61 protein-coding genes and 1 pseudogene are annotated in these 53,099 nt (G+C 61.5%); 38 read left to right on the top strand and 24 right to left on the bottom strand.

Features of this window, described 5'->3' with window-relative positions; translation table 11 throughout:
- Nucleotides 1–146: 146 nt before the first annotated feature.
- From AC2FMY_RS20110 to cobD, 3 genes are read right to left on the bottom strand one after another with little or no spacing between them, the layout of a single operon-like run.
- Nucleotides 147–1,313, bottom strand: coding sequence for a lytic murein transglycosylase (locus AC2FMY_RS20110; RefSeq protein WP_496807953.1), 1,167 nt, complete (start codon nt 1,311–1,313; stop codon nt 147–149).
- 26 nt (nt 1,314–1,339) lie between these two features.
- Nucleotides 1,340–2,260 carry an adenosylcobinamide-phosphate synthase CbiB gene (cbiB, locus tag AC2FMY_RS20105; RefSeq protein ID WP_480752091.1) on the bottom strand — a complete coding sequence of 307 codons (921 nt, stop codon included), beginning with the start codon at nt 2,258–2,260 and terminating at the stop codon, nt 1,340–1,342.
- The gene (gene cobD, locus AC2FMY_RS20100) at nt 2,257–3,234 is read right to left on the bottom strand and encodes a threonine-phosphate decarboxylase CobD (RefSeq protein ID WP_496807952.1); all 978 of its coding nucleotides are present in this window, start codon (nt 3,232–3,234) and stop codon (nt 2,257–2,259) included. Before cobD ends, cbiB begins: the two co-directional genes overlap by 4 nt.
- 186 nt (nt 3,235–3,420) lie before the next feature.
- On the opposite strand from cobD, the gene AC2FMY_RS20095 reads away from it, so the two are divergent.
- On the top strand, nt 3,421–3,783 hold the full coding sequence (locus tag AC2FMY_RS20095) for a response regulator transcription factor (protein WP_480752089.1): 363 nt from the start codon (nt 3,421–3,423) through the stop codon (nt 3,781–3,783).
- On the opposite strand, the gene AC2FMY_RS20090 is transcribed toward AC2FMY_RS20095, so the two are convergent.
- Nucleotides 3,765–4,754: a glutathione S-transferase family protein gene (locus AC2FMY_RS20090; protein WP_496748545.1), complete on the bottom strand. Its 990-nt coding sequence runs from the start codon at nt 4,752–4,754 to the stop codon at nt 3,765–3,767. The two genes, AC2FMY_RS20095 and AC2FMY_RS20090, sit on opposite strands and share 19 nt — an antisense overlap.
- A gap of 212 nt (nt 4,755–4,966) precedes the next feature.
- Here AC2FMY_RS20090 and AC2FMY_RS20085 point away from each other — a divergent pair, with 212 nt between their 5' ends.
- A complete protein-coding gene (locus AC2FMY_RS20085; protein WP_480752086.1) occupies nt 4,967–5,320 on the top strand; it encodes a hypothetical protein in 354 nt (117 codons plus the stop codon).
- Between the two features lie 3 nt (nt 5,321–5,323).
- Here AC2FMY_RS20085 and AC2FMY_RS20080 read toward each other — a convergent pair whose 3' ends face one another.
- Nucleotides 5,324–5,854: a L,D-transpeptidase family protein gene (locus AC2FMY_RS20080; protein WP_496748546.1), complete on the bottom strand. Its 531-nt coding sequence runs from the start codon at nt 5,852–5,854 to the stop codon at nt 5,324–5,326.
- Nucleotides 5,855–5,856: 2 nt separating this feature from the next.
- Nucleotides 5,857–7,029: a MalY/PatB family protein gene (locus AC2FMY_RS20075; protein ID WP_496748547.1), complete on the bottom strand. Its 1,173-nt coding sequence runs from the start codon at nt 7,027–7,029 to the stop codon at nt 5,857–5,859.
- 94 nt (nt 7,030–7,123) lie between these two features.
- On the opposite strand from AC2FMY_RS20075, the gene def (AC2FMY_RS20070) reads away from it, so the two are divergent.
- The 7 genes from def (AC2FMY_RS20070) to AC2FMY_RS20040 all read left to right on the top strand — a co-directional run bounded on the left by def (AC2FMY_RS20070) (nt 7,124) and on the right by AC2FMY_RS20040 (nt 11,725).
- Nucleotides 7,124–7,642, top strand: coding sequence for a peptide deformylase (gene def, locus AC2FMY_RS20070; RefSeq protein WP_496807951.1), 519 nt, complete (start codon nt 7,124–7,126; stop codon nt 7,640–7,642).
- Nucleotides 7,639–8,136, top strand: a complete 498-nt coding sequence (gene def / locus AC2FMY_RS20065) for a peptide deformylase (protein ID WP_496748381.1) — start codon at nt 7,639–7,641, stop codon at nt 8,134–8,136. Before def (AC2FMY_RS20070) ends, def (AC2FMY_RS20065) begins: the two co-directional genes overlap by 4 nt.
- Entirely contained in the window at nt 8,133–8,627 is a 495-nt protein-coding gene (gene def / locus AC2FMY_RS20060; RefSeq protein WP_480752078.1) for a peptide deformylase, read from the top strand. Before def (AC2FMY_RS20065) ends, def (AC2FMY_RS20060) begins: the two co-directional genes overlap by 4 nt.
- A 53-nt stretch (nt 8,628–8,680) precedes the next feature.
- The gene (gene fmt, locus AC2FMY_RS20055; protein ID WP_496748380.1) at nt 8,681–9,586 is read left to right on the top strand and encodes a methionyl-tRNA formyltransferase; all 906 of its coding nucleotides are present in this window, start codon (nt 8,681–8,683) and stop codon (nt 9,584–9,586) included.
- Nucleotides 9,587–9,601: 15 nt separating this feature from the next.
- Nucleotides 9,602–9,838, top strand: a complete 237-nt coding sequence (locus AC2FMY_RS20050) for a hypothetical protein (protein WP_480752075.1) — start codon at nt 9,602–9,604, stop codon at nt 9,836–9,838.
- Between the two features lies 1 nt (nt 9,839).
- Nucleotides 9,840–10,076: a GlsB/YeaQ/YmgE family stress response membrane protein gene (locus AC2FMY_RS20045; RefSeq protein ID WP_496807950.1), complete on the top strand. Its 237-nt coding sequence runs from the start codon at nt 9,840–9,842 to the stop codon at nt 10,074–10,076.
- Nucleotides 10,077–10,150: 74 nt separating this feature from the next.
- Nucleotides 10,151–11,725, top strand: coding sequence for a caspase family protein (locus AC2FMY_RS20040; RefSeq protein WP_496807949.1), 1,575 nt, complete (start codon nt 10,151–10,153; stop codon nt 11,723–11,725).
- Here the strand turns inward: AC2FMY_RS20040 and rnhA are convergent.
- The 4 genes from rnhA to AC2FMY_RS20020 form a co-directional block, all read right to left on the bottom strand.
- A complete protein-coding gene (gene rnhA / locus AC2FMY_RS20035) occupies nt 11,710–12,180 on the bottom strand; it encodes a ribonuclease HI (protein ID WP_480752070.1) in 471 nt (156 codons plus the stop codon). The two genes, AC2FMY_RS20040 and rnhA, sit on opposite strands and share 16 nt — an antisense overlap.
- Complete coding sequence (locus AC2FMY_RS20030; RefSeq protein ID WP_496807948.1) at nt 12,173–12,760, bottom strand: class I SAM-dependent DNA methyltransferase; 588 nt, start codon at nt 12,758–12,760, stop codon at nt 12,173–12,175. Before AC2FMY_RS20030 ends, rnhA begins: the two co-directional genes overlap by 8 nt.
- 14 nt (nt 12,761–12,774) lie before the next feature.
- Nucleotides 12,775–13,719, bottom strand: coding sequence for a 4-hydroxy-3-methylbut-2-enyl diphosphate reductase (ispH, locus tag AC2FMY_RS20025; RefSeq protein WP_496748378.1), 945 nt, complete (start codon nt 13,717–13,719; stop codon nt 12,775–12,777).
- 208 nt (nt 13,720–13,927) lie between these two features.
- A complete protein-coding gene (locus AC2FMY_RS20020; RefSeq protein ID WP_480752066.1) occupies nt 13,928–14,503 on the bottom strand; it encodes a LabA-like NYN domain-containing protein in 576 nt (191 codons plus the stop codon).
- Nucleotides 14,504–14,642: 139 nt separating this feature from the next.
- Between AC2FMY_RS20020 and folK the strand changes: the two genes are divergently transcribed.
- The 7 genes from folK to AC2FMY_RS19985 all read left to right on the top strand — a co-directional run bounded on the left by folK (nt 14,643) and on the right by AC2FMY_RS19985 (nt 20,807).
- Nucleotides 14,643–15,212 carry a 2-amino-4-hydroxy-6-hydroxymethyldihydropteridine diphosphokinase gene (gene folK / locus AC2FMY_RS20015; RefSeq protein ID WP_496748377.1) on the top strand — a complete coding sequence of 190 codons (570 nt, stop codon included), beginning with the start codon at nt 14,643–14,645 and terminating at the stop codon, nt 15,210–15,212.
- 93 nt (nt 15,213–15,305) lie between these two features.
- Nucleotides 15,306–15,659 carry a DNA-directed RNA polymerase subunit omega gene (gene rpoZ / locus AC2FMY_RS20010; protein ID WP_480752063.1) on the top strand — a complete coding sequence of 118 codons (354 nt, stop codon included), beginning with the start codon at nt 15,306–15,308 and terminating at the stop codon, nt 15,657–15,659.
- A 26-nt stretch (nt 15,660–15,685) separates the two neighbouring features.
- Nucleotides 15,686–17,818, top strand: coding sequence for a RelA/SpoT family protein (locus AC2FMY_RS20005; protein ID WP_496748376.1), 2,133 nt, complete (start codon nt 15,686–15,688; stop codon nt 17,816–17,818).
- A gap of 16 nt (nt 17,819–17,834) precedes the next feature.
- A complete protein-coding gene (locus tag AC2FMY_RS20000) occupies nt 17,835–18,533 on the top strand; it encodes a DUF2062 domain-containing protein (RefSeq protein ID WP_496748375.1) in 699 nt (232 codons plus the stop codon).
- Nucleotides 18,526–19,272 (top strand): pyridoxine 5'-phosphate synthase, encoded by a 747-nt coding sequence (locus AC2FMY_RS19995; protein ID WP_496807947.1) that lies wholly within the window; start codon nt 18,526–18,528, stop codon nt 19,270–19,272. Before AC2FMY_RS20000 ends, AC2FMY_RS19995 begins: the two co-directional genes overlap by 8 nt.
- Entirely contained in the window at nt 19,269–19,889 is a 621-nt protein-coding gene (locus AC2FMY_RS19990) for a LysE family transporter (protein ID WP_496807946.1), read from the top strand. The genes AC2FMY_RS19995 and AC2FMY_RS19990 overlap by 4 nt, the downstream gene beginning before the upstream one ends.
- 90 nt (nt 19,890–19,979) lie before the next feature.
- On the top strand, nt 19,980–20,807 hold the full coding sequence (locus tag AC2FMY_RS19985) for an MBL fold metallo-hydrolase (protein WP_496748389.1): 828 nt from the start codon (nt 19,980–19,982) through the stop codon (nt 20,805–20,807).
- Nucleotides 20,808–20,816: 9 nt separating this feature from the next.
- On the opposite strand, the gene AC2FMY_RS19980 is transcribed toward AC2FMY_RS19985, so the two are convergent.
- Nucleotides 20,817–21,668 carry a CE1 family esterase gene (locus tag AC2FMY_RS19980; protein WP_496807945.1) on the bottom strand — a complete coding sequence of 284 codons (852 nt, stop codon included), beginning with the start codon at nt 21,666–21,668 and terminating at the stop codon, nt 20,817–20,819.
- Nucleotides 21,669–21,789: 121 nt separating this feature from the next.
- On the opposite strand from AC2FMY_RS19980, the gene acpS reads away from it, so the two are divergent.
- From acpS to recO (AC2FMY_RS19930), 10 genes and pseudogenes are all read left to right on the top strand, one after another.
- Nucleotides 21,790–22,209, top strand: coding sequence for a holo-ACP synthase (gene acpS / locus AC2FMY_RS19975; RefSeq protein ID WP_480752052.1), 420 nt, complete (start codon nt 21,790–21,792; stop codon nt 22,207–22,209).
- A gap of 58 nt (nt 22,210–22,267) precedes the next feature.
- Nucleotides 22,268–23,104, top strand: coding sequence for a signal peptidase I (gene lepB / locus AC2FMY_RS19970; RefSeq protein WP_480752051.1), 837 nt, complete (start codon nt 22,268–22,270; stop codon nt 23,102–23,104).
- Nucleotides 23,101–23,784, top strand: coding sequence for a ribonuclease III (gene rnc / locus AC2FMY_RS19965; protein ID WP_496807944.1), 684 nt, complete (start codon nt 23,101–23,103; stop codon nt 23,782–23,784). Before lepB ends, rnc begins: the two co-directional genes overlap by 4 nt.
- A gap of 195 nt (nt 23,785–23,979) precedes the next feature.
- Nucleotides 23,980–24,888 carry a GTPase Era gene (gene era, locus AC2FMY_RS19960; RefSeq protein ID WP_480752047.1) on the top strand — a complete coding sequence of 303 codons (909 nt, stop codon included), beginning with the start codon at nt 23,980–23,982 and terminating at the stop codon, nt 24,886–24,888.
- Nucleotides 24,885–25,214 (top strand): DUF1491 family protein, encoded by a 330-nt coding sequence (locus AC2FMY_RS19955; protein WP_480752045.1) that lies wholly within the window; start codon nt 24,885–24,887, stop codon nt 25,212–25,214. Before era ends, AC2FMY_RS19955 begins: the two co-directional genes overlap by 4 nt.
- A 173-nt stretch (nt 25,215–25,387) precedes the next feature.
- Entirely contained in the window at nt 25,388–26,551 is a 1,164-nt protein-coding gene (locus tag AC2FMY_RS19950) for an MFS transporter (protein WP_496807955.1), read from the top strand.
- Between the two features lie 84 nt (nt 26,552–26,635).
- A complete protein-coding gene (locus AC2FMY_RS19945) occupies nt 26,636–27,493 on the top strand; it encodes a hypothetical protein (RefSeq protein ID WP_496807943.1) in 858 nt (285 codons plus the stop codon).
- 163 nt (nt 27,494–27,656) lie between these two features.
- Nucleotides 27,657–27,812: pseudogene (gene recO / locus AC2FMY_RS19940) on the top strand (DNA repair protein RecO); the annotation flags it as partial.
- Between the two features lie 308 nt (nt 27,813–28,120).
- Nucleotides 28,121–28,600, top strand: coding sequence for a GNAT family N-acetyltransferase (locus AC2FMY_RS19935; RefSeq protein ID WP_496807954.1), 480 nt, complete (start codon nt 28,121–28,123; stop codon nt 28,598–28,600).
- A gap of 68 nt (nt 28,601–28,668) precedes the next feature.
- Nucleotides 28,669–29,394: a DNA repair protein RecO gene (recO, locus tag AC2FMY_RS19930; protein WP_496748392.1), complete on the top strand. Its 726-nt coding sequence runs from the start codon at nt 28,669–28,671 to the stop codon at nt 29,392–29,394.
- On the opposite strand, the gene AC2FMY_RS19925 is transcribed toward recO (AC2FMY_RS19930), so the two are convergent.
- From AC2FMY_RS19925 to AC2FMY_RS19915, 3 genes are all read right to left on the bottom strand, one after another.
- Nucleotides 29,378–29,770: an META domain-containing protein gene (locus tag AC2FMY_RS19925; protein ID WP_496807942.1), complete on the bottom strand. Its 393-nt coding sequence runs from the start codon at nt 29,768–29,770 to the stop codon at nt 29,378–29,380. The genes recO (AC2FMY_RS19930) and AC2FMY_RS19925 overlap by 17 nt on opposite strands.
- A gap of 85 nt (nt 29,771–29,855) precedes the next feature.
- Nucleotides 29,856–32,075: an adenylate/guanylate cyclase domain-containing protein gene (locus AC2FMY_RS19920; protein ID WP_496748417.1), complete on the bottom strand. Its 2,220-nt coding sequence runs from the start codon at nt 32,073–32,075 to the stop codon at nt 29,856–29,858.
- Nucleotides 32,076–32,274: 199 nt separating this feature from the next.
- Nucleotides 32,275–33,966, bottom strand: coding sequence for an acyl-CoA dehydrogenase family protein (locus AC2FMY_RS19915; protein WP_496807941.1), 1,692 nt, complete (start codon nt 33,964–33,966; stop codon nt 32,275–32,277).
- A gap of 144 nt (nt 33,967–34,110) precedes the next feature.
- On the opposite strand from AC2FMY_RS19915, the gene AC2FMY_RS19910 reads away from it, so the two are divergent.
- Complete coding sequence (locus AC2FMY_RS19910; protein WP_496748415.1) at nt 34,111–34,872, top strand: sulfite exporter TauE/SafE family protein; 762 nt, start codon at nt 34,111–34,113, stop codon at nt 34,870–34,872.
- A gap of 7 nt (nt 34,873–34,879) precedes the next feature.
- On the opposite strand, the gene AC2FMY_RS19905 is transcribed toward AC2FMY_RS19910, so the two are convergent.
- The 3 genes from AC2FMY_RS19905 to AC2FMY_RS19895 all read right to left on the bottom strand — a co-directional run bounded on the left by AC2FMY_RS19905 (nt 34,880) and on the right by AC2FMY_RS19895 (nt 37,707).
- Complete coding sequence (locus AC2FMY_RS19905; protein ID WP_480752039.1) at nt 34,880–35,422, bottom strand: hypothetical protein; 543 nt, start codon at nt 35,420–35,422, stop codon at nt 34,880–34,882.
- A gap of 18 nt (nt 35,423–35,440) precedes the next feature.
- On the bottom strand, nt 35,441–35,734 hold the full coding sequence (locus AC2FMY_RS19900) for a hypothetical protein (RefSeq protein ID WP_480752037.1): 294 nt from the start codon (nt 35,732–35,734) through the stop codon (nt 35,441–35,443).
- Between the two features lie 374 nt (nt 35,735–36,108).
- Nucleotides 36,109–37,707, bottom strand: a complete 1,599-nt coding sequence (locus AC2FMY_RS19895; protein WP_480752035.1) for a phosphoenolpyruvate carboxykinase — start codon at nt 37,705–37,707, stop codon at nt 36,109–36,111.
- Between the two features lie 346 nt (nt 37,708–38,053).
- On the opposite strand from AC2FMY_RS19895, the gene AC2FMY_RS19890 reads away from it, so the two are divergent.
- The 7 genes from AC2FMY_RS19890 to AC2FMY_RS19860 are packed head-to-tail and all read left to right on the top strand — an operon-like array spanning nt 38,054 to nt 43,462.
- The gene (locus tag AC2FMY_RS19890; protein ID WP_480752033.1) at nt 38,054–38,758 is read left to right on the top strand and encodes a response regulator transcription factor; all 705 of its coding nucleotides are present in this window, start codon (nt 38,054–38,056) and stop codon (nt 38,756–38,758) included.
- Nucleotides 38,759–38,792: 34 nt separating this feature from the next.
- Nucleotides 38,793–40,499, top strand: coding sequence for an ATP-binding protein (locus tag AC2FMY_RS19885; protein ID WP_480752031.1), 1,707 nt, complete (start codon nt 38,793–38,795; stop codon nt 40,497–40,499).
- 3 nt (nt 40,500–40,502) lie between these two features.
- The gene (locus AC2FMY_RS19880; RefSeq protein WP_480752030.1) at nt 40,503–40,973 is read left to right on the top strand and encodes an HPr kinase/phosphorylase; all 471 of its coding nucleotides are present in this window, start codon (nt 40,503–40,505) and stop codon (nt 40,971–40,973) included.
- Entirely contained in the window at nt 40,958–41,851 is an 894-nt protein-coding gene (rapZ, locus tag AC2FMY_RS19875; RefSeq protein WP_496807940.1) for an RNase adapter RapZ, read from the top strand. The genes AC2FMY_RS19880 and rapZ overlap by 16 nt, the downstream gene beginning before the upstream one ends.
- Nucleotides 41,848–42,240 carry a PTS sugar transporter subunit IIA gene (locus tag AC2FMY_RS19870; RefSeq protein WP_480752027.1) on the top strand — a complete coding sequence of 131 codons (393 nt, stop codon included), beginning with the start codon at nt 41,848–41,850 and terminating at the stop codon, nt 42,238–42,240. Before rapZ ends, AC2FMY_RS19870 begins: the two co-directional genes overlap by 4 nt.
- A 16-nt stretch (nt 42,241–42,256) precedes the next feature.
- Nucleotides 42,257–42,526: an HPr family phosphocarrier protein gene (locus AC2FMY_RS19865; RefSeq protein WP_480752026.1), complete on the top strand. Its 270-nt coding sequence runs from the start codon at nt 42,257–42,259 to the stop codon at nt 42,524–42,526.
- Between the two features lie 42 nt (nt 42,527–42,568).
- Complete coding sequence (locus AC2FMY_RS19860) at nt 42,569–43,462, top strand: lysophospholipid acyltransferase family protein (RefSeq protein ID WP_480752024.1); 894 nt, start codon at nt 42,569–42,571, stop codon at nt 43,460–43,462.
- Nucleotides 43,463–43,472: 10 nt separating this feature from the next.
- On the opposite strand, the gene AC2FMY_RS19855 is transcribed toward AC2FMY_RS19860, so the two are convergent.
- On the bottom strand, nt 43,473–44,348 hold the full coding sequence (locus AC2FMY_RS19855; protein ID WP_480752022.1) for a 3-hydroxybutyryl-CoA dehydrogenase: 876 nt from the start codon (nt 44,346–44,348) through the stop codon (nt 43,473–43,475).
- 90 nt (nt 44,349–44,438) lie between these two features.
- On the opposite strand from AC2FMY_RS19855, the gene AC2FMY_RS19850 reads away from it, so the two are divergent.
- On the top strand, nt 44,439–45,329 hold the full coding sequence (locus AC2FMY_RS19850; RefSeq protein WP_496807939.1) for a DUF6473 family protein: 891 nt from the start codon (nt 44,439–44,441) through the stop codon (nt 45,327–45,329).
- 48 nt (nt 45,330–45,377) lie between these two features.
- Here AC2FMY_RS19850 and AC2FMY_RS19845 read toward each other — a convergent pair whose 3' ends face one another.
- From AC2FMY_RS19845 to AC2FMY_RS19820, 6 genes are all read right to left on the bottom strand, one after another.
- Nucleotides 45,378–46,307, bottom strand: coding sequence for an electron transfer flavoprotein subunit alpha/FixB family protein (locus AC2FMY_RS19845; RefSeq protein WP_480752020.1), 930 nt, complete (start codon nt 46,305–46,307; stop codon nt 45,378–45,380).
- Nucleotides 46,307–47,065, bottom strand: a complete 759-nt coding sequence (locus AC2FMY_RS19840; protein ID WP_480752019.1) for an electron transfer flavoprotein subunit beta/FixA family protein — start codon at nt 47,063–47,065, stop codon at nt 46,307–46,309. The genes AC2FMY_RS19845 and AC2FMY_RS19840 overlap by 1 nt, the downstream gene beginning before the upstream one ends.
- A 188-nt stretch (nt 47,066–47,253) precedes the next feature.
- Nucleotides 47,254–47,826 carry a cob(I)yrinic acid a,c-diamide adenosyltransferase gene (locus AC2FMY_RS19835; RefSeq protein WP_496748357.1) on the bottom strand — a complete coding sequence of 191 codons (573 nt, stop codon included), beginning with the start codon at nt 47,824–47,826 and terminating at the stop codon, nt 47,254–47,256.
- Between the two features lie 3 nt (nt 47,827–47,829).
- Nucleotides 47,830–48,030, bottom strand: a complete 201-nt coding sequence (locus AC2FMY_RS19830; protein ID WP_480752015.1) for a twin transmembrane helix small protein — start codon at nt 48,028–48,030, stop codon at nt 47,830–47,832.
- A gap of 79 nt (nt 48,031–48,109) precedes the next feature.
- Nucleotides 48,110–48,937: an SDR family NAD(P)-dependent oxidoreductase gene (locus AC2FMY_RS19825; RefSeq protein WP_496748360.1), complete on the bottom strand. Its 828-nt coding sequence runs from the start codon at nt 48,935–48,937 to the stop codon at nt 48,110–48,112.
- A 68-nt stretch (nt 48,938–49,005) separates the two neighbouring features.
- The gene (locus AC2FMY_RS19820; RefSeq protein ID WP_480752014.1) at nt 49,006–49,638 is read right to left on the bottom strand and encodes an SH3 domain-containing protein; all 633 of its coding nucleotides are present in this window, start codon (nt 49,636–49,638) and stop codon (nt 49,006–49,008) included.
- Between the two features lie 200 nt (nt 49,639–49,838).
- Between AC2FMY_RS19820 and parC the strand changes: the two genes are divergently transcribed.
- The 3 genes from parC to AC2FMY_RS19805 form a co-directional block, all read left to right on the top strand.
- Nucleotides 49,839–52,187: a DNA topoisomerase IV subunit A gene (parC, locus tag AC2FMY_RS19815; RefSeq protein WP_496807938.1), complete on the top strand. Its 2,349-nt coding sequence runs from the start codon at nt 49,839–49,841 to the stop codon at nt 52,185–52,187.
- Nucleotides 52,188–52,286: 99 nt separating this feature from the next.
- On the top strand, nt 52,287–52,865 hold the full coding sequence (locus AC2FMY_RS19810; protein WP_480752011.1) for a hypothetical protein: 579 nt from the start codon (nt 52,287–52,289) through the stop codon (nt 52,863–52,865).
- A 124-nt stretch (nt 52,866–52,989) separates the two neighbouring features.
- Nucleotides 52,990–53,099 (top strand): GTP-binding protein (locus tag AC2FMY_RS19805; protein WP_170611170.1); only part of this gene is annotated, 110 nt, incomplete at its 3' end.

The following is a 53,099-nucleotide window of genomic DNA, read 5'->3' as shown; positions in this document are numbered from 1 at the left end:
ACAAAGTCATCATCACAGCAGTCGCTAGAAAGCTCGTTACAATCGCGAACGCACTCCTAAAATCTCGGCAAAACTGGTCGGCTCAGACCGCCTGAGAAATACAGTTGCTAGAGACCGGCCCTCATCCGCCTGACACCACTTGTCCACTACAACCTGCGCAAAAGCTCTGCCGTCGGCCAGGCGTCAGCGGGCAAACCCACCCTTTCCTGCTCTGCCTGTACCGCCGCGCGGGTTCCGGCGCCCAGAATGCCGTCGATCTTGCCGACATCGTGGCCGCGCGCCTGCAATTTCGCTTGCAGCTCTTTCATCTGCGGTCCTGACAATCCGGGCTCCGGACTACCGGCATCATAAATCGGACCACCCTCCAGCCGGGTGGCGAAATAGGCGGCGGTCAGGACATAGACGAAACTCTGGTTCCACTCGAAATAGACGTCGAAATTCGGATAGGCCAGAAAGGCTGGTCCTTTATGGCCCTGCGGCAGCAACAGCGACGCCTGCATTCCACCCGGCAACGACCCGCTCCGCGCGCGGACCCCCATCCGCTGCCACTCCGTGACCGCGCGGCCCTTGCCGGGCCCCGACAGCGACCAGTCCATATCCGCGGGCACGGTGACCTCCTGCAGCCATGGCTCACCCGCCCGCCAGCCCAGATGCGACAGCATCTTTGCCCCCGACATCAGCGCATCAGGGGCCGAGGTTTTCAGCGACACTTTGCCGTCGCCATCGGCATCGACGCCGTTGTCCAGAATGTCCTGCGGCAGCATCTGCACCATGCCGATCTCGCCTGCCCAGGCGCCGGTTGTGCGTTGCGGATCGAAGTTGCCACGGTCATACAGCGCGATGGCGGCAAATATCTGGGGCCGGAACAGATCGGGACGGCGGCAGTCATGCGCCAGCGTCACCAGCGCGTCGCGGGTGTTGAAATCTCCCTGAAAGCCGCCGTAATCGGTTTCGAACGCCCAAAAGGCCAGCAGCACGCCGCGCGACACGCCGTTTTCCGCCTCGATCCGGTCGAACACCGCATCGTGTTTCTGTGACATTGCCTGCCCCCGGTCGATCCGGTTCTGCGAAATCAGGTGCCGCGAGAAATCGATGAAGGGTTTCTGGAACACTCCCTGCGCCCGGTCGGCCTTCAGTACCTTGCCGTCCTGCCTGACGCCCTTGAAGAATGCGTTGACCCGGGCGCTGTCATGGCCTTTCGTCACCGCCTCCTGTTTCAGCGCCTGCACGAAGGTGTTGAAATCGCCTCCGCATTGGGCTTGGGCTGCGGTGGACAGCAGAAGGGCGAAAACGGCGGCAGAAAACAGTCGCATCTTGCGGGTCAATCCCTCTTGTCGGGTCAGAATATCAATGTCAGCACAAACCACAGCAGAACGAGCGCAAAGACAAGGCCCCAAACGCGCCACAGCATGTCGACGGCGCGAGTGATCTCGAAAGCACCGATGGTTCTGCGCGCCGCGCCATTGACCCAGGCCAGATCGCGGATCTGACCGTGATAACTGCGCGGCCCGGCAAGGGCCACGTCCAGCGCGCGGGCCATTGCGGCCTCGGGCCAGCCCGCATTGGGCGAGACATGGCGTCGGGCGTCGGCAACGGTCTCGCGCCATTGGCCGAACCCACGGGCCAAGGCCACGATCATCAAACCGGTCAGCCGCGCAGGGATCAGGTTCAACAGGTCATCCAGCCGTGCCGAAGCCCAGCCGAATTCAAGGTACTTTTCGGTGCGATAGCCGATCATGCTGTCCGCCGTGTTGATCGCCTTGTACACCAGCAGCCCCGGCAGACCGCCAACCAGAAACCAGAAGGCAGGCGCAATCACCCCATCGCTGAGGTTTTCTGACGCGCTTTCGATGGCCGACCGCGCGATCTGGCTTTCATCCATGGCCGAAGTGTCGCGCGATACGATCCGTGCCACCATCGCCCGCCCCTCGGGCAAGGACCGGCGCATGGCATCGGCCACGTCGGACACATGCGTCACAAGCGACTTCTGAGCCAGCAGAATGGCGCAGGCCAGGATTTCCACCACCGGCCCAAGCGCAGCCAGAACCTGACCCGCAATCACTGCCGCCGCGACCAGAAACAGGGCGACTGCAGCACCCTTGAGGCGCCGGTTGCCGCCCCGGTTCAGCCGCCTGTCCAGCGCTCCGATCAGATTGCCGATCAGCACCGCCGGATGCCGCACCCGCGACCACAGCCACTCGGGTTCTCCCAGCGCGGCGTCCAGCGCCATCGCCGCAGCCAGCAGAAACGCGGTGCTCACAGCGCAGCCTCCAGCCGGTCCCAACCCTGTGCAGGCGGCAGGCCCAGCCGCAGATAGGTCCGCGAATAGGGAAAGACGCGGCTCCAGATATGGGCACGCGCCAAACGGTCCTGCCATGCAGCAGCGTCATCGACCTCATAGAGTCGGAACAGGGTAGTGCCCCCGACAAGCTCGGCACCCTTTCCGGTGACAAGCGCATCCAGCTGCCTGGCCTCCTGCGCCAGGCGCGCGCGGGTGCGCGCCGCCCAGTCGGTATCGGTCAGGGCCTGCGCCCCGATCTGCAGCGCCGGCCCCGAAACCGCCCAGGGGCCGGTCAGGTCGTTGAGCCGGGCGATGGTGTCGGGTCGGGCGATGGCAAAGCCAAGCCGCAATCCGGCCAGCCCCCAGAACTTACCAAAGCTCTTCAGAACCACCGTGCCGGGACGTTCGGCCAGATGGATCAGCGAGGCCGCAGGTGTCACATCGCAAAAGCTTTCGTCGATCACGGTCAAAGGCGCATCGGCTTCCGCTTCACGCCACAGGCGGCCATCGGGGTTGTTGGGATGCACGATGACCCGCGCCTGCGTAGGCCCAACGTCGCGGATGTCCCAGCCCTGCGCGGCAAAGGCGGCAGCATGTTCGTTATAGGTGGGGCGGGTGATCTGCACCGACCCGGCAGGAGCCAGCGCCGGAATTCGGGCAATCAGCGCCGACGCACCCGGCGCAGGCAGGATAGCGGCCTCAGCCGGCACCTGCCAGAATGTCCGCGCCGCCGACACCAGCGCCTCGAACGCGCCGTGATCGGGAAGCTCTGCCCAATCGGTCGCCTGCAAGCCGGACACCGGATAGGGTGACGGGTTGATACCTGTCGACAGGTCGATCCAATCCGCCCGCGCGCCGCCATAGCGCTTCATCGCGCCGTCCAGCCCGCCGCCATGGTCGCGTCGGGCGCGGGGGTCGATGGTGTTCTGGTCCATGTCCGGCGATTGCGCCATTGCGACTCTCTGCCTGAAAATGCTGCATTCTGCCCGCTTCAAGCGGATTCTTGCCGTCTGCACAAGCGAAACCGCCCGAAACAAGGGCCGCTTCGGGCATGTTAACATTTTGTTAAGCAATTGACCGGATCACGGGGCTAGGGGGACGGCACGAGATACATGCCAACCGTGCCAAGGGTGCCGCAAATGAAGGTTCTGATCGTTGAAAGCAACCCGGATCTTGGCCGGGTCTGGCAGCGTCACCTGCAACGGCAGGGGACCGAAGCCACCTTGGTTTTGACGCAGGAGGAGGCCATTCTGGCGCTCTATGGCACCGCCTTCGATATCATTGTCCTCGATCTCGTGCTGGAAAAGGGCAGTGCGCTTGCGGTGGCCGATTTTGCCAGCTATCGCCGCCCCGATGCGCGGGTGATCTTTGTCACCAACACCACCTTCTTTTCCGACGGATCAATCTTTGCCCACAGCTCAAACGCCTGCGCCTTTGTCCAAAGCGGCACCCCGCCCGAAGACCTGGCAGCCATGGTCGAGCATTACGCAGCCGGACGCTGATCGCGGCGGTGCGGCTCCCGGTAATCCACAACCGGGTTGATCGGGATTATGCGGTGCGGATTGATGGTGTTGTGGCTGAAATGATAGTGGCGCACGATATGCGCCATGTTCACCGTGTCCGCCACACCGGGCCATTGATATAACTCCCGCAGATAGGCCCAGAGATTGGGATAATCGATTACCCTTTTGCGGTTGCACTTGAAATGCAGATGATACACCGGATCAAACCGCACCAGCGTGGTGAACAACCGCCAGTCGGCCTCGGTCACGCGATCTCCCATCAGATAGCGCTTGGCTGACAGCCTTTCCTCCAGCCACTCAAGCGTGTCGAACAGGGGATGCACGGCGGCGTCATAAGCCTCCTGCGTGGTGGCGAACCCGCATTTGTAGACGCCGTTGTTCAGCGTGTCATAGACGCGGGTGTTCACCGCTTCGATCTCGTCGCGCAGGGGCACGGGCCAATAGTCATCCGTGTTCCCGGTGAGACCGTCAAAGGCGGAATTGAACATGCGGATGATTTCCGAACTTTCGTTCGACACGATGGTTTCCCGCTCGGTGTCCCACAGGATCGGAACCGTCACCCGCCCGGAATAGCCGGGATCGGCCTTGGTATATACCTGATGCGCGTGACTGAAACCATAAAGCGTGTCTCCGGTCGCGCCATGGGCGTCGGTCTCGAACGTCCAGCCCTGATCCAGCATGTCCGGATGCACCACCGACACCCCGACATGATCCGTCAGGCCCTTGAGGGCGCGAAAGATCAGTGTTCGGTGCGCCCATGGGCAGGCATAGCTGACGTAAAGATGATAACGTCCCGACGCCGCCTGAAATCCACCCTCGCCAGATAGGCCCGGCGCGCCGTCGGCGGTGATCCAGTTGCGGAACCGCGCCGCCGACCGCTTGAACGCGCCGCCGTTGGATTTCGTGTCATACCACTTGTCCTGCCATTTGCCGTCCACGAGCAGTCCCATGCGCTTACCTCCGGTTTCGAGAGACACTCCAAAAAATAGGGCCGCCCGCGCCGCCTGACCACCATCAGGCCCGCGCACGCTTTCTGCGCTCGCGCACATGGTGCGCATTCCTTGCGACACGATTGCAACGCAACGCCGTCACCGGAAATCTTTCATTGGATTTTTACAAAACCCATTGCAAACTTAAGGTTACGTGAGGGGGAAAGATTTTTATGACCACATACATTTCCGAGGAAATGCGCAAGGAATTGGATGCCGCGCGCATTGCAACACTCAAGAAAACAAGCCGTTTGCGGGTCGAAGCGGGCGAGGAATACTTTCGCGTCCTGCGTCTGTGGCAAAGCGGATTCGCGGTCGAGGCCGAAACGACTCCGCGTCTGCGCGGTCTCGTTGATCTCTACGATGGAACCAATCACCTTTATCAGTGCCTGATTGTTGCCGCAGAAGAAGAAGCCGGAGAGATGCGTTACGAGTTCAAACGCAACACTCTGGCCGCCGACAAGGCGCCTCTGGATTTCTATCGTTCGCCGGATGCGCCGATTGCGCTTCTGGGCAAGGACGACTGATCGTCAGGGCCGGATTTCGACGATCGTCCCGACGTCGGCAAGACGCCAAAGGCGCGTGATTTCGTCATTGGACACGGCGATGCAACCCAGGGTCCAGTCGCCCGGCAGGGTCATCCCGACGACACCGTTTGGTTGCCCGTGAATGAAGATATCGCCACCCGGATCGGTTCCGGCCTCGCGCGCCCGCGCGATGTCTTCAGGCTGCGGGTAGTCGATGCCCAGCGACAGGTGAAAGGCGCTTTGCGGGTTGCGGCGGTTGATCGTAAAGACGCCCTCGGGCGTGCGGCCATCGCCTTCGACCGCCTTGTCGCCTTCGGGGCTGAACCCCAGCGCAATATCGGCCTGCATCACCACAGCACCGTCCAGCGTCGCTGTCAGGCGGCGGGTGGATTTCTCGATCAGGATGCGATCGACCCGCTCGGCCTCGGGCGCCATCGGCGGCGCCACAGGGCGCGGGCCGAAACGCGCCCATCCGACCCAAAGCGCCCCGGCGACAAGGCACAACGCCATCAGGACGGTCAGGCGCCGTAGCATGGCTATTGCAGATCGGCAAAGGCGCTGCGCAGCCGGGTACAGGCCTCCTCGACACGCGCGCGCTGTGTTGCCAGGTTGAACCGCTCGAACGTCTCGCCCCCGGTTCCGAATCCGGGACCGGACGACGTGGCAATCCGCGCATCCTGCCGCAGGCGGCGGACGAACTCGTCATGGTTCATTCCGGTGCCCGAAAAATCGACCCAGGCCAGATAGGTGGCCTGCAACGGCATAGACCACAGGCCGGGGATTGATGCGATGGTGTCGTCGAACAGACGCCTGTTGCCGTCCAGATGCGCCATTTGGGCATCGACCCACGCGGCCCCGGCTGGCGAATAGGCGGCGGTGATCATTGCCACGCCAAGGGCGGCGGGCGCGTAATCCAGAGTCGCCAGCCGATGCCGTATCACCTTGCGCAATTCCGGGTCGGGAATGATCATGTTGCCGGTCCGCTGTCCGGCAATGTTGAATGTCTTGGACGCCGCCGTCAGGGTCACCGTCCACGCCCGCGCCTCGGGCGCGGCCACATCCATCGGTACGTATTTTTGACCAGCATAGACAAGATCGTGATGAATTTCGTCCGAGACCAGGATCAGCCCGTTTCGTTCCGCGAATGCCGCAACCGCGCGCAGCTCCTCGGGCGTCCAAACTCTACCCGACGGGTTCTGCGGCGAGCACCACAGCAGCAGCTTCTCCGAGCCGTCCAGCCGCGCCTGCGCGTCGTCCAGATCCAGCACATAGGTCTCGCCCTGCCGCACCAGCGGGCATTCCACCACCCGGCGACCCGACTTGTTCACCTTGTGCGCAAACTCGTGATAGACCGGGGTAAAGATCGCCACCCCGTCCCCCGGCGCGCTCCACACGTCCAGACACAGCGCAATCGCATTGCCCAGCCCCTGCGAGGTCAGCACCCAGTCGGTGTCGATGTCCCAGCCGTGCCGGGCCTTCATCCACCACTGCACCGCCTGCAGGTATTCGGGATGTTCCCAGGAATAACCGAACACGCCATGTTCCGCCGCCTTTTGCACCGCTTCGATCACGCAGGGCGCGGTCTTGTAATCGGAATCCGCCGTCCACATCGCCAGCCCGTCATCGGGCGAGACGCCATAGAGTTGCTCCATCTTGTCCCATTTTGAACTGTGGGTGCCGCGGCGGTCGGTAGGGTCGTTGAAAGTCATGTCTGCTCCGTTTGATCGCGGGAAAGCTAACCTCAATTCCGACGGTTGCAAGGGGGGCGTTGCGGCGCGGCGCCGAATGACCTAAATCACCCTCATGAAACGCACTATTCTGATCCATCCCGACCCGCGCCTGAAGAAGGTCTGCGCGCCGGTGGCCGACATCACCGACGACCTGCGCAAGCTGGCCGACGACATGCTCGAAACGATGTATGACGCGCCGGGCATCGGGCTGGCCGCGCCTCAGATCGGTGTGCTGGATCGGCTGATCGTGCTGGACTGCGTCAAGGAAGATGGCGAAGCGCCCCACCCGCTGGTGATGTTCAACCCGCAGGTCATCGCGGCCTCGGATGAAACCAATGTCTACGAGGAAGGCTGCCTGTCGATCCCCGAGCAATATGCCGAGGTGACGCGCCCCAAGGTGGTCGATGTGGCATGGATGGACCGGAACGGAAACCTGCAGCAGGAAACCTTTGACGGGTTGTGGGCCACCTGCGTCCAGCACGAGATCGATCATTTGGATGGCAAGCTGTTCATCGACTACCTCAAGCCGCTCAAGCGCCAGATGATCACCCGCAAGATGCAGAAGCTGAAGCGCGAGAAGGCCCGCGCGTGAGCGTCCTGCCGATCCTGACATGGCCCGACCCCCGACTGTCGCAGAAATGCGACCCGGTCGAAACCATCGTGCCGCAGGATCTGATCCGGTCCATGTTCGACACCATGTATGCCGCGCAGGGCCGTGGGCTGGCCGCGCCGCAGGTCGGGGTGATGCAACGGTTCTTTGTCATGGATTGCGGCTGGAAAGAGGGAGAGCCCGCGCCACTGGCAATGATCAATCCCGTCATCATGGCCGCCGAGCGTATCCCCGTGGTGATGGAAGAGGCCTGCCTGTCGATCCCCGGCATTGCGGTTGCGGTCGAAAGGCCAAAGGCTGTCACCGTGCAGTGGACCGCCCCCGAAGGCGATATCCATATGGCCGATTTCGACGGGTTTGAGGCGCGCTGCATCCAGCACGAGTTCGACCATCTGAACGGCACGGTCACGCTCGACCACCTAACCGGCGCGGACCGCGCGCGCGTCGAGGCCGAATACCTGGAGAAACATCAATGACCGTACGCCCCTGCCTGCCCTGGCCCGACAAGCGCCTGCGCAGCAAGGCCGCCGAAGTGCCCGAGATCACCGACGAGATCCGCGCGATCTGGGACGACATGATCGACACGATGGAGGCGATGCCGGGCGTCGGCCTTGCCGCGCCGCAGATCGGGGTGATGCTGCGACTGGCGGTGGTGGATGGTTCGGCCGAGCGGGGCCGGGCGGTGCGCCTTGCAAATCCGGAAATCCTGCACCGCTCGATCGAGCTGCGCGAGCATGAAGAGGCCAGCCCGAACCTGCCCGGCGTCGCGGCTACGATCAAGCGGCCCCGCGCCGTGACGGTCAAATACCTCAATGAACATGGCATCGTCGACCGCCGCGACTTCGTCGGCATCGAGGCGACCAGCGTGCAGCACCAGATCGACCATCTGAATGGCCGGATGTATTTCGACAACCTCAGCAAGGTCAAACGTGACATGCTGTTGCGCAAGGCGCGCAAACAAACCTAACGCCCGTAGGCCGGGCTTCAGCCCGGCACCCCGCCACAACCCCGGAGCAGATCATGCGCGTCATCTTCATGGGCACTCCCGATTTCTCTGTCCCGGTGCTCGACGCGCTGGTTGGTGCCGGTCACGACATCGCCGCCGTCTACTGCCAGCCCCCGCGCCCCGCCGGGCGCGGCAAGAAAGACCGCCCCACGCCGGTTCATGCCCGCGCCGAGGCGCTGGGCCTTGAGGTGCGTCACCCGGTTTCCCTCAAATCGCCCGACGAACAGGCCGCCTTTGCCGCGCTTCAGGCCGACGTGGCCGTCGTGGTGGCCTACGGCCTGATCCTGCCGCAAGCCATTCTGGATGCCCCCGCGCGGGGGTGCCTCAATATCCATGCCAGCCTGTTGCCGCGTTGGCGCGGGGCCGCGCCGATCCACCGGGCAATCATGGCCGGGGATGCCGAAACCGGCGTCTGCATCATGCAGATGGAGGCGGGGCTGGACACCGGCCCGGTGCTGCTGCGCAAAGCCACACCCATCGGCGCAGAGGAAACCACCGCCGAACTGCACGACCGCCTGTCGGCCATGGGTGCATCTCTGATCGTCGAGACATTGGCCCGCTTGCCCGAACTCGCCCCCGCCCCGCAACCGGATGCGGGCGTCACTTATGCCGCCAAGATCGACAAGGCCGAGGCACGGGTGGACTGGACCCGGCCCGCCGCCGAGATCGACCGTCAGATCAGGGGCCTGTCGCCGTTCCCCGGAGCCTGGACCGAAATCGAAGGCGAACGGGTCAAACTGCTGGCCTCGCGGCTGGCGCAGGGGCAGGGGGAACCGGGCGAGGTTCTCAACGACACCCTGCGCGTGGCCTGCGGGTCCGGCGCGGTCGATCTGCTGCGCTTGCAAAGAGCGGGCAAAGGCGCGCAGGATAATAAGACGTTCCTGCGCGGTTTCCCGGTTGGCGCGGGAACCCGGCTTTAGACGGAGGGCGCCCGCATGTTCATGATCCTGATGGGAACGGTCATCATTGCCGGGATCGTCGGATACCTGTCCGAGGCGACCGGCTTTACCCGCAACGGCTATGTGCAATCCATCATCATCTGTGTCGGCGGCGCGTTCATCTTCCATTTCTTCCGCATAATGTTCGGGATCGGCTTCGGCTCTCCGGGCCTGAACGCGGTGATTTCGTCCATAGGCGCGCTGATCATCGTGCCCACGCACTGGAGGAAATGACATGCCCGTCGTCGCCCTGATCGTCATCGGTGCCGCCGCCGGATTTCTCGCTACCCGCCTGATGCGGATCGAGGCCGACATTCCCACCACCATGGCCATCGGCATCGTCGGCGCGCTGCTCGGCGGCTTTGTCCTGCGCGGGCTTGCGACGATGATGGGCTGGCTTTCGGGCTTCGTCGGCGCGGTGCTGGGGGCTTTGCTGGTGATCTGGATCTGGCAAAAATACTTCCGCCGATAATCTGTGTGACCAGCATCCTTTGAGGCGGGCCAATTCTCGGATAGACTGTCCGTGACGTGTAACCCGAGGTGCCGATGAAGTTTCTGGCGGCCATTCTGATTATTCTGATCCTGCCGGTCTGCGCATGGGCCGACCGGGTGGCGCTGGTAATCGGAAACTCCGACTATCAGGCGGTCGCGCCGCTGGACAATCCCCGCAATGATTCCGCCGCCGTCTCTGTCCTGCTCGAAGATCAGGGGTTCGAGGTCGTCCGCGCCGACAACCTCAACCGCGTGCAGATGCGCGAAACGCTGCGCAATTTCCGCGCGATAGCGGATCGTTCGGAAATCGCCATGGTCTATTACGCCGGGCACGGGATCGAGATCGGCGGCACCAACTATCTGATGCCGGTCGATGCCCGCCTCGAAGATGTGCGCGACGCCGGTCTGGAAATGGTCGAGATGGATCTGATCCTGCGCCAGATCTCGGGCGCACGGCGGATGAAGATGGTGGTGCTCGACGCGTGCCGCAACAACCCTTTCCTGGCCCGCATGAAACAGCAGGGCGGCACCCGCAGCGCCCGGCAGGGTCTCGCGGATGTCCAGACCAACGAATCCGACACGCTGATCGCCTACGCTGCCGCCGCTGGTGAAATCACGCCCGACGGACGAACCGGCGGCAACTCGCCCTTCACCGCCGCCTTCCTTGATGCGATGGCGGGGCCGCCGACGGATGTGCGCCAACTGCTGGGCCGTGTCCGCGACAGCATGCGCCAATCGGTGCCGGGGGCCGCGCCCTTCGTCTATTCCTCGCTCGGCGGCGGCGAATACGTGATCAACCCCGAAAGCGGCACGGGCCGGGCCGCGCCAGAACCACAACCAAGCGTGCCACCGCCCCCGACAGCGTCGATCTCGCAAGACTTCATCGAGGCCGACCGCGCGGGAAGTTTCGAAGCCTGGGATGCCTTCCTCATCAAGTTCGAGGATCAAAGCACGCATCCCCTCTATGCTTTCGCCCTGGAAAAACGCGAAGAACTCAGGCCTGCCAATCGTACGGCGATTTCTTCCGATGCCACCGCACCGGCGCCCCGATCCGAAGTTATCGCCGCGATGCCCGCCACCGAAGAACCGCAAACGCCGGCTTTGGCCAATCCGGAACCCGCAGCCGAACCGGAACCGGAGGCCGCGCAGAACCCAGAACCCGAGGTGGAACCGGAACCCGAGATGACCCTTGAAGAAGCGACGCGGCTGGCGCAGACGCGGTTGAAGGAAAGGGGTTGTTACCTTGGGGCCATTGACGGCGATTTCGGGCGACGCTCACAGGCGGCTACGGCGGCGTTTCTCAAACAGGCGGGGATGCCGCTGACCGACAGCTATCAGGACGGCGTGCGCGGGTATCAGGAACTTGTCGCCGCGATCGAGGCCAAGCCGGGAATTGCCTGCCCCAAGGTGGCCCGTACATCGACACCGACCCGCACGACAAAGCCCAGGACACAGACGACCACACAGCGCACGACCCAGGCTGCCAAACCCGCCCAGACGGACGACAGTGATACAAACGAGGTCACAGGGGTTCCCGGATTCGTCACACGCAAGGACGCCACCAAGATGGTGCCCATCCGGCCATCCGACTGTATCGGCGGGCGCAAGAAATTCTATGACTGCGACTGAGCGGGCTTCTTGAACGGCTTCATGCCCGCGCGCGCCAGTTCATCGGCGCGCTCGTTTTCCGGATGTCCCGCATGGCCCTTGACCCATTCCCAGGTCACCTGATGACGGGCCTGCGCCTCGTCCAGCCGTTGCCACAGCTCGACATTCTTGACCGGCTTCTTGTTTGACGTGCGCCAGCCGTTTTTCTTCCACCCGAATATCCAGCCGGTGACCCCGTTCTTGACATAGGCGCTGTCGGTCACGACGGTGATTTGCGTGGGCCGCTCCAGCGTTTCCAGTGCGTTGATCGCGGCCAGCAGTTCCATCCGGTTGTTGGTGGTTTCTGCCTCGCCACCGCTCAGCTCGCGCTCCTTCAGGATACGCTCGCCGTCAACTGCGCGCAGCAGCACGCCCCAGCCCCCCGGGCCGGGATTGCCGGAGCACGCCCCGTCCGTATAGGCAAACAATTCAGGCATGAGCAGTGATTGCAATCCATTCCTCGACACGACCCGAAAACCCCGCGTCGGCCCCGGTCACATGCGAATGGACGGAAAAGCCCGCCTTGGCAAGCAGGTCTTCCAGCTCGGACCGCTCATAGTAGGCATAGAACCGGCCAAACTCGTCCACCTTCTCGCCTTGCCCCAGCTTCAGCACCAGATGCAGCCGCGCACCGGAACGCGCGGCCCGGTGCAGCGCCGCGAGATGCAGGGGTAACTTGGCCTTGGGCGCGTGCAACAGTGAAAAACTCGCCCAGATCCCGTCATAGATATCGACCCCGGCGATGTCGTCAAACACCTCCTGCCGCGCTTCGACACCCGGGTTTCGGGCCGCAAGCCGCACCATTTCGGCTGATCCGTCGGTCGCCGTCACGCGCAACCCCGCTTGGGCCATCATTGCCGCCGCATGGCCGGGACCGCAGCCCAGATCCAGCACATGCGCCCCCGCCGGTATCGCGGCGATGAAAGCGTCCAGACAGGGGTCGTTCCAGTCACTGACCATGTCCAGATAGGCCTGGCTTTTCGCGTTATAGACGGACAGGGTTCGATCTTTGGTCATCGCGGCCCCCTTTCCTAAGCGCGCAACACGCGCGGAACCTTGAATTCGACACTCTCGGTGGCGGTTTCGACAATCTCGACCGTGACGGCATAGCGGTCCTGAAAGGCGTCGATCACCTCGTTGATCAGCTCCTCCGGCGCCGAGGCCCCGGCGGTGATGCCGACCGAGGCGATACCGTCCAGCGCCCGCCAGTCGATATCCGTGGCGCGCTGCACCAGCTGCGCATAGCGGCACCCGGCCTTCGAGGCGACCTCGACCAGACGGCGCGAATTGGACGAATTCGGCGCCCCCACGACCAGCAGCGCATCCGATTTCGGCGCGATGGCCTTGACCGCCTCCTGCCGGTTGGTAGTGGCGTAACAGATGTCTTCCTTGTGCGGCCCGACAATGGCGGGAAACCGCGCCTGCAGGGCCGCCACGATATCCTTGGTATCATCGACCGACAGGGTGGTCTGGGTGACAAAGGCCAGCCGTTCGGGATCGCGCACCGCAACCCGGTCCACATCCGCGACCGTTTCCACCAGCAGAACTTCGCCCTCGGGCAGCTGTCCCATGGTACCGACCGTCTCGGGATGACCCTTGTGGCCGATCATGATCATCTGCAACCCGGCCTCGGCATGGCGCTGCGCCTCGATATGCACCTTGGACACCAGCGGGCAGGTGGCATCGACATAAACCATGTTGCGCCGCTCGGCATCCGCGGGCACCGATTTCGGCACCCCATGCGCCGAAAAGATCACCGGGCGGTCGTCGGGACATTCTTCCAGTTCCTCGACAAACACCGCACCCTTTTCGCGCAGCCCGTCCACGACATACTTGTTGTGCACGATCTCGTGGCGCACATAGACCGGCGCGCCCCATTTCTCCAATGCCATCTCGACGATCTTGATGGCCCGGTCCACGCCCGCGCAAAATCCGCGCGGCGCGGCCAGATACAGGGAAAGCGGCGGTCTGGTCATGGTCGTCATCTCCTTGCCGCCGACACGTAGGAGATTTCGCCGGATACGACAAGTGACCAAGGTTTTGTCATCCTGCCGTCATCTTTGCGCGCTAGAACATGACTCGTTTCAGTACGAGTCATATTTAAAGCGACGCGGCCAGGCTCATCCGAACCTGGCCGCGCTTTTCCCTGACCGAACCCCCTGAATTCAGCCGATCGTGTGTCGCTCAGCGACCGCCTGCCGCGGCATAGTTCCGATCCTCGGCCGGAATGTCGCGCGGCGGGCGTCCGATCACGTCGCGCAGCTCTTCCAGCTCGATGAAGTTGTCGGCCTGGCGGCGCAGCTCGTCCGAGATCATCGGCGGCTGGCTGCGGATGGTCGACACCACCGAGACCCGCACGCCCTGGCGTTGCAGGCTGGCAATCAGCGGGCGGAAATCGCCATCGCCCGAGAACAGCACGATATGATCCACGCGCGGCGCCAGTTCCATGGCATCCACGGTCAGTTCGATATCCATGTTCCCCTTGACCTTGCGGCGGCCCATGCTGTCGGTGTATTCCTTCGCCGGTTTCGTGACCATGGTGAAACCGTTGTAATGCAGCCAGTCCACCAGCGGTCTGATCGGAGAATACTCATCGTTTTCAAGCAGCGCTGTATAGTAGAACGCCCTCAGAAGTTTCCCACGACGCATGAACTCCTGACGGAGCAATTTGTAGTCGATGTCAAATCCCAGAGCTTTTGCGGCGGCATATAGATTCGAGCCGTCGATGAACAGCGCTAGCCGTTCGTCTTTATAAAACATTAACTTTTTCCCTTCCGGTGCACCCTTTTCGCCGAGTATTTGCGTGAGTGAGTGGTGAGTGATCGGCGAAATGGTGGTCTTAATGTAAGAATTTTGCGACTTATCGCAAGCATTCTGTGGGTCGAATATGGAGTATTTGATGAACAATAGCAGACAAGAAACCGTTATTGCACTGGGGGCGAACCTCAATTTCGACGGCTCCGACCCGCAGACGACCCTGCAACTTGCGCTGGACGTGCTTGCCGACGAAGGGGCGACGATTCGCGCCGCCAGCCGATTCTATGCCACGCCCTGCTTTCCGGCGGGGGCCGGACCCGATTACGTGAACGCGGCGGCGCTGCTGGAGACAGACCTTGCGCCCGAAGGATTGCTTGATCTTCTGCACCGCGTGGAACACCGCTTTGGGCGGGCACGCGAACAGCGCTGGGGCATGCGCACGCTCGACCTCGACATCGTCTGTTGGCAGGACAGTGTGCTGCCCGACGCGCGGGAATATGACCGCTGGTTCAACCTGCCACCCGAAGATCAGGTCAGGGTCGCGCCCGAACAGCTGATTCTGCCCCATCCCCGCCTTCAGGACCGGGCCTTTGTCCTGGTGCCGATGGCCGATGTGGCCCCTGGCTGGCGGCATCCGGTTCTGGGCCGGACCGTCACAGAAATGCTGGCGGACCTGCCTCGGGGCGACGTGGCGGCGGTCAGACCGCTCTGATTGCCGATTTGTTGGTATTTCGCGCTTGTCAAGCCGGGGATTCCGCCTTAGATAAGCCCCTTCCTGACACGGTTTCTGATTGGAGAGTGCCTCATGGCCCGCGTGACGGTAGAAGACTGCGTAGACAAGGTTCCGAACCGGTTCGAGCTGGTGATGCTCGCCGCCCATCGCGCGCGCGAAATTTCCGCCGGCGCCGGGATCACCGTGGACCGTGACAACGACAAGAATCCCGTTGTGTCCCTGCGCGAAATCGCCGACGAAACCCAGACGGCCGACGAACTGCGTGAACGCCTGATCGAAGCCAACCAGACCCAGATCGAGGTCGACGAGCCCGAAGAGGACCAGATGGCCCTGCTGATGGGTGCCGAATCGGACAAGCCCGCCGCTGACGACATGTCCGAAGAAAAGCTCCTGCGCGCCCTCATGGAGGCTCAGGGCCAGGGGTAACCCGGATACGGGAAGGTGCGGACCGGATGATTTCTGCTGAAGACCTGATTGCGCTGGTCCGCAATTACAATCCAAAAACCAATTCCGATCGCCTGAAACGGGCCTACGAGTTCGGCGACAAGATGCACGAGGGGCAGTTCCGCCACTCGGGCGAGCCCTATTTCACCCATCCGGTCGCCGTTGCCGCCATTCTGACCGAACAGCGTCTGGATGACGCCACCATCATCACCGCCCTGCTGCATGACACCATCGAGGATACCAAGGCCAGCTATGGCCAGGTGGCCGAGATGTTCGGGGATGAGGTCGCCAAGCTGGTCGATGGCGTCACCAAGCTGACCAACCTGCAACTGTCCAGCCACGAAACAAAACAGGCGGAAAACTTCCGCAAACTGTTCATGGCCATGTCCAAGGACCTGCGGGTCATTCTGGTCAAGCTGGCCGACCGTCTGCACAACATGCGCACCATCAAGGCGATGCGCCCGGAAAAACAGGTGGTCAAGGCGCGCGAGACGATGGATATCTACGCGCCGCTGGCAGGCCGGATGGGCATGCAATGGATGCGCGAGGAACTCGAAGACCTCGCTTTCCGTGTCCTGAATCCCGAAGGCCGCCAGTCCATCATCCGTCGCTTCATCACCCTGCAACGTGAAACCGGCGACGTGATCCATCGCATCACCGGTGACATGCGGCACGAGCTGGAAAAGGCGGGCATCGAGGCCGAGGTGTTCGGCCGCGCCAAGAAACCCTATTCGATCTGGCGCAAGATGCAGGAAAAGGATCAGGGCTTCTCGCGTCTGTCCGATATCTACGGGTTCCGCATCATCACCCAGACCGAGGAAGACTGCTATCGCACGCTGGGCGCGATCCACCAGCGCTGGCGGGCGGTGCCGGGGCGGTTCAAGGATTACATCAGCCAGCCGAAATCGAACGGCTATCGCTCGATCCACACCACCGTGTCGGGCCGCGACGGCAAACGGGTCGAGGTTCAGATCCGCACCCGCCAGATGCATGACGTGGCCGAAACCGGTGTTGCGGCCCACTGGTCGTACCGCGACGGCGTGCGCTCGGAAAACCCCTTTGCGGTGGACCCGGCCAAGTGGATTTCCAGCCTGACCGAACAGTTCGACACCGAAGAGGATCACGAGGATTTCCTCGAAGCCGTCAAGCTCGAGATGTATTCCGACCAGGTGTTCTGCTTTACCCCCAAGGGCGACGTGGTGAAACTGCCGCGCGGGGCGACACCCATCGACTTTGCCTATGCCATCCACACCCGCATCGGCCACGCCTGCGTCGGCGCCAAGGTCGACGGCATCCGGGTGCCGCTCTGGACCCGGCTCAAGAACGGTCAGTCGGTCGATATCATCACCGCCGACGGCCAGACGCCTCAGGTCACCTGGCTGGAAATCGCGGTGACCGGCAAGGCCCGCACCGCCATCCGCCGCGCCCTGCGCGAGGTGGACCGCGAACGCTTTGTCAAACTCGGCCACGAACTGGCGCGCGCCGCCTTTGAACATGTCGGGCGCAAGGCCACCGACAAGGTTCTGGATACCGCTGCCAGGCATCTGCGCCTCAAGGACCGCAGCGAATTGCTGGCCCGCCTTGGCAGCGCCGAGCTGACCGCGCATGACGTGATCGAGGCGGTCTATCCCGAACTCACCCGCGACGAGGGCGAAACCATCCCTCTGCGGCGCGCGGTGATCGGCCTGGAAGCGGGGCAAAGCTTCGAACGCGCGCCCTGCTGCCAGCCGCTGCCGGGCGAACGCATCGTCGGCATCACCTATCGCGGCAAGGGCGTGGTCGTGCACGCCATCGACTGCACGCGGCTGAGCGAATACGAAAACCAGCCCGAGCGCTGGGTCGACCTGCACTGGCATTCCGGCACCCACCCGGCGGTTTACGGCGCCACGCTCGACCTGACCATCGGCAACGATGCCGGCGTGCTGGGACGTATTTGCACATTGATCGGCGAGAAAAAGGCCAATATCTCAAACCTTGAATTCGTGGATCGGAAACCGGACTTTTACCGCCTGCTGATCAACGTCGAACTGCGCGATGTCGAACAGTTGCATTCGTTGATGCTGACGCTCGAAGCGGAAAGCGACGTGGCGGCGGTCGAACGGTTCCGCGATTCCGATCTGGCAGCGGCGGAAACGGACTAAGAGAGGACGGTCAGGAGTGGTTTTCAAGCGCCGAGATCGCCGCTCTCCCGTCCAGATCGCATCGGAGTTCGTCTACCCGCGCGGCGGCTGGACCCGCGCCTTTCACTACGTCAAGCACCGCATCCGTCGCTTGCCGGATTCGCCCGAGCGCATCGCGCGCGGCGTCGGCGCCGGGGTCTTCGCCTCGTTCACGCCGTTCTACGGGATGCACTTCGTCATCGCCGCCGTGGTGGCCCGGATGATCAACGGCAATTTTCTGGCCTCGCTCAGCGGCACCTTCTTTGGCAACCCGCTCACTTATGTCCCGATTGGCGTGGTCAGCCTGCAGACCGGCCATTTCCTTCTGGGCACCAAATTCGAAAAGGGGCAAACTCAGGGGCTTATGGGCAAGTTCGCCAACGCCATGGCGGATCTCAAGGACAACTTCATCGCGCTCTTCACCGACCGCGATGCCGACTGGCACGGGCTGGGCGTGTTCTATGACGAGGTGTTCTTCCCCTACATGATCGGTGGCATCCTGCCCGGCATCATTGCCGGTGTCGTCTGCTATTATCTCAGCCTGCCATTGGTGCGCACCTATCAGCAGCGCCGCCGCACCAAGATCAAAAAGAAATTCGACCAAATCAAACGTTTGGCCCAGGTAAGGGCTGACGCGGTGCCGTCAAAGCCTCTAGGCTCGGCCACAGGGCAGGAAAAGGATTCTAACGATGTCTGACACCCATCTGCGTCTCGGCGTGAATATCGACCACGTGGCCACTGTGCGCAATGCGCGCGGCGGGGCCTATCCCGACCCGCTGCGCGCCGCCAGGCTGGCCGAAGAAGCGGGCGCCGACGGCATTACCGCGCACCTGCGCGAAGATCGCCGCCACATCTCGGACGCCGATATCGACGGGCTGATGGAGGTGCTGTCGGTGCCGCTCAACTTCGAGATGGCCGCGACCGACGAGATGCAGAAAATCGCCCTGCGCCACAAGCCGCACGCCGTCTGCATCGTCCCCGAAAAGCGCGAGGAACGCACCACCGAAGGCGGGCTCGAAGTCGCGCGCGAGGAAAACAAACTGGCCCACTTCATCGCCCCCCTGCGCGAGGCCGGGTGCCGCGTGTCGATCTTCATCGCCGCTGACATGAGGCAGATCGAGGCCGCGCACCGCATCGGCGCCGAGGTGATCGAACTGCACACCGGCGCCTATTGCGATGCCCATGCCGAAGGCCGGATGGAAGACGCCGCACGCGAACTGGAAGCGCTGCGCCAGATGTCCACCTTTGCCCATTCGCTGGGGCTCGAGGTGCACGCGGGCCATGGCCTCACCTATGACACCGTCAAACCCGTCGCCGCCTTCCCCGAGGTGCGCGAGCTGAACATCGGCCATTTCCTGATCGGCGAAGCGATCTTTCGCGGCCTGACCCCGGCAATCGCGGAAATGCGCAAACTGATGGACGAGGCGCGCGCGTGACCGACCTGCTGATCCCGCTCCCCGTCATCCTGATCGGCTGGGCTCTGGCCGGGGGCAGCCCCGGTCCGGCGACGCTGGCCATATCCGGCACGTCGATGGCGCATGGCCGGGCGGCTGGCGTGGCGATTGCGGCGGGTGTCGTGGTCGGCTCGGCGATCTGGGGCATTGCCGCGGGGCTTGGCTTTTCCGCCCTGATGCTGGCCAATGCCTGGCTGTTCGAGGCGGTGCGCTATGCCGGTGCGGCCTATCTGTTTTATCTCGCGCTCAAATCGCTGCGCTCGGCATGGCGCGGCTCGGCGGTCGCCCCCGTTGCGGCCCCGCGCAAGGCGTTCTTCTTCAAGGGGCTGACCCTGCATCTGACCAACCCCAAGGCAATCCTTGCATGGGGTTCGATCTATGCCATTGCCCTGGTCCCGGCGGCGGGCACCCTGTCGGTCTGGTTATTGTTTGCGGCCCTGTCCGCCACGTCGGTCACCGTCTTCATCGGCTATGCCCTGCTGTTTTCGGCCCCGCCCATTGCCCGCGCCTATCTGCGCGCCAAGCGCGGGTTCGATCTGGCCTTCGGGCTTCTCTTCGGCGCCGCCTCGCTCAAACTGCTGACCGCACGGCTGACCTGATCCGGTTCACAATCATGTGAGCAGAGGCGCGTTGCCGTAACGGCAAGCCGGATGGCATCTTGGGGTATTCATAACACGGAGGATACTTCGATGATTGCAAGAACCCTCGTTTCCGTTTTCCTTTTGACAGTCGGCGGCGCGGCTCTGGCGCAGGACGCGCAGCGCGAACTGATCCCGGTCAAGGGCGATGTCTATCTCTTCCGCAACAATTTCCATCAATCCCTGATCGTTGCCACGCCCGAAGGCACAATCCGCGTCGATCCGATCAACGCCGGTGCGGGCGCGTGGCTGAACGAAAATCTGGGCCAGATCACCGACCAGCCGGTCACGCACCTGATCTATTCGCACAGCCATCTGGACCACGCCTCGGGCGGGTCCGCCCATGATGGCGCACAGGTGATCGTCCATGCAAACGCCCCCGACGCCATCGACGGCGTAACCCCGGATCTCCGCATCGGCGACAGCCACACGCTCGAACTGGGCGGCAAGACCCTGGAACTGACCTATCTCGGCCCGGGCCATGGCGAGGACATGCTGGCCGTCGTTGTCCGCCCCGAGAATGTGGGCTTCATCGTCGATGTCGCCGCGCCCGACCGGCTGCCTTATCAGACGCTGGGCGGCGCCAATGCGGATGACTGGATCAACCAGATCAAGACCGCCATGGCACTCGATTTCGAGGTGTTCGCTCCCGGCCACGGCAAGATCGGCACGCATGAGGATCTGGCCGAGCATCTGGGTTATTTCGAAACTCTGCGCGCCGGTGTGCTTGAAGGTCTCAAGGCAGGCAAACCGGTCGCAGACATCCAGGCCGAACTGACGCTCGACGATTACAAGGACTGGGGCCAGTACGAAGCCTGGCGCCCGCTCAATATCGAGGGCATGGCAACCTACCTCACCAATGCGGGGCTTGTGAACTGAGCCGGGCTTTCAGTCGGGTGCGCGGTCAGGGGCCGAGAGGGTTGTAAACCACTCCGCCACACTGTCCGCCCAGTCCGGTTGCCGTCCATGCCCGTTTGGGCCAAGCGAGAATACCAGCGATCCGGCCTGGCACTTGGTCCATGCCTTGTTCCAGCGCGCGCCCTTGGCCGAAACGGTATCCGCCATCTGCCCGCAGCCATTGGTCTCGGCAAGGATCCCCAGAGACTTGAAAACACTGCCCTGTTCGAAATCCCAGCCGCCAAAGGTGACTTCCCGGCCTTCCAGCGGAACCGTCCGGTCGGCAAATCCGTGCGAGTGGTGCATGTGCACCGGCCCCTTGCAGCGCCGCCACATCGGCTCCCAGAAGGCACCCGAAGCCGAGGCGTAGCCGAGCGCGAAATCCGGGGTCTGGCAGGCGATATCCCAAACCATCGAGCCGCCGCGAGAGTATCCGGCTAGAAAGACCCGGTCGGGGTCGAACCCGAACCGGGCAAGTGCGTCCGCCTTGACCGCTTCCAGCGCGCCCTTGTCGTCGCGCGGCCAGCGGTGCCCGTCATGCACGCCCCAATCCAGCGCCTTGGGATTGCCGATATCGACCTGCCCCGCCGGGGCCACCACCGCAAACCCGCGCGCGGTAAACGCCCCGACCAGAGCATCATTTCCCATCACCGCTTTCGGTGTCGCCGCATAGCCGTGCAGAAAGATGACCACGGGCGCGCCCTGCACCCCGTCAGGCAGGGCCAGCAGATACTCGGCCTCGCCCGCGACACAGGGCGCATCCGGCCCGCCGCAGGTGCTTTCCTGCGCCTGTGCGCCCGATAGGAACGCCCCCAGATATAGCAGCAGTATCAGTCGGCGCATTGCGATCCTCGTTTTGTTGGTCATGCCTGTGACCGGAGTGTAGCACAGATAATTCCCGGCATCTGCTTGCCATATGGGGTCGTTTGGCGTTGATTGTGCCGACAGATTCCAGGGGGACCGCATGATTTTGGGAATTGGCACCGATCTCGCCAATATCGACCGCATCCAGCGAACGCTCGACCGGTTCGGCGATCGGTTCCGTGATCGCGTGTTCACCGAGACCGAACAGACCAAGGCCGAACGCCGCGCCGATACCGCCGGCACATATGCCAAGCGCTGGGCCGCGAAAGAGGCGTGTTCCAAGGCGCTGGGCACCGGTCTGCGCATGGGCATCGCCTGGAAGGACATGGCGGTGACGAACCTCCGCTCGGGTCAGCCGGTCATGCACGTCACCGGCTGGGCGGCGGAGAGGCTCAGGGAAATGACGCCCGCAGGCCACGAGGCGATCATCCACGTAACCCTGACCGACGATCACCCCTGGGCGCAGGCCTTTGTGGTGATCGAGGCGCGGCCCCGTCACGAAGCCGCCGCGCGGCCTTGACTCGGCCCCACCGGCCCCGCATGTAGCACCCAATCAGACAAGGACTGGAGAGAGCAGTATGGCCGAGAAAGCCAAAACCGGCGGCGCCCTGTGGGAGACGATCAAGACCATCGTCTATGCCCTGTTGATCGCGGGCGTCTTCCGCACCCTGTTCTTTCAGCCATTCTGGATTCCATCCGGTTCGATGAAACAGACGCTGCTGATCGGCGATTTCCTGTTCGTCAACAAGATGGCCTATGGTTATTCCTACGCCTCATGTCCCAGCCTGATCCTGCCCCGTTTCGGCATCAACATAGATGCCGATGATATCTGCGGCTGGATGAAGGGCGACAATACCCGCATCCTGGGCGGCGAACCGGAACGCGGCGACGTGATCGTCTTTCGCCACCCGGTTTCGGGACGCGACTATATCAAGCGCCTGATTGGTCTGCCCGGTGACAAGATCCAGGTGCGCGATGGCGTCCTGATCATCAATGGCACGCCGGTCAAGCTGCAGGATGACGGCGTGTTCGAAGAAATCGAAGCACCTCAGGGGCCGCAGGGCCTGCGCCCGCGCTGCGAAAACGGGCCGGTCGGCACCGGCGGCATCTGCATCAAGTCACGCAAGATCGAAACCCTGCCGAACGGCGTGTCGCACACGATCCTGAATATCGGCGACCAGTCCTCGGATCACACCGGCATCTACGCAGTGCCCGAAGGCCACTATTTCTTCATGGGCGACAACCGCGACAATTCCAGCGACAGCCGCCTGCCGCAATCCGCCGGCGGCGTGGGGTTCGTGCCCTATGAAAACCTGATCGGGCGCGCCGACCGGATCATGTTCTCGTCCGCGGGCCGCTCGATGCTGTTCTTCTGGACATGGCGCGGCGACCGGTTCTTCGAAGGCGTTCAGTGAAACTGTCAACCGAAATAAAGGCCTTCGAACAGCGCATCGGCCACCGGTTCGAACGTCCCGAGCTTTTGCTGCGTGCGCTTACGCACGGCTCGGTCTCGGCGCCGACCCGTCCCGACAACCAGCGGCTCGAGTTTCTGGGTGACCGGGTGCTGGGTCTGGTGATGGCAACCGCGCTGCTGGAGGCGGACAAGACCGCGGCCGAAGGCCAGCTGGCCCCCCGTTTCAACGCGCTGGTGCGCAAGGAAACCTGCGCCGATGTCGCCCGCCAGGTCGATCTGGGCGCGGTGCTGAAACTCGGACGCTCCGAGATGCTGTCGGGCGGGCGGCGCAAGCAGGCTCTGCTGGGCGACGCGATGGAAGCGGTCATTGCCGCCGTCTATCGCGATGCCGGGTTCGAAGCCGCCCGAGACGTCATCCTAGCCCTCTGGGGCGACCGTATCCACAAGGTCGAGGCCGACGCCCGCGACGCCAAAACCGCGCTTCAGGAATGGGCCCAGGCGCGCGGCCAGAAACCACCCAGTTATGTCGAGGTCAAACGCAGCGGGCCCGATCACGCACCGGTCTTCACCATCGCCGCCCGGCTGCAGGACGGAACCGAAGCGCAGGCCACAGCGGGTTCGAAACGCCAGGCCGAACAGGCCGCGGCCAAGGCGTTGCTGGATCGCCTGAGCCAGTCGTGAAGTTGGGCGCCTCCGGCGCGCTCTTTTTGATTTTCGATTGAGGGACGCTGTCCCTCAAAATACCCCGGGGTGAATTGCCCGCAGGTCAAGAGGGGCAGCGCCCCTTTTTCTTTGCAGTCGCGCGGCGCGAATCCCTCTGGTCCGCCACGGCAAACTCCTGTAGGGGTGCGGCCCTGCTAGCAGGATAGAAAACTGATGACCACACGCGCCGGATTTGTTGCCCTGATCGGTGAGCCCAACGCGGGCAAGTCCACTTTGTTGAACCGCATGGTCGGGGCCAAGGTCTCGATCGTGACGCACAAGGTTCAGACCACCCGCGCCCGCATTCGCGGCGTCGCGATGGAGGGCGAGGCGCAGCTTGTCTTTGTCGACACGCCAGGTCTGTTCAAGCCGCGCCGTCGGCTCGACCGCGCGATGGTCGCGGCCGCCTGGGGCGGGGCAGCGGATGCCGATATCGTCGTGCTGATGGTCGAGGCCCATCGCGGCATCACCGAAGGGGTGGAGCGCATTCTGGAGGGTCTGGGCGAGATCGGCCAGGGCCGCAAGGTCGCGCTGGCAATCAACAAGATCGACAAGGTGCAATCGGACGTGCTGTTGGGCCTGACCAAGGATCTGAACGACCGTTATCCCTTTGCCAAGACTTTCATGATCTCGGCCGAGCGCGGGTATGGCGTCGAGGATCTGCGCAAATGGCTGGCCCAGCAGCTGCCCGAAGGCCCGTGGCTGTATCCCGAAGATCAGATCGCCGATCTGCCGATGCGCATGATCGCCGCCGAAATGACGCGTGAAAAGCTGACCCTGCGCCTGCATCAGGAACTGCCCTATCAACTGACGGTCGAGACGGAAAGCTGGCAGGAACGCAAGGATGGCTCGGCCAGAATCGATCAGGTCATCTATGTCATGCGCGACGGTCACAAGGGCATCGTTCTGGGCAAGAAGGGCGAGACGATCAAGGCCGTCAGTCAGGCCGCGCGGGCGGAACTGGAAGAGTTCCTCGACCGCAAGATCCACCTGTTCCTGCAAGTGAAAGTCCGGCCCAACTGGCTTGAGGAATCCGAGCGCTATTCGGAAATGGGTCTGGATTTCAAAGACGGCAACGCATGACCCGCCTGACCGCCGATTTCTGGGTTCACGCCTATCTGGCGCGGCTCCGGTTTTTGGAAATCCCCGCCTTTGTCGTGGCCCATGGCGATGACACCGCGGGCGCGGTTCTGGTCAAGCTCAACACGCTCGACGGGCAGGCCACCGCCTTTCAACGCAGCTTTGATCTGATGAGCGGCGAACGCACATGGGTCGAACTGTCCTCTGGTCCCGAGGGCGACGTGGATCACGCCATCCAGCGCCAGCGCAGCTTTGACCCCGACCTCTGGGTGATCGAGGTCGAAGACCGGCAAGGCCGGCACCTGCTGGGCGAAGAGGGGTTGGAGTAGCGGGCCAGATGAATGTCGGTTTTGAGCCCGAAGCGGACCCATGGGCTCTTAGCTTCAATCGTGCACAAGGCCAAAACGCTTGCATGCTTCTCGACTTTGGACTTAGCGTCGCTGAGGTGCGCCGCAGATAACTTCACATCGCATCGTTGTCTTGGAGGATTCCTCTCGTGCCGATGCGATGGGTCATTCTGATTGTGCTGTTCCTTGCCCGAACGGTCATGGCCATCCAGTTCCAGTCCGTGGCGGCACTGTCTCCGTTCATCATGGACAGCCTCGCGATAACGCTCACGGAGATAGGGATCCTGATCGGTCTCTATTCGGGACCCGGAATCATTGTCGCGGTTGCAGGCGGTGCGGTTGCAAGCTGGTTTGGTGACAAGCGGACAGTCACCGCAAGTCTGGTGCTGATGGTCGTCGGCGCGGTGATATTCACGACAACGACGACCCTTGCATGGGCTGTTGCAGGTCGGATCATCTCAGCCGTCGGTGGGCTGGTTCTTAACGTTCTGATGACCAAGATGGTGATCGATTGGTTCGACGGGAGGAATGTTTCAACGGCTCTGGCGATCTTCATCAGTTCCTGGCCTGTCGGGATCGCGCTTGGTCTGCTTGTATTGCCGCCAATCGCCGCCAATGCCGATTTGTGGACGGCCTGGACCGCGCTGACGATCCTCACCGTGGCGGCCCTTCTGCTCTTCGCCGTCGTCTACAAGGTACCGCCCGGCGCGGTACCCGGCAACGCGCGGATCAGGTTTTCCGCTCTGCCGTGGACGCCACTGGCCTGCGCGGCGGTTCTGTGGGGCCTCTATAATTGCGCATTCTCGATGATCTTCAGCTTCGGCGCCCTTGTTCTCGCAGAGCGCGGCATGCCGGTCATAGCTGCTAGTTCCGCGGTCAGCTTTTACATCATTGCGGCCACGACATCGATTCCGGTCGGCGGATGGCTGGCGGATCGAACCGGACAGCCCAATCGGATCATCCTCGTAAGTCTGGTTGGCGGCATGCTCGTCTTTCCGGCAGTTCTTTATCTGCCAAACAGCTTCTTGCTTGCCGCACTCGTGCTGGGCGGCCTCCTGGCCGGGCTGGCGCCCGGGCCCGTGGTCTCCATGCCCGGCCTTATCCTTGCGCCCGACATTCGTGCCTTCGGGACCGGCGTTTTCTACTCCATCTACTATGTGCTGATGATGATCGCCCCGGCCTTGGCGGGTGCCCTTGCGGATTACGTCGGCGATGTAAGCGTCGCCTTCGTTCTGGGTTCCGGCATGATGCTGCTCGCGATCCTCGCGCATTGGGCGTTTCGGCAGACAGCCTCTCCCCCGCAGGTCGCGGGATCATGATCCGGCCATCGCGAAGAGAGAAGACAAGACCGACTGGCTCACTGGACTGGCTCGTGCAATGACAGAGGCCGAGGAAAGGCTATGATGGACCGTAGCTTTGCCGAGACCGAGAATGGCAAGATACTGGCCGGGATGGCCCGAAACTGTCGCATGATCTTTTTCACCGGGCTGCCAGCGTCCGGCAAATCGTTCTTTCTCCGCGCACTGATCTCGATGGCTGGGGCTACCGGACGCCGCGTCCATCTGATGCGCTGGGATGCGGGCTTGGCGTCGTTTCAGACGGATGACATCCTCGCACGCTACCCGGATGTCGCCGACGGAAGCCACCCGATCGTCCGAAAGGCCGCCGGATTATGGGGACGGCAGGCCGTCGCGCGCTGGCTGGACATGCATCCGGATCACGCGGACCTTCTTGTCGGGGAGGTCCCCATCGTTGGAAACAGGTTTTCCGAGTTGGTGAAAGTGCTTCCCGACGCGGTCGAGGCAGGCTTGGCCTCGCCGGAGACGGCTTTTGTTTATTCGGTGCCGACCGCAGAGATGCGGGGAAAGCTGGAAGCTCTTCGGAGAGAAACCTTCGCGAACCCAAAGCACCCGGACGAGGCCAAGGATGCTCCACCCGCCACCATGGACCTGGCCTGGAAACTGACTTGCACGAAGTCCATCGAACTCGGGCTGGTCCCATCGGCGGAAAGCGAAAGCACGCCCGCATATGACGCGGCATTGTACCGCCGATTCTTCGTCCATCTGCTGCAGCACCGGAATGCTCGGGCGCTGGACGTGGACATGTTCTATGCAAACAGCGGATCGGCCCACGACATTCAGGGGGGCGTCTCGGAAATCTTCGCGACGCCCGGAGAAGTCGAGCAAGCGATAGCAGAAATCGAAGCTGTCATGGACCCCGACGCCGCCGCCCGAGCGGTCGAAAACTGGTATCGACTGTGATCGGCCTGCGGTGGCGGCTTTGTCCGCTTAGATCACTAGCCCCCTGTCGTCGGACCAAGCGATTCACGTATCTTTCCGCGTTAGATGCGCAAAACCATTGCAGAACGGAACCCTTCGCGATTTTCTGGGAACACCACAGCTTATTCACCGACAAGACCCCGAATTGGACTGGCGCGATCACGGCATCCTATTGACCTCTCGCCGCCACGGCGAAACCTCGGCGATTGTCGAGGTCTTTACCGAATCCCACGGGCGTCATGCCGGTGTGGTGCAGGGCGGGACCAGCCGCAAGATCGCACCGATCCTGCAACCCGGCGCGGCCGAGCAACCGATCAACTGCGCCACCGCCCAGGGCGACATTCGCGCGCTCAATTCCGAGCTTGATCATGTCAACAAACAGCAGGCGCTCGACATTGCCGCCGTCACGCCCGCAGGCGCACTGATCGGGCTTGTGGCCGGCACCGAAAAAAAGCGCTTTGAAATGCTGACCGGCGAATATCAGCAAAGGCTCGAGGCGCGGATCGCGGCGATCAATAAAAAGTGCAAATGATGCCTATGTGATTTGCCGTGGCCGGTGTAATGGGGCACGGCAGGTTTCATTCCCTGTTCACCGGCACCGGGTTCCTGATGGCGCGCGAAAAACCGATTTCATTTGCAAGGCTCACCGAGGTTCCGCTCGGCGACATCGTGGCGCATATGTCCGATCCCCGCATGGCCGAACACATGCCGTTGCTGACATTTGCCTGGGATGACGCAGTGGCGCGGGAATTCGTCACCACCAAAGAGGCCTGCTGGCAGCGCGACGGGCTGGGGCATTGGGCGATCCTGCTGGACGGGGCCTATGCCGGCTGGGGCGGATTTCAGAAAGAAGAAGGGGAGTGGGATTTCGGCCTGGTGCTCAAGCCCGACCGTTTCGGGCTTGGCCTTGCGATCACGGCCAGAATGCTCGCCTTTGCCCGGCATGACCCGCGCATTCCCCATGTCACCTTCCTGCTGCCGCCCTCGCGGCGGCACCTTGGCGCGCTGCGGCGGTTGGGTGCGGAATATGTGGGAGAGGTCGACCATGCCGGCGCCCGGTTCCGCAAGTTCCGGCTGGACACCGACTGAACCGGTCCCTTGCCGCGCCGAGGCGTTTGAGGGCAAGGTGGCGGCGACGGCAATGGCAGGGATGGGCGATGGACTGGCGGGATCACGGCATATTGCTGAGCACGCGCCGCCATGGCGAGACCTCGGCCATCATCGAGGTCTTCACCGAAACCCATGGCCGTCACGCGGGCGTGGTGCGGGGCGGCGCCAGCCGCAAGATCGCCCCCATCCTGCAACCCGGCGCCCAGCTGGATGTTACCTGGCGCGCCCGGCTTCAGGAGCATCTGGGCGCCTTCCATGTCGAACCCCTGCGCTCGCGCGCGGCGGCGGCGTTCTCAGGACGTCTGCCGCTGGCGGGGCTGAACGCGGTGGTGGCGCTGCTCTCGTTCTGCCTGCCCGAACGCGAACCGCACCCCGGCCTCTACAAACACTCGGAACAGCTGATGGACCTGCTGGGTCAGGATGAGGTCTGGCCGCTGGCCTATCTGCGCTGGGAGCTGGCGCTGCTCAAGGAGCTGGGCTTCGGCCTCGATCTTGGCCGCTGCGCGGTGACCGGCGCGACCGAGGGGCTGGTCTATGTCTCGCCGAAATCGGGTCGCGCGGTGACCGCGCAGGGGGCGGGCGAATGGGCCGACCGCATGCTGCCGCTGCCGCCCTGCCTGCGCGGGCAGGGGCCGTCGCCCGATGCCGAGGTGGCGCAGGCGCTGACAACAACCGGGCATTTCTTCGAACACCGCGTTGCGCCCGCGTTGGGCCATCACCCCCTGCCCGAGGCGCGCTCCCGCTTTGTCGATCTCTTCACTCGGTCGCTGTGAACACCATCTCGTGCCCCGCATCGTTGCGCAGGATCAGCACCTCGCCCGACACCTCCGACAGGGTCATCGCCATCAGCGCCGCGAAATAGGTGCCCTCGGCCTCAAGGTCCGGGCAGGCCTTGCGCGTCGCCGCGATATCGCGCACCTCGAACCAGGGATAGGGCGCATCCAGCACGCCGGAATAGGCGTTGCAGGGGGCCTGACCGGCAACCTTTCCCGGTTCGGGAAAGGTCAGCGTCGCCGTGGCGGCAAAAACCTCGCCGTCGATTTCCTGCAACCCCCATGTCCGGTCCGCCGCACCATAGGCGGCAACGGATTCGTCACGCTGGCACTGCCAAAGCCCCAGCAAGGGAAAAATCAGGACAAGACGCAGCATATACCCTCCTCTTGCGCATCGGCCCCCCAGGCAGAACCAGCAATCCGCGATCGGGTCAAGGCCGGCGACCTGCCGGAACCAGCCCTCATTCCGCCAGATCGCCCTCGATCTGTTCGATCGCCCGGGCCGCGACCCGGCCGGACAAAGACGTATCGACATGCGCCGCCAATGCGGGCAGCGCGGGGGCCGCCGCCGCGCCGATCTGACCCAGCGTTGCCGCCGCTTCCTTGCGCACAAAAACCGAAGGGCCTTCCAGCAGCTTGATCAGTTCGGGAACGGCAGGCGCGGCATCCGCGCCGAAAAGCGCCAGCGCCCGGGCCGCCGACCGCTGCTCGCGCGCGTCCCCGCGCGCCAGATCCGCCTTGAGGCTTGCAACCGTTGTGCCCACGGGCAAGGCCGCCAGTCGCAACCCATCGGTCAGACGCTGATTCAGATGGCGGTCATTCCCGTCCCAGCGCACAACAAAGAAATACTCATTCACGGCTTCTTCGAGAGCGCCCGCATTTTCCCCCGTCTGCCAACGGTCGATCATCGCACGGCCCGCGCGCCGGTCGCCGTTCAGCGCCAGGAGCGAGGCCGCCAGCGGCATCAGCTCCTTGGCTTGCGGGTTGCGCTCCAACTCGGCACGCAGCACCTCGCTGGCCTGATCAAGATCACCCATCGCATAAAGCGCCGCCGCCTCAAGCAGCACATAATGGCTGGGATGTTCGGGATCGAGGCGCATCGCCGCCTGCACAAAGGCCAACCCTTCTTCGGGCTTGCCCGCCGCAATCATCGCCCAGCCCATGGCCAGATGCGCCTCGGGGTCGCTGGGTTGCAGCGCGATGGCCTTTGCCGCCTCCTGCCGCGCTTCGTCCACGCCCCGCCCGGTGCCATCGGCGTTGCCCCAGTCGCGCAAGTTCAGGCTGACCATGGCACGGATGACATGGATCAACGAAGTCTCGCGTTTCGAGGTTTCCTGCAGGTACTTGTAGAACAACCCGATATGAAGCTGATCCCGGTCACTGGTGAATGCGTTCCAGTGGTGAAAGATATGCGGGCGCAGATGCGCCAGCGCCAAGGCCGCCCAGGCGCGCGCATAATCCGGGTCCAGCGCGACCGCCTGTTCGAAATGCGGTATCGCGGCCAGATTGTCGCGTTCGTTAAAGCGTGAATACAGCTCCCAGCCCCGCTGAAACGCCTCCCGTGCCGCAACGGTTTCCGTCTCGACCTTTTGGATCGTCGCCTGCTCCTGCGCATCCAGCGACACGTCCAGCGCCTCAGCAATCGCCAGCACGACACGCTTTTGCACGGCGAAAATATCCTCCCCCTCGCCGTCGAAACGCTCGGCCCACAGCAGCCGCCCGTTTGACGTGTCGGTCAGGCGGATATTGACCCGAAAAGTCTCGCCGGTGCGCCGCAAACTGCCATCGACCACATATCTGACACCCAGTTCCTCGGCAAAACGCGCAATGTCGATATCCCGGTCCCGATAGGCGAACGAGGTATTTCCCGCGATCACGAACAGGCCTGATATCCGGGACAGATCGGTGATCAGGTCTTCGGATATGCCGTCCACCAGCATCTCGTTCGCACGGTCTTCGGAATAGTTGGAAATCGGCAGCACCGCGACCGAGGGCAGGTCGGGTAACGGAAAGGCCATGCGCGTTTCCGAGGCGCGCAACTGGTTCGAGGTCCACGGGGCGGCCCAATAGACGCCTGCCGCCACAAGCGCCACAATGATCAGTGCCGCCGCAATCATTCTCGCCCGGCTTTTCGGTTTCCTTGCAATTTCCAGCGCGTCGGATACGACCCGGAACGCCTCGACCGGCTCGGTGATGTTCTTGACCTTTTGCGGTCCCATCGGAACAAAGCCCGCCGTTACATTTGCGCGCGCATAGGTAACCACCGCCTGCGAGGCGACGATGCCCCCCGGTTCCGCCAGCGCCTCCAGCCGCGCGGCGACATTCACCCCGTCGCCCAGGATGTCATCCCCGTTCGAAACCACATCGCCCACGTTCAGGCCGATGCGCAGCGCGATGGCGCGATCCGGGTCCTGAGCGGCGTTGCGGTCTTTCAGGCGGGTCTGAATTTCCACCGCCGCGCGAACGGAATCGACGGCGCTGCGGAACTCGATCAGGAAACTGTCGCCGGCGGTATTGGCGATCCGCCCGCCATGTTGATCAACCAGCGGCTCGATCACCTCATTGCGTAGCCTGCGCAACGCGGCGATGGTGCCCTCCTCATCGACGCCGACCAGACGGGAATACCCCGCCACATCAGCGGCCAGGATCGCCGCCAGGCGCCGGTTTGAGCTGTTCTCCATGAGGTCGAAGGTTAACAGTTTCGAAATATCGTGGGAACCGGTTTCCCGTGCATCAGGGCACGTATCGCGCTCAAAGTCTTGTACAAAATGAACAACAGGGGGTCACGGACCGGTACATTTCGCACAGTTCGAAGGTACATCAACAAAAGACCCGGCACGAGGCCGGGTCGAGTTGGGGAATGAGGTAAACTCCCGAGGGTCATCCAAGCAGGCGACGTGCAATCACCTGCGCTTGAATTTCTGCAGCGCCTTCAAAGATGTTCAGAATACGCGCATCGCACAACACGCGGCTGATCTTGTATTCCAGCGCAAACCCGTTGCCGCCATGAATCTGCAGCCCGTTATCCGCCGCGGCCCAGGCCACCCGAGCGCCAAGCAGCTTGGCCATCCCGGCCTCAAGGTCGCAGCGGCGGTCATGATCTTTTTCCCAGGCAGAGAAATAGGTTAGCTGCCGCGCGATCATGATCTCGACCGCCATCATCGCCAGTTTTCCCGACACACGCGGGAAGTTGATCAGCGCTTTTCCGAACTGCTTGCGCTCAAGCGCGTATTGCATGGCGATATCCAGCGCCGACTGGGCCACGCCGATGGCGCGGGCCGCGGTCTGGATGCGGGCAGACTCGAAAGTTTGCATCAACTGCTTGAAACCCTTGCCTTCTTCGCCGCCAAGCAGGTTCTCGCCCTTGACGTGAAAGCCGTCGAAACCCAGCTCGTACTCCTTCATCCCGCGATAGCCCAACACCTCGATCTCCCCGCCGGTCATACCCGGTGTGGGGAAGGGGTTTTCGTCGGTTCCGGGGGTCTTCTCGGCCAGAAACATCGACAATCCGCGATGATCCGTCGTGTTCGGATCGGTGCGCGCCAACAGCGTCATCACATGGGTCCGCGCCGCATGAGTGATCCATGTTTTATTGCCGGTGATCTTGTAATCGCCGTTCTCGTCCCGAACCGCGCGGGTGCGCAGCGATCCCAGATCGGACCCGGTATTGGGTTCGGTGAACACCGCCGTCGGCAGGATTTCGGCACTTGCGATCTTCGGCAGCCAGTTTGCCTTCTGCTCGTCCGTACCACCCGCGATAATCAGCTCGGCGGCGATCTCGGACCGCGTGCCCAGCGAGCCAACGCCGATATAGCCCCGCGACAGCTCCTCGGACACCACGCACATCGACGCCTTGCTCAACCCGAAGCCGCCGAATTCTTCGGGAATGGTCAGGCCGAAAACGCCCATTTCGGCCAATTCTTCAATGATTTCAATGGGGATAAGCTCATCTTTGAGATGCCAGTCATGCGCGTTCGGTTCCACATTTTCCTGTGCATAGCGGCGGAACTGGTCACGGATCATTTCCAGCTCTTCTTCCAGCCCCGATGCCCCGAACATGGTGGCGCCAGCCTGTGCCTCCATCAATTCGACCAGACGCGTGCGCGCAGCCTGGCTGTTGCCTGCGCGCATCAGGGTCTGAACCTCTTCGCACTGAAAGCCGGACAAAGCGTCCCAGCCCAGGCCAAGCTCCTGCAATCGCACGACTTCGCCCTGGTTCATCGGGATGCCGCCCGCGATCTGGTGGAGGTATTCGCCGAACGCGATCTGGTGGATCAACTGCTCCATCTCGCCGAACTTGCCGTCGGCCTCCAGCTCTTCGGCCCAACGCTGCATCTGTCGCAGCGACTGGTGATAGGTTGCCATCCACGACAAGCCATGCGCGGCGGTCTGGTTCGCTTCGATCAATGCACCCGAGATCTTGCCATCCGATGTCACCATGGCGCGCACCGATTCCAGCGCACGGGTGAACACGGCTTCGACCGGGGCAAGCGCCGCGCCGGTCAGCCGCAAAAGGTCGGGCAAAATTGCGGTATTGGTCATTGTCGTCACGTCCTGTCCGTCATGGGCCATGAATCACGTCCTCTTTTCGTTGCTTGGTCATATCATTTCGCACATGCAGCGCAACAAAAATACACAATTACACCTGAAAAAGTTCGAAAATTACGCAGTGATTTTTGCAGTGCAGAGAAAATCGCGGTGTTATCAAGGGGCATGATGGACCTGATTCTTCTAACGCCAGAAAATCTGGCACTGGCTTGTGCGATTGCCGTGTTGGCAGGGCTGGTCAAGGGTATGGTGGGGTTTGCCATGCCGATGATCCTGGTTTCCGGATTGAGCATGATACTGCCACCGGATCTCGCGTTGGCCGGATTGATCCTGCCGACCCTGGTCACGAATGTGATGCAGGCCTTGTGGCAAGGGGCAAGCGCCGCAGTTGCCACGACAAAGAAATTCAGGGTGTTCCTGATCGTTGGATTGGTTTGTCTGCTAATCAGCGCGCAACTGGTTGCGCGGGTTCCGGCGTCAACCTTTCTTGTGATGATCGGCGTGTCAGTTTGTTTCTTTGTGCTGATCCAATTGTTGGGCATATCCCTCACGCTCAAGCGGGACACGCCCCGGGGGCAGGCGGTGGCAGGCGCGGTCGCGGGGGCAATTGGCGGGATGTCTGGCGTGTGGGGGCCGCCCACGGTGGCATATCTGACGGCATTGAACACGCCAAAACGTGATCAGATCCGGATTCAAGGGGTTATCTATGGATTGGGCGCTCTGGCACTGCTTGGCGCGCATTTCGGTTCCGGGATATTGCGCAAGGATACGATTGGTCTGTCCATGGCTTTGATCGTTCCTGCCGTGTTGGGAATGTGGATCGGGATGAGGCTGCATGACCGCATCGATCAGGCCACTTTTCGCAAGGTGACGTTGCTTGTTCTTCTGGTTGCCGGACTGAACCTTTTGCGCCGGGGGCTGTTGGGATGAAACTGGCCTAGCGTGTTCGGTTCTGAAGACGAAAGACGAAAAGCAAGCCGAGCATTAGAAAGAACAGCCCAAAGACATCTCCGATCAAAAAGGCGACGTATTCGACGGGAGTGCTGCCGAATGCCATGTTCGTCAGCAAAGACGAAAGAACCGAAGTCGTCACTCCCGCCGCCATGACGCAGATCCAACAGGCCGGCCGCGCGGGATCAGGATAAATGTCCCAACCGAGCGCCTTGAAGAATTGGAACATCAGTGGCGCGGCTGAGACTGCGACCAGTATGGCCCAGATGCGGCTGAGCATGAATACGTCGGTTCCGCCCAGATACACGAACACCACTAGAACACCGGGAAACAGGGCTGGAATTGCGCGCCACTTCAGCATCCAGGCTGTAAGTACTTTGACACCATGCGGCAGGAACAGCAGGCTTGCCCGGCTCGGATAGTCCGGAAAGAAGATGTTCTGCAGAGGCATTAGAAATTCGAACGTCACGATGGCGGCTGCGACATAGGCGAGCGAGGCAGTAACCGTTTCTTGGACCGAAATACGCAACCTACTATCGGAAAGAGTTTATTGTCGTGGCGCGTGCACGACGTACCGACCCCGGTTCGTGGTTTCGCACTGCGAAAGATACCCTTTCTCTACCAGAGATTTCAGGGCCCGAAAAAAAGTCGGGCGCGAGATGGATTGTACAAGGGCATGCCCGATTAATCCGTTCGTGCGGACTTCTTCCCCGGCCTTCGACAACTCTCCGGCGGCGTAATAGATGTCGCGTTCGATCGGAGACAACTCTTCTAGCCCCAGTGTCTGTTCCATGCTTTGCATCAGCTTGCGGAGTTCAGCGAGTTTCGAGACTTCGAGCATTCGGTCTAGTATCCTGGTTGCTTACTTTTTTAGCGCTTTAGCGGAATCGATGCGCGCGGTTACGTTTTTTTGGCCCTCAGGGATTGTCTCATATTGACACAAATCACGTTGTTCACTTTGGTTAAGGTCTGATTAGGCTGCCGATATCGCGAGAATGAGTGAGTGGCGCATTCGCAGCCCCAAGGTACTTTCAGTCAAGGCCCGGCGCAATTGTGCCGGGCCTATTTTTTTCACGGCACGCGAAATTTTGATCGCCAGTGAAGATCACGATTTCGCGATTTCACTTATGGGTAGAAGTTTCCTGGAAAGTTTCTCGCTAAACGAAAACACCCCCCGTGCGGAACAGGGGGTGTTGCAGAATCAGCCTGGCCTATTCAACCGATTGCGACGGCTTTGACGTCTTCGTCGATGAAAGGCAGGTATTGTTCGAAATTCTCTGCGAACATCTGAACCAGTTTTTCGGCCTGTTTGTCGAATGCGGCCTGATCGTCCCATGTGCGGCGCGGATCAAGAAGAACCTCAGCCACCCCCGGTACCGAAACCGGAACGTCAAAGCCGAAATTGGCGTCCTTGCGGAACTCGGCTTCGGCCAGTGAGCCGTCCAGCGCGGCCGTCAGCAAGGCGCGGGTGGCCTTGATCGGCATCCGGCTGCCAACGCCATAGGCACCGCCGGTCCAACCGGTGTTGACCAGCCAGCAGGTGGCGCCGTGTTGAGCGATCTTGTCGCGCAGCAGGTTGCCATAAACTTCGGGACGGCGCGGCATGAACGGGGCGCCGAAACAGGTTGAAAATGTGGGTTGCGGCTCGGTCACACCACGCTCGGTTCCAGCCACTTTCGAGGTGAAGCCCGACAGGAAGTGGTACATGGCCTGCGCCGGGGTCAGCCGTGCGATCGGGGGCAGAACACCAAATGCGTCACAGGTCAGCATGATGATGTTCTTGGGGTGCCCGCCAAGCGCTGATTTGGACGCGTTCGAGATGTATTCCAGCGGATAGGCACAGCGCATGTTCGCAGTCAGGCTGTCATCGTTGAAATCCAGCTTCTTGGTTTCGGGGTCGAACACCATGTTTTCGATCACGGTGCCGAACTTCTTGGTGGTCGCATAGATTTCCGGCTCGGCCTCGGCATTGAGGTTGATGGTCTTGGCATAGCAGCCACCTTCGAAGTTGAAGGTGCCGCGATCCGACCATCCATGTTCGTCGTCACCGATCAGAACCCGCGCTGGATCTGCCGACAGGGTCGTCTTGCCGGTGCCGCTGAGGCCAAAGAACACGGCGGTGTCAACCGGGTTTCCAACCGCGTGGTTGGCCGAACAGTGCATCGGCATCACGCCTTTTTCCGGCAACATGTAGTTCAGCAGGGTAAACACCGATTTTTTGTTCTCGCCCGCATATTCGGTGCCGCCAATCAGGATCAGCTTGCGGTCAAAGTTCAGCGCAATCACCGTCTCGCTGCGGCAGTTGTGCTTTTTCGGGTCCGCCTTGAAACTGGGGCAGTTGATCACCGTGAAATCAGCGGTGAATTCGTCCAGATCCTCGCGATCCGGGCGGCGCAGGAGGTGACGGATAAACAGATTGTGCCAGGCAAGCTCGGTCACCATGCGCACGTTGATCGAATAGGTCGGGTCGGCGCCGCCAACGAGGTCCTGCACGAAATAATCGCGGCCCTTCATGTGCTCGAGCATGTCCAGATAGAGCGCGTCAAAGCCTTCGGGACTCATTTCGGCGTTGTTTTCCCACCAAATCTTTTCCGCGACGCTCTCGGTCTTTACGACGTGCTTGTCCTTGGGGGAACGCCCGGTGAATTTCCCGGTCGTAACCAGGAAAGCCCCGCCATTGCCCAGCGTGCCTTCGCCACGCTTCAACGCCTCTTCGATCAGCGCCGGTTCCATGAAGTTGTAAAAGACATTGCCCAGACCCTCGATGCCCTGATCCTCGAGGCGGAATTGCGGGTTAACCCGTCCAGATGTCATGCGATTTCTCTCCTATGGCGGCGCGGCGGCGCGCTTGGCCGTTTGCGCTCTTGGGGCAGTTTACCGGCAGAAATGACCGGCGGTCGCGGGGGTCTTATCACGCTAGTTTAGAGCATGAACAGGACGGTTTGGCGCAGTTAGCGCCACCAAGGCGAGGTTTAGCGCAACCATGTATTTAGCGCTCAATTAGGTGGCATCGATTCAATCGGGTTAAGGGTTCTTTGTCTCCAATTGAGCAACAGTTTTTAAGTGATTCGTAGATATGCATTGATTCGTGGTCACAAAAACGCCAAAAATGCATGAAAACTTACGAAGATTGAGCAGTAGAGCAGTAGGGGCACTCCCAATGTCAAAGATTGCACTGGTGGATGACGACAGAAATATTCTGACGTCCGTATCCATGACACTCGAGGCCGAAGGGTTCGAGGTCGAAACATATAACGATGGGCAGGCGGCGCTGGATGCCTTCAACAAGAGACTGCCGGACATGGCGGTTCTGGATATCAAGATGCCACGAATGGATGGCATGGATTTGCTTCAGCGGCTTCGCCAGAAAACCCAGATGCCGGTGATCTTTCTGACGTCGAAAGACGACGAAATAGACGAGGTTCTGGGCCTGAGAATGGGCGCGGACGACTATGTGAAAAAGCCATTCTCGCAACGCCTTCTGGTCGAACGGATTCGTGCGCTTTTGCGTCGGCAGGAGGCCAATTCGGGTGAAGCGATCGAGGTCGGCAATGGCGACGCCAAGGTGATGGAACGCGGACATCTACGGATGGATCCGTTGCGGCATGCGGTCAGTTGGAAGGGAACGGATGTTTCATTGACGGTGACCGAATTCCTTCTTTTGCAAGCGCTGGCGCAGCGGCCGGGTTTCGTCAAGAGCCGCGATCAGCTGATGGATGTCGCTTATGACGATCAGGTCTATGTCGATGATCGCACGATCGACAGCCACATCAAACGCCTGCGCAAAAAAATGCGTATGGCTGATTCGGATTTTTCGGCAATCGAAACGCTGTATGGAATAGGGTACAGATACAACGAAGAATAATCGCCCTTTTGTGGGGGAAGGCGAAGGGATTCTCGTGCGCGACACAGGATCAGCGAACGGGCCACGCGACGGGGATGTGGTTCTTGGGGACGATTGGGTTATCCCGATTGATCCCAATTCACCGGATATGCGTTTTGTCCGTCCCCGGCGGCGCCTGCTGGCGCTGCACAGCTCGACACTTGCGCGCAAGATTATCACGTTCAACCTGATTGCCCTGATCATTCTGGTTGCAGGGCTCTTATGGCTGGATGACACCCGCGAAGACCAGGTGTTGCAGCGGGCAAGTGCCCTGATCAGCGAAGCGGAACTGGCCGGGGACGTATTCGAGGCCAGAATCGCCAGCGATCCAGCCACGATCAACGACAGCGACGAGCTTGATATCGAGGCGACGCTGGCGGGTTTGAGCCTTCGCAATGGCGTCGAGGTTTTCGTTTTCGACCCTCTGGGTGATCTGGCGGGGTGGGTGCGCGGCTCGACCCAGTTGCCCGCGACTGTTTTAAATAGCCGTTTCGACACCGGGCCAACAATTATCAGTGATGGTCTGAACGCGGTCTGGAACGGCATGGCGTCGATTCTGAATGGCAGTCAGTCAAGGCCCTCGCCGGACCTGGCCGAGCAGGTGGGCGCGATGGTACCCGTAACGGTCGAGTCCGGCTCTCGGGTTAGGGCGCTTACCGACGCCCGAGGAGGAACGGTCATTGTGGCCACAACTCCGATACAGCGAGCTGGGCAGACAATTGCGGTTCTGGCGATGGCCGGGCCAGCCGGAGAAATCGACGCACTGGCCCGGCAGGAACAGGAACGTGTCCTGCAGATGTTCGTTGTCGCGCTGCTGGTTTCGGTCGGCCTCAGCCTGGTGTTGGCTTCCACAATCGCCAACCCGCTTGCCGATCTGGCCGAGGCCGCCGAGATGGGCAACGATCATCACAACCAGCGCATCAACCCCGGGCGTATCCGCATACCGGATCTGAGCGCGCGGCCGGATGAGATCGGCCGGCTCAGTCGTGCACTGCGCGGCATGGTGGCGGCGCTCTATAACCGGATCGAGGGCAACGAACAGTTTGCTGCGGATGTTTCGCACGAAATCAAGAATCCGCTCGCCAGTCTGCAATCGGCGGTTGGCACGTTGCGCGTGGTCAAGAAGGAAGAACAGCGCGAAAAGCTGCTGGAGATCATCGAGCACGATGTGCGTCGACTGGATCGCCTGGTCAGCGACATATCAAACGCATCGCGGCTGGATGCCGAACTGGTGAAAGAAGACGAAGAACCGTTCGATATGCTTGCGATGCTTGACAACCTGGGTCAGTTCCTGGGCGAAGACGCACGTTCGAAAGGGATAGATTATATAACGGACATGCCCAACGAACCCATTACAATTCGGGGGCTGGAAGCGCGATTGGCGCAGGTGTTCGTCAACCTCATCACCAACGCGATTTCCTTCTGTGGCGAAGGCGATGCCATTCGCGTCTGGGCGCGGCGTCGGGATGGCCGCGTGCTGATCGTGGTCGAGGATACCGGGCCTGGAATTCCCGATCAGGCGCTGACAAAGATCTTCAAGCGGTTCTATTCGCAGCGTCCCGAGGAGCATTTCGGCAATAATTCTGGGCTGGGGCTGGCCATTTCGAAACAAATCGTCGAGGCCCATGGCGGCGTCATCTGGGCCGAGAACATCCGGCCCACGGATGCCGACGTCACCTCGGACCCACTTGGCGCCCGCTTTGTCGTGGCGCTACCGATCTGAGTTATGAGCGTCGATGCGCTGTCCCGCATGGCCGAAAAGCGCAATGCCACGATCCACGGAAGTTGCGTGGCGGTCGGTGGCAATGGGCTGTTGATCGTCGGGTCCTCCGGATCCGGCAAGTCGTCACTGGCCTTAACTCTTGTTGGATATGGCGCGGAACTGGTTGCCGATGATCAGGTCGAACTCCGAATGGAGAACGACCGGGTTCTGGCGCAATCGCCTGCCGCCATTTCCGGCCTGATCGAGGCGCGCGGCCTCGGCCTGATCCGATGTCCGCCGACCGGGTCGGTACCGTTGGCTTACGTGGTGGATCTGGATCAGATCGAAGAAGATCGTTTCCCCGAACACAGGACGGTCCGGGTGCTGAGGCAATCTGTGCCCTTGCTTCGAGCTGTCAAGGCCCCACACTTCGCTCCATCTCTGATGCAACTTCTCAAGATAGGGCGTGTCGACCCGGAATGGCCCAGCAAATGACTCCGCAGCAACGTATCGTGTTGGTCACGGGACCATCCGGAGCGGGCCGTTCGACCGCTATCCATGTGTTGGAAGATCTGGGGTTCGAAGCCATCGACAATCTGCCCATGGGATTGCTGACGCGGCTTCTGGACGGGGGGGAGCAGTCGCGTCCTATGGCGCTGGGCATCGACGCGCGGAACCGCGATTTCTCGACCATCGGGTTTCTGGAACTGATCGAACGGCTGGGCCGGATGGAAAGTATCGATCTGACGACGCTGTATCTGGATTGCAGCGAAGAAGTTCTGCTGCGCCGGTTCTCCGAGACCCGCCGACGTCACCCGCTTGCGCCCGGTGCCAGCCCCGAGGCGGGTATCCTGCAAGAGTTGGAGGTGCTGCAACCAATTCGCGAAATTGCAGATTCTCTGATCGATACAAGCAACCTGAATATCCATCAGTTGCGAGAAGAGGTGGAAAGGTGGTTCGCACCAGAGGAAGGGCGGCATTTGGCGGTATCCATCGAATCCTTTTCCTATAAACGCGGCCTGCCGCGGGGACTCGATATGGTGTTCGATTGTCGGTTTCTGGCCAATCCCTATTGGAAGCCTGAGTTGAGGGCCGCCGACGGTCGCAACGCGGATGTTGCCACCTATGTCGCGACCGACCCGAACTATGCCCCGTTTTTCGAGCGCGTGGTCGACCTCCTTTGGACGCTTCTTCCGGCCTTTCGGGCGGAAGGCAAGGCGCATCTGTCGGTGGCCTTTGGCTGTACTGGTGGACAACACCGTTCAGTCGCATTAGCGGAAGCTGTTGCAAAGGCCCTTGCAGAAAAGGGGCAGCAGGTGTCAATTAGGCACCGCGAAATGGAACGTCGCGCAGCGAAGGTAAGACCGGGTTGATCGGGATCGTAATCGTAGCACATGGGGGGCTGGCCAAGGAGTATCTGGCCGCGATGCAGCATGTCGTGGGCAAGCAGCCTGGATTGGCCGCGATCTCTATCGAGGCGGATCATGATCGCGACGAAAAACAACGCGAGATCTGTGCCGCCGCCGATGAGGTGGATACTGGCGACGGGGTTGTCGTGGTCACCGACCTGTTCGGCGGCAGTCCTTCGAACCTCAGCTTGCGGGCCTGTGCGCCTCAGGATCGGCGAATCCTATATGGCGCAAATTTGCCGATGCTGATCAAACTGGCCAAAAGCCGACACCTGCCCGTGGGGGATGCCGTCCGGCAGGCCATGGAAGCGGGCAGAAAATACATAAACACCAAAAATGTGACCCTCGATTGAATCTGGACAGATTGAAATGGCGACGCGAAGTTTAAAGATTGTAAATGAAAAAGGCCTGCACGCGCGCGCCTCGGCCAAGCTGGTTGAGGTTGTTGAAGGGTTTGACGCTACGGCAGAAGTGTCAAAAGACGGACTTTCCGCCTCGGGCGACAGTATCATGGGCCTTTTGATGTTGGCAGCGTCGAACGGAACAACTATTGACGTTGAGACGTCCGGACCTGATGCTGAGGCGTTGGCGGAAGCGTTGGAGTCCCTGGTGAACGACAAGTTCGGCGAAGGGTACTGAGCGCGCCGCGCTTTGCGACGTGAAGAACGGGAAGACCAAGACTTGGCGGAAACCGCGCACAACAGCAAAGTCGACCCTGTGGTTGATGGGGCCACTGAACAGGGCGAAATCTACGACCGTAGAACCTTGACCTATGCCAACTCGTTTGATGATCTGTGGACGGCAACGGCCATTCGAGCCATCGAATGGTTCACGGGCAAGCTGACGATTTTGCGGATGGTCAGCAAGTTCGAGAAGAAGAACGAGCAATATCGCGGCCAGAGGTTTTGGGGCGGTGCGCTTGAAGTGATGGGGATCGATCTGTTGACCCCGGACGAGCAGATAGCGCGCATCCCGAAAAAAGGGCCGGTTGTCGTTGTCGCTAACCATCCACACGGCATGGTTGACGGCATGATTCTGGCCGAGTTGATTGGGCGGGTTCGGCAAGATTATCGAATTCTGACCCGATCGGTACTGACCGGGCTGGATGAGGCGGCGACCTCGTTCATGATCCCGGTGCCTTTCCCGCACGATCCCGAAGCGCAGTCCAAGATGATCGAGATGCGGGCCAAGGCGATGACGCACTTGAAGGAAGGCGGCGTCGTGGCGCTGTTTCCGTCGGGCGTCGTGATGTCATCCGACAACTGGTTCGGCCCTGCAATTGAACGGGAATGGAACGTCTTTACCGCACAAATGATCCGCCGATCAAAGGCGCGCGTGGTCCCCATCTATTTCCCGGGGCGCAATTCGCGCGCCTATCAGATCGCCTGCCAGGTCTCGCCGATCCTGCGTCAGGGTCTTTTGCTGCACGAGATCGTGCGATCCTGCAAGAAACCGCAGGCCCCGGTTATCGGCCATCCAATCCCGGATGAGGACATGGAGCTGCTGGAAAAAGACCCGCGCGGGTTTATGGCCTGGTTGAGGGATCACACCATGGGCCTTGTGAAGGGCGGCTGACCGGTTCCGGTTATCTGGTCGGAACCGGAACTTCCCCGCGATAGTCATAGAACCCGCGTTCGGTCTTGCGGCCAAGCCAACCGGCCTCGACATATTTGGTGAGCAAGGGACAGGGACGATACTTGGTATCCGCCAGTCCTTCGTGCAGCACGTTCATGATCGCAAGGCATGTATCGAGGCCGATAAAGTCGGCCAGTTCCAGCGGACCCATTGGATGATTGGCGCCCAGCTTCATCGATTGGTCGATGGACTGCACGCTGCCGACGCCTTCGTAAAGCGTATAGACCGCTTCGTTGATCATCGGCATCAGGATGCGGTTGACGATGAAGGCGGGAAAATCTTCGGCGCTGGCGGCCGTTTTGCCCAGCTTGTCCACCACCGCTTTGCATGCACTGAAGGTTTGTTCGTCGGTGGCGATGCCGCGGATCAGTTCGACCAGTTGCATCACGGGAACCGGGTTCATGAAATGGAAACCCATGAACCGCTCGGGCCGGTCGGTGCGGCTGGCCAGACGTGTGATCGAAATCGACGAGGTGTTCGACGTCAGGATCGTATGGGGCAACAAGTGCGGTTGCAGATCTTCAAAGATCGCTTGCTTGATTGCTTCGCGCTCGGTCGCGGCCTCGATCACCAGATCGGTTTGGCCCAAATCGGGTAGGTTTAGCGTGGTTTTGATGCGTTTTAGCGCTGCTTGCATGTCGTCGTCGGATATTTTTCCGCGCGAGGCTTGACGGGCCATATTTGCCTCGATCGTCTCGATGGCCTGATCCAGTGCCTGCTGGCTGACATCGGTCAGCAGCACCTCGTAATCGGCCAGCGCCATGACGTGCGCGATGCCGTTTCCCATCTGGCCTGCGCCAATCACTCCGACCGTTTTGATGTCCATCTCTGTGGTGCCTTTCTCGCGGGTTACGTGGACATTACCGGCAGGGTGGGGGCGGCGGCAAGAGGGGGTGAAGCACTGCTTTTGCTTCAAATGCGCGCATTAAAACTTTTGCAAGGCCTGCGGCGTCATGGTGTCGGTCGGGTGAAGAAAACAAGGGTGATGAACATGGGCTTTGACAGATTGGGTGTGAATGCGCCGGAGGATCCGAGTTGCCAATACGAGGCGGGGGGGCTCCATTTTCGGGGGCCCAAACGGGAATTTGGCGCGAACTGTGCGATTTGTACCGGTGGAACAGAGACCTTTGGACGATTTGTACAGGAGCCATTCCCCGCCTTGCTGGAAAAACGGCTGGGTCAACCTTGTGTCAACCTGGGGTCTGTCAGCTGTGGGTTCGAAGCGCTGGCCGCCACTCCCTTCGTTCGGGCGCGGATCAATGAGGCGTCGTTTTGCGTGGTCCAGTTGCCGGGCGTTCAGGTGCTGTCGAACCGGCTTTATCGCGTGCACCCGCGCCGGAACGACAGGTTCCTGGAGCCATCGGAAGACCTGAGAGATTTGTACCCCGAGGTCGACTTTGCCGAGATCCATTTCACACGGCATCTTCTGGATACATTGCGAGCGCAGGATGATGCACGGTTCGAAGTCGTAAAGCAGGACCTTCAGGAGGGCTGGGTCGAGCGGATGAGAGGTTTCCTGACCGGAATCGAAGTTCCCGCACTCTCGCTCTGGCTGCGCTATGAAAGGTCGGACGATGCCAGTGACGAGCCGGAGCCATATCTGGTCGATGAGGCGATGGTGGCGCAACTGAATGGGTTTTGCGCGACGGTGGTCGAGGTGCCGGTGCGTACCTGCGGCGATTCCGAGGAACTGGCGGATGCCCTGTTCGGAACATTGCAGCAACCGATGGCGGAGCATTTGATCGGTCCGGCAACGCATCAGATCATCGCTGACAGGCTGTATCGTGCGGTGATGGACCTGCAATGAAAAAGGCCCGCCGGTTGGGCGGGCCTTTGAATTTCTGCCAGAGCCGTTTCAGCCCAGCTTTTCGGTCAGTTCCGGGACGGCCTGGAACAGGTCGGCGACGAGGCCGAAATCGGCAACCTGGAAAATCGGTGCTTCTTCGTCCTTGTTGATCGCGACGATGATCTTGGAGTCCTTCATGCCGGCCAGGTGCTGGATCGCGCCCGAGATGCCCACTGCGACATAGAGGTTGGGGGCGACGACCTTGCCGGTCTGACCCACCTGCCAGTCGTTCGGTGCATAGCCCGAGTCGACCGCCGCGCGCGAGGCGCCAACGGCTGCGCCCAGCTTGTCGGCCAGACCTTCGATCAGTTTGAAGTCTTCTTCCGAGCCAACGCCACGGCCGCCCGAGACGACGATGCCGGCCGAGGTCAGTTCCGGACGGTCGCTGGCAGCAACCTTGTCCTCGACCCAGGACGACAGGCCGGGGTTTTCGCCAACCGAAATGGTTTCGACCGGGGCCGAGCCGCCTTCGCCAGCGGCGTCGAAAGTCGAGGTGCGGATGGTGACAACCTTTTTGGCGTCCGACGACTTGACGGTCTGGATCGCGTTACCCGCATAGATCGGGCGTTCGAAGGTCGAGCCGTCAACCACGCCCGAGACATCCGAGATCACCATCGCGTCCAGCAGGGCCGCAACGCGCGGCATCACGTTCTTGGCGTCGGTGGTGGCAGGAGCAACGATATGCTCGTACCCATCGGCCAGCGACACGATCAGGGCTGCGGTGGATTCGGCCAGGCGGTGGCCCAGCGACGCGTCTTCGGCAACCAGCACCTTGGACACACCTTCGATCCTGGCGGCTGCTTCGCCCGCGGCGGCGGCTGATGCACCAGCGGCCAGCACGGTGATGTCACCCAGAGCTTTCGCGGCACTCACGGCCTTGGCGGTGGCGTCGACGCTCAGTTCGCCATTGTTGACTTCGGCAAGGAGAAGAACAGCCATTACACAGCCCCCGCTTCTTTCAGTTTCGAAACCAGTTCGTCCACCGAGCCGACGATGATGCCAGCGGCGCGTGCCGGCGGCTCTTCGGTCTTGACGATCTCGAGGCGCGGCGTGACGTCGACGCCGTAATCGGCGGCGGTTTTCTCGTCCAGCGGCTTTTTCTTGGCCTTCATGATGTTGGGCAGCGACGCATAGCGCGGTTCGTTCAGGCGCAGGTCAACGGTCACGATGGTCGGCATCTTGACGCTGATGGTCTGCAGACCGCCGTCAACCTCGCGGGTGATTTTCGCGCTGTCGCCTTCGATGTCCAGTTCCGAGGCAAAGGTGCCCTGCGACCAGCCCAGCAGGGCCGACAACATCTGCCCGGTTGCGTTCATGTCGTTGTCGATGGCCTGCTTGCCGCAGAGAACGATGCCGGGCTGCTCTTCCTCGACAACCTTGGCGAGGATCTTGGCGACGGCCAGCGGTTCGATATCGGTGTGCACGTCATCGGCGGCGACAACCAGAATGGCGCGGTCGGCGCCCATGGCCAGCGCGGTGCGCAGGGTTTCCTGCGCCTGCTTGACGCCGATCGAAACGGCCACGACCTCGTCAGCCTGACCTTTTTCCTTCAGGCGGATGGCCTCTTCGACTGCGATCTCGTCGAACGGGTTCATCGACATTTTGACATTGGCGAGATCAACTCCGCTTCCGTCCGCTTTCACGCGAACCTTCACGTTGTAGTCAATCACGCGCTTGACAGGCACAAGTACCTTCATCTCTGCGTTTTCTCCTTACAAAACGGCAAGCCGCGTTGCGACTCCACCAATGCTCTCGCCGCGTTAGATAACGAGTCATGCCACGTCGCAACAGAGCAAAATCGTCACGTCATGGTCTTGAGACGTCGCGTTTCGCGAATTTGCGGCGATAAGGCGCAACAAAGTTTCGTGTCGAAGCCGCCTTTGCGTCAGCGGTTTGCACCCGGAACCCAAAGAACGTCGTCCTTGCCACCATTATTGGCGACGCGCGCTGCGACGAAAAACCAGTCGCTGAGGCGGTTGAGGTATTTCACCGCGGCCTCGTTCACCGGTTCCATGTTCGAAAGCTCCACCGCCAGTCGTTCGGCCCGCCGCGACACGGTGCGGCAGACATGCAGCTGGGCTGCCAGCCGCGAGCCGCCGGGCAGGATGAAACTGCGCAGCGGTTGCAGGTCGGTGTTCATCGCGTCGATTTCCGACTCCAGCCGTTCAACCTGGCTTTGGATCATGCGCAGAGGCGGGTATTCAGCCTCGGCATCCTTGTCCATGTCCGGGCGGCACAGGTCGGCGCCCAGATCGAACAGGTCGTTCTGAATGCGCGACAGGGCGGCGTCGATGTCGCCTGCGGCCTCAAGCCGGGCAACGCCGACAAAGGCATTCAACTCGTCCACCGTGCCATAGGCGGCAACGCGGCCCGAGTATTTCGCGACCCGTTCGCCGTTGCCAAGGGCAGTTTTGCCGCCGTCGCCGGTGCGGGTGTAGATCTTGTTCAGGACGACCATCGGTTATCCCCCCTGTCCGCGCAGATAGACGAAGAGCACGATCAGAACCACCGCGATGAACTGGAACAGGATGCGCAGGCGCATCATCTTGTTGGATCGCATGGCGGCGTCGGCGCCGCTTTTGCCGAAATTGGCGATACCAAGGATCAGAACGACGACCACGGCCGCCATCGCCAAAAGCAAGATCACCATGAGAAGGTCCATGAAGCCCCCTTGCGCGTTTGAGGTTGCGTTCGGCCTGATCTAGCCGGGTTGGGCCAAAAAGCGAACCGGTAATTTCGCTTCAGACGCGGGAGAGAATGCGATCGACCGCCCCGGTCGGCAGCACCCGGCGCAGATATCCGGCGATATATGTTGGCGTGGTCACGTAGTAACGGGCGCGGGGATATTTCGCGCTGACTGCGTGGGCCAGTTTTTCTGTGACGGCCGAGGCGGGGAGTTCGAAACGGTCAGGCCCTTTCCCTTCGTAAAGCCTTTTGAGTAGTGAGTTTTCGTATTTGTCGCGCAGGGCGGAGTTTTCCCAGTCGATGAAGCGTTCGAAGACGGGGATCGCTTTCTCGCGCAGTTTCGACGTGATCGGGCCGGGTTCGATCAGGATCACCTTGATGCCGGTGTCGCGCAATTCCAGCCGCAGCGTGTCGCTGAGCCCCTCGACCGCGTATTTGGTGGCGACATAGGCGCCGCGCCACGGGAAGGCGACGAGGCCCAGCACCGAGGAGTTCTGAACGATTCGCCCGTGCCCCTGCGCCCGCATGACCGGGATCACCTGCCGGGTCAGCTCGTGCCAGCCAAAAACGTTGGTCTCGAATATGTGGCGCAGACCGTCCAGCGGGACGTCCTCGACCGCGCCGGGCAGGCCGTGTGCGCCGTTGTTGAACAGCGCGTCCAGCGTGCCGCTGGTGGCGTCGAGCACCTCAAGCAGCCCGGTACGGATGCTGTCGGCGTCGGTGTAGTCGATTCGCGGGCTGTCGAAGCCCTGCGCCCGCAGGCGGTCGCAATCCCGCTGTTGCCGGCACGATGCGAAGACCCGCCAGCCCCTTGCGCGCATGCCGTGCGCCGCGTCCAGACCGATACCAGAGGAGCAACCCGTGATGAGAATGGATTTCTGCATGGCAATCCCAACGATGAACTTCGCCAATAGCTATTGCGAGGTTCCCTGCGGGGCAATGCCGCCTGACGTCAGTTTGACTTTTTGCTGATCAGTGAGGTGGAAATCCAGCCCATATGTTGCTCGGGCAACACGCGCAGGCGCAGCCAGCCGGTTCCCGAATCGTCGAGCACTTCGACCTGGTGTCCGATCGTGAGGCGCGAGATCACGGGATAGATGGTGCCCGGACCGCTGCGCATGTTAACGCGCGCGCCGGTGATTTCGCGAATGTCTCGGGAAGGTTCCGCCGGTTCGGCGGGCTGAACTATCTCAGGCTCGGATGGGGCCACGTCCTGACGCATGCCGGTCGCGCCCTCCTGCAGCGAGGCGAGGGTGATGGGGGCGTCTTGTGTCTGGAACAGGGAGCCATTCGCATTTACCCCGAACGAGGCCTGCGACAGCAGTGCGCGGGATTCTTCGGCCGAGAGCGTGATTTCCGTGTCCTGTGGGGCCTGAACGGTCTTGACCTGACCCAGCGCCGCCTTGGTGACCAGCTCCTCGGCGTTGATCGGGAAGACCAGCGATTTTGGTTCTGCAGGCCGCGCCGTGGCAACGCGTTCGGGTTCCGGGGCGCGCACGCCGCGCGGTTCGAAATCAGCGCCGCCGCTCATTTCATAAAAGGCCCAGCCCAGAAAGGCGAAAGTCAGAACAATCAGGCGCGTCATGGCGCATCCCCCAGGAAATCGTTAAAGCAAAAATTTGCAGTGAGTCTATGGATGAAAGCCTAGCATAAATTCACCCCTGAGTCGAAAAACGGGGAAAATCCGCCGGTTACCTCCCCCTTGTTGCAAAAGACCGACTTGTCCCCAGCAAAATGCGCTCTGCTTGCTTTACCAGCGTGTCTTTGCGTCGTATCACATCATCTATGAACGATATCGTTGACGACCCCAATATGGAGACCCCCGAAGGCGGGTCAGAGGTGGCAGAACCGCTGCGCCGCGCGATTGGCGAGCGCTATCTGACTTATGCGCTGTCCACCATCATGCACCGGGCTCTGCCCGATGCGCGGGACGGGTTGAAGCCGGTTCACCGACGAATCCTCTATGCGATGAGAGAGTTGCGACTCAGCGCAACCGGAGGTTTCCGAAAGTCTGCCAAGATTTCAGGCGACGTGATGGGCAACTATCACCCGCACGGCGATGCCGCGATCTATGACGCGATGGCGCGTCTGGCGCAGGATTTCAACGTCCGCTATCCGCTGGTCGACGGGCAGGGGAATTTCGGCAATATCGACGGCGATAACCCGGCAGCCTCGCGCTATACCGAGGCGCGGATGACCATCGTGGCCGAAGCGCTGCTGGAAGGGTTGAACGAGGACGCTGTCGATTTCCGCGACAACTATGATGGCACGCTGACCGAACCTGTTGTGCTGCCCGCACAGTTCCCCAACCTGCTTGCCAACGGCGCCAGCGGTATCGCGGTGGGGATGGCGACGAATATCCCGCCGCACAACATCGCGGAGCTGTGTGATGCCTGTCTGCATCTGATCAAGGCACCGGATGCGCGCGACGACACATTGTTGAACTATGTGCCGGGGCCGGATTTTCCGACGGGTGGTGTCATTGTCGAGCCGGCCGAGAATATCGCGCAGGCCTATCGCACCGGGCGCGGTTCGTTCCGGTTGCGCTGCAAATATGAAGTCGAGGATCTGGGCCGGGGTCAGTGGCAGATCATCGTCACCGAGATTCCTTATCAGGTTCAGAAATCCAAGCTGATCGAAAAGATCGCGGAACTGATCCAGACCAAGAAAATCCCGATCCTCGCCGATGTGCGCGATGAATCCGCCGACGATATTCGCCTGATCCTCGAGCCACGCTCCAAGAACGTGGACCCCGAGGTGCTGATGGGCATGCTCTATCGCAACTCGGATCTTGAGGTGCGGTTCAGCCTGAACATGAACGTGCTGATCGACGGCGTGACGCCCAAGGTCTGCTCGATGAAGGAGGTGCTGCGCGCCTTCCTTGATCACCGGCAAGAGGTGTTGCTGCGCCGGTCGCGCCACCGTATGGCCAAGATCGACCACCGGCTGGAAGTATTGGAGGGCTTTATCGTTGCCTTCCTCAACCTCGACCGGGTGATCGATATCATCCGTTACGACGACGACCCCAAGGCCGCGCTGATGCGCGAGAACTGGGGCGTTGATCACGTCCGCGCCACCAGCGAGGCCGACTATATCGCTCCGGCGCGGGGCGAGGGCGAGTTGTCGGAGGTGCAGGCCGAGGCGATCCTCAACATGCGCCTGCGCAGCCTGCGCCGCCTGGAAGAGATGGAGCTGGTGCGCGAGCGGGATGCGTTGATGGAGGAGCGCGCCGGGCTTGAGGACCTGCTGGCCGACGAAGGCCTGCAATGGGCCAGTATTGCCGAACAGTTGAAAGAGACGAAAAAGACCTTTGGCAAGGAGTATGAAGGCGGTGCGCGCCGTACCCGTTTTGCCGAGGCTGGCGAGGTCGAGGAGGTGCCGCTGGAGGCGATGATCGACCGCGAACCGATCACGGTCGTCTGTTCCCAGATGGGCTGGATCCGCGCGATGACCGGCCATATCGACCTGACCCGCGAATTGAAGTTCAAGGATGGCGACGGCCCGCGTTTCATCTTTCACGCGGAAACCACCGACCGGCTGCTGGTGTTCGCCTCGAACGGGCGGTTCTACACCCTCAGCGCCGCCAATCTTCCCGGTGGGCGCGGCATGGGCGAGCCGCTGCGCCTGATGGTGGACCTGCCGAACGAGGCGCAGATCGTCGATATCCTGATCCACAAGCCGGGGCGCAAGCTGTTGGTGGCCTCGGATGCGGGCAACGGTTTCATGGTGCCCGAAGAGGACGTGGTGGCGCAGACGCGCGCGGGCAAGCAGGTGCTGAACGTCAAGGACGACGAACGGGCGTTGATCTGCAAGCCGGTCGAAGGTGATCACGTGGCGGTGGTGTCGCAGAATGGCAAGTTCCTGGTCTTCCCGATCGGCGACCTGCCCGAGATGACGCGCGGCAAGGGCGTGCGGCTGCAGAAATACAACATGGCGCGGGGTCGTCAGGGGACGCTGGAGCTGGATGGCGGGCTGAGCGATCTGACCACGTTCAACTGGGCCGATGGGTTGAAATGGTCGATGGGCGGGGACAAGACGCGGCACGAGCCGGACCTTGGTCAATGGCTGTCGAAACGTGCCGGTGTCGGCAAGAAACCGCCCTATGGCTTCCCGCGTGATTACAAGTTTTCCTGATCCGATGGCCGGAAGTTGCGATATCGGGCCGATACGGCTTGGCATGGGCGGCATGGGTGCGATACATCGGTTGAAACCGAGGCTTATCGAGAAGACGCAATGATCCGCATCCTGACCGTTGTCGCAGGCCTGACCCTGCTTGGCGCCTGTACCGAAACGCTGGTGGATGAAGCGCCCGAAGAGTTGGGCGAGTTCAAGTTGCGGGTCAACTATGCCTATGCGGACAAGGCGGTGCAGGGGCCGATCTCGCGCGATGCGACGCCCAAGGAATGGACCGATGCGATCCAGAAGGCGGTCGATATCCGGTTGGGCCGATACGAAGGGTCGCAGGAATACGATATCGGCATCAGCCTCGAAGGGTACATGCTGGCGCCGCCGGGCGTGCCGGTGATCTATAACCCCAAGAGCACGGCCATCGTTCTGGTGAATGTCTATGACGTCGGCAAGAAGGAATATCTGGCCAAGGCGCACCAGATGCAGGTTCTCGAAGATACCACCAGCGAAAGCGCTCTGGTGGGGTCGGGCAATGCCCGCACCAAGGAAGAGCAGATGAGCGGGCTGGCTCTGAAAGTGGCTGACCGGGTGGAAGAGTGGTTCGCCGACGAGCACCGCAAGAACGGCTGGTTCGACAAGCGTCCCGAACCGGTCGATGGCGAGGCGGTCGCCGAGGCGGAATAAAACGGGGCATTTGCCCGCCTTTCTTGCAGGATGCGCTTGATTTTCCCCTTTGAACCAAATATTCCGCGCGCGCAGAGGAAACCGGGACCAAGGGTCCCCCAAACCACAAAAGGGCGCCTGAGGAATGGCAAAGGAAAAGTTTGAGCGTAACAAACCGCACGTCAACATCGGCACGATCGGCCACGTTGACCACGGCAAGACGACGCTGACGGCGGCGATCACCAAGTATTTCGG

The organism is Ruegeria sp. YKSE079, from assembly GCF_059612845.1.
The sequence above is the reverse complement of the archived record's forward strand: the minus strand, read 5'-3'. Positions and strand labels throughout refer to the sequence as shown.

What these genes read in the sequence shown, in the direction of transcription:
- AC2FMY_RS20110 (WP_496807953.1), bottom strand. Translation starts at nt 1,313, where the DNA reads ATGCGACTGTTTTCTGCCGCCGTTTTCGCCCTTCTGCTGTCCACCGCA.
- cobD (WP_496807952.1), bottom strand. Translation starts at nt 3,234, where the DNA reads ATGGCGCAATCGCCGGACATGGACCAGAACACCATCGACCCCCGCGCC.
- AC2FMY_RS20095 (WP_480752089.1), top strand. Translation starts at nt 3,421, where the DNA reads ATGAAGGTTCTGATCGTTGAAAGCAACCCGGATCTTGGCCGGGTCTGG.
- AC2FMY_RS20090 (WP_496748545.1), bottom strand. Translation starts at nt 4,754, where the DNA reads ATGGGACTGCTCGTGGACGGCAAATGGCAGGACAAGTGGTATGACACG.
- AC2FMY_RS20085 (WP_480752086.1), top strand. Translation starts at nt 4,967, where the DNA reads ATGACCACATACATTTCCGAGGAAATGCGCAAGGAATTGGATGCCGCG.
- AC2FMY_RS20080 (WP_496748546.1), bottom strand. Translation starts at nt 5,854, where the DNA reads ATGCTACGGCGCCTGACCGTCCTGATGGCGTTGTGCCTTGTCGCCGGG.
- AC2FMY_RS20075 (WP_496748547.1), bottom strand. Translation starts at nt 7,029, where the DNA reads ATGACTTTCAACGACCCTACCGACCGCCGCGGCACCCACAGTTCAAAA.
- def (WP_496807951.1), top strand. Translation starts at nt 7,124, where the DNA reads ATGAAACGCACTATTCTGATCCATCCCGACCCGCGCCTGAAGAAGGTC.
- def (WP_480752078.1), top strand. Translation starts at nt 8,133, where the DNA reads ATGACCGTACGCCCCTGCCTGCCCTGGCCCGACAAGCGCCTGCGCAGC.
- fmt (WP_496748380.1), top strand. Translation starts at nt 8,681, where the DNA reads ATGCGCGTCATCTTCATGGGCACTCCCGATTTCTCTGTCCCGGTGCTC.
- AC2FMY_RS20050 (WP_480752075.1), top strand. Translation starts at nt 9,602, where the DNA reads ATGTTCATGATCCTGATGGGAACGGTCATCATTGCCGGGATCGTCGGA.
- AC2FMY_RS20045 (WP_496807950.1), top strand. Translation starts at nt 9,840, where the DNA reads ATGCCCGTCGTCGCCCTGATCGTCATCGGTGCCGCCGCCGGATTTCTC.
- AC2FMY_RS20040 (WP_496807949.1), top strand. Translation starts at nt 10,151, where the DNA reads ATGAAGTTTCTGGCGGCCATTCTGATTATTCTGATCCTGCCGGTCTGC.
- rnhA (WP_480752070.1), bottom strand. Translation starts at nt 12,180, where the DNA reads ATGCCTGAATTGTTTGCCTATACGGACGGGGCGTGCTCCGGCAATCCC.
- AC2FMY_RS20030 (WP_496807948.1), bottom strand. Translation starts at nt 12,760, where the DNA reads ATGACCAAAGATCGAACCCTGTCCGTCTATAACGCGAAAAGCCAGGCC.
- ispH (WP_496748378.1), bottom strand. Translation starts at nt 13,719, where the DNA reads ATGACCAGACCGCCGCTTTCCCTGTATCTGGCCGCGCCGCGCGGATTT.
- AC2FMY_RS20020 (WP_480752066.1), bottom strand. Translation starts at nt 14,503, where the DNA reads ATGTTTTATAAAGACGAACGGCTAGCGCTGTTCATCGACGGCTCGAAT.
- folK (WP_496748377.1), top strand. Translation starts at nt 14,643, where the DNA reads ATGAACAATAGCAGACAAGAAACCGTTATTGCACTGGGGGCGAACCTC.
- rpoZ (WP_480752063.1), top strand. Translation starts at nt 15,306, where the DNA reads ATGGCCCGCGTGACGGTAGAAGACTGCGTAGACAAGGTTCCGAACCGG.
- AC2FMY_RS20005 (WP_496748376.1), top strand. Translation starts at nt 15,686, where the DNA reads ATGATTTCTGCTGAAGACCTGATTGCGCTGGTCCGCAATTACAATCCA.
- AC2FMY_RS19995 (WP_496807947.1), top strand. Translation starts at nt 18,526, where the DNA reads ATGTCTGACACCCATCTGCGTCTCGGCGTGAATATCGACCACGTGGCC.
- AC2FMY_RS19985 (WP_496748389.1), top strand. Translation starts at nt 19,980, where the DNA reads ATGATTGCAAGAACCCTCGTTTCCGTTTTCCTTTTGACAGTCGGCGGC.
- AC2FMY_RS19980 (WP_496807945.1), bottom strand. Translation starts at nt 21,668, where the DNA reads ATGCGCCGACTGATACTGCTGCTATATCTGGGGGCGTTCCTATCGGGC.
- acpS (WP_480752052.1), top strand. Translation starts at nt 21,790, where the DNA reads ATGATTTTGGGAATTGGCACCGATCTCGCCAATATCGACCGCATCCAG.
- lepB (WP_480752051.1), top strand. Translation starts at nt 22,268, where the DNA reads ATGGCCGAGAAAGCCAAAACCGGCGGCGCCCTGTGGGAGACGATCAAG.
- era (WP_480752047.1), top strand. Translation starts at nt 23,980, where the DNA reads ATGACCACACGCGCCGGATTTGTTGCCCTGATCGGTGAGCCCAACGCG.
- AC2FMY_RS19955 (WP_480752045.1), top strand. Translation starts at nt 24,885, where the DNA reads ATGACCCGCCTGACCGCCGATTTCTGGGTTCACGCCTATCTGGCGCGG.
- AC2FMY_RS19950 (WP_496807955.1), top strand. Translation starts at nt 25,388, where the DNA reads ATGCGATGGGTCATTCTGATTGTGCTGTTCCTTGCCCGAACGGTCATG.
- AC2FMY_RS19945 (WP_496807943.1), top strand. Translation starts at nt 26,636, where the DNA reads ATGGACCGTAGCTTTGCCGAGACCGAGAATGGCAAGATACTGGCCGGG.
- AC2FMY_RS19935 (WP_496807954.1), top strand. Translation starts at nt 28,121, where the DNA reads ATGGCGCGCGAAAAACCGATTTCATTTGCAAGGCTCACCGAGGTTCCG.
- recO (WP_496748392.1), top strand. Translation starts at nt 28,669, where the DNA reads ATGGACTGGCGGGATCACGGCATATTGCTGAGCACGCGCCGCCATGGC.
- AC2FMY_RS19925 (WP_496807942.1), bottom strand. Translation starts at nt 29,770, where the DNA reads ATGCTGCGTCTTGTCCTGATTTTTCCCTTGCTGGGGCTTTGGCAGTGC.
- AC2FMY_RS19920 (WP_496748417.1), bottom strand. Translation starts at nt 32,075, where the DNA reads ATGGAGAACAGCTCAAACCGGCGCCTGGCGGCGATCCTGGCCGCTGAT.
- AC2FMY_RS19915 (WP_496807941.1), bottom strand. Translation starts at nt 33,966, where the DNA reads ATGGCCCATGACGGACAGGACGTGACGACAATGACCAATACCGCAATT.
- AC2FMY_RS19910 (WP_496748415.1), top strand. Translation starts at nt 34,111, where the DNA reads ATGGACCTGATTCTTCTAACGCCAGAAAATCTGGCACTGGCTTGTGCG.
- AC2FMY_RS19900 (WP_480752037.1), bottom strand. Translation starts at nt 35,734, where the DNA reads ATGCTCGAAGTCTCGAAACTCGCTGAACTCCGCAAGCTGATGCAAAGC.
- AC2FMY_RS19895 (WP_480752035.1), bottom strand. Translation starts at nt 37,707, where the DNA reads ATGACATCTGGACGGGTTAACCCGCAATTCCGCCTCGAGGATCAGGGC.
- AC2FMY_RS19890 (WP_480752033.1), top strand. Translation starts at nt 38,054, where the DNA reads ATGTCAAAGATTGCACTGGTGGATGACGACAGAAATATTCTGACGTCC.
- AC2FMY_RS19880 (WP_480752030.1), top strand. Translation starts at nt 40,503, where the DNA reads ATGAGCGTCGATGCGCTGTCCCGCATGGCCGAAAAGCGCAATGCCACG.
- rapZ (WP_496807940.1), top strand. Translation starts at nt 40,958, where the DNA reads ATGGCCCAGCAAATGACTCCGCAGCAACGTATCGTGTTGGTCACGGGA.
- AC2FMY_RS19865 (WP_480752026.1), top strand. Translation starts at nt 42,257, where the DNA reads ATGGCGACGCGAAGTTTAAAGATTGTAAATGAAAAAGGCCTGCACGCG.
- AC2FMY_RS19855 (WP_480752022.1), bottom strand. Translation starts at nt 44,348, where the DNA reads ATGGACATCAAAACGGTCGGAGTGATTGGCGCAGGCCAGATGGGAAAC.
- AC2FMY_RS19850 (WP_496807939.1), top strand. Translation starts at nt 44,439, where the DNA reads ATGCGCGCATTAAAACTTTTGCAAGGCCTGCGGCGTCATGGTGTCGGT.
- AC2FMY_RS19845 (WP_480752020.1), bottom strand. Translation starts at nt 46,307, where the DNA reads ATGGCTGTTCTTCTCCTTGCCGAAGTCAACAATGGCGAACTGAGCGTC.
- AC2FMY_RS19840 (WP_480752019.1), bottom strand. Translation starts at nt 47,065, where the DNA reads ATGAAGGTACTTGTGCCTGTCAAGCGCGTGATTGACTACAACGTGAAG.
- AC2FMY_RS19835 (WP_496748357.1), bottom strand. Translation starts at nt 47,826, where the DNA reads ATGGTCGTCCTGAACAAGATCTACACCCGCACCGGCGACGGCGGCAAA.
- AC2FMY_RS19830 (WP_480752015.1), bottom strand. Translation starts at nt 48,030, where the DNA reads ATGGACCTTCTCATGGTGATCTTGCTTTTGGCGATGGCGGCCGTGGTC.
- AC2FMY_RS19825 (WP_496748360.1), bottom strand. Translation starts at nt 48,937, where the DNA reads ATGCAGAAATCCATTCTCATCACGGGTTGCTCCTCTGGTATCGGTCTG.
- AC2FMY_RS19820 (WP_480752014.1), bottom strand. Translation starts at nt 49,638, where the DNA reads ATGACGCGCCTGATTGTTCTGACTTTCGCCTTTCTGGGCTGGGCCTTT.
- parC (WP_496807938.1), top strand. Translation starts at nt 49,839, where the DNA reads ATGAACGATATCGTTGACGACCCCAATATGGAGACCCCCGAAGGCGGG.
- AC2FMY_RS19810 (WP_480752011.1), top strand. Translation starts at nt 52,287, where the DNA reads ATGATCCGCATCCTGACCGTTGTCGCAGGCCTGACCCTGCTTGGCGCC.